56 protein-coding genes and 1 riboswitch (2 of these 57 running past the window's edge) are annotated in these 56,123 nt (G+C 71.5%); of the genes, 40 read left to right on the top strand and 16 right to left on the bottom strand.

Going from position 1 to position 56,123, the window contains the following annotated elements:
* The 7 genes in view from uraD to C4V41_RS21480 are tightly spaced (at most 31 nt apart) and all read left to right on the top strand, a layout consistent with a single transcriptional unit that may run on beyond the window.
* Positions 1-256, top strand: the 3' portion of a protein-coding gene (uraD, locus tag C4V41_RS21510; RefSeq protein WP_103957676.1) for a 2-oxo-4-hydroxy-4-carboxy-5-ureidoimidazoline decarboxylase. The gene continues 245 nt to the left of window position 1, outside the view; 256 of the gene's 501 nt are visible here — the last part of the coding sequence; the start codon falls outside the window, past its left edge; the stop codon is at positions 254-256.
* Positions 253-552, top strand: a complete 300-nt coding sequence (gene uraH / locus C4V41_RS21505; protein WP_103957675.1) for a hydroxyisourate hydrolase — start codon at positions 253-255, stop codon at positions 550-552. Before uraD ends, uraH begins: the two co-directional genes overlap by 4 nt.
* Positions 553-1,413 carry a factor-independent urate hydroxylase gene (gene pucL / locus C4V41_RS21500; protein ID WP_103957674.1) on the top strand — a complete coding sequence of 287 codons (861 nt, stop codon included), beginning with the start codon at positions 553-555 and terminating at the stop codon, positions 1,411-1,413.
* A gap of 5 nt (positions 1,414-1,418) precedes the next feature.
* The gene (locus tag C4V41_RS21495) at positions 1,419-2,279 is read left to right on the top strand and encodes an FAD binding domain-containing protein (RefSeq protein WP_103957673.1); all 861 of its coding nucleotides are present in this window, start codon (positions 1,419-1,421) and stop codon (positions 2,277-2,279) included.
* A 31-nt stretch (positions 2,280-2,310) separates the two neighbouring features.
* On the top strand, positions 2,311-2,784 hold the full coding sequence (locus tag C4V41_RS21490) for a (2Fe-2S)-binding protein (RefSeq protein ID WP_103957672.1): 474 nt from the start codon (positions 2,311-2,313) through the stop codon (positions 2,782-2,784).
* On the top strand, positions 2,781-4,169 hold the full coding sequence (locus tag C4V41_RS21485) for an 8-oxoguanine deaminase (RefSeq protein WP_103957671.1): 1,389 nt from the start codon (positions 2,781-2,783) through the stop codon (positions 4,167-4,169). The genes C4V41_RS21490 and C4V41_RS21485 overlap by 4 nt, the downstream gene beginning before the upstream one ends.
* A 23-nt stretch (positions 4,170-4,192) precedes the next feature.
* Complete coding sequence (locus C4V41_RS21480) at positions 4,193-4,420, top strand: EF-hand domain-containing protein (RefSeq protein ID WP_235030286.1); 228 nt, start codon at positions 4,193-4,195, stop codon at positions 4,418-4,420.
* Here C4V41_RS21480 and C4V41_RS21475 read toward each other — a convergent pair.
* The gene (locus C4V41_RS21475) at positions 4,401-5,561 is read right to left on the bottom strand and encodes a winged helix DNA-binding domain-containing protein (protein WP_103957669.1); all 1,161 of its coding nucleotides are present in this window, start codon (positions 5,559-5,561) and stop codon (positions 4,401-4,403) included. The two genes, C4V41_RS21480 and C4V41_RS21475, sit on opposite strands and share 20 nt — an antisense overlap.
* Positions 5,562-5,719: 158 nt before the next feature.
* On the opposite strand from C4V41_RS21475, the gene C4V41_RS21470 reads away from it, so the two are divergent.
* From C4V41_RS21470 to alc, 3 genes are read left to right on the top strand one after another with little or no spacing between them, the layout of a single operon-like run.
* Positions 5,720-6,880 carry a glycerate kinase gene (locus C4V41_RS21470; RefSeq protein WP_103957947.1) on the top strand — a complete coding sequence of 387 codons (1,161 nt, stop codon included), beginning with the start codon at positions 5,720-5,722 and terminating at the stop codon, positions 6,878-6,880.
* Positions 6,877-8,187, top strand: a complete 1,311-nt coding sequence (gene allB / locus C4V41_RS21465; RefSeq protein WP_103957668.1) for an allantoinase AllB — start codon at positions 6,877-6,879, stop codon at positions 8,185-8,187. The genes C4V41_RS21470 and allB overlap by 4 nt, the downstream gene beginning before the upstream one ends.
* Complete coding sequence (alc, locus tag C4V41_RS21460; RefSeq protein WP_103957667.1) at positions 8,188-9,132, top strand: allantoicase; 945 nt, start codon at positions 8,188-8,190, stop codon at positions 9,130-9,132.
* A 74-nt stretch (positions 9,133-9,206) separates the two neighbouring features.
* On the opposite strand, the gene pknB is transcribed toward alc, so the two are convergent.
* From pknB to thiO, 4 genes are all read right to left on the bottom strand, one after another.
* Complete coding sequence (gene pknB / locus C4V41_RS21455; RefSeq protein WP_103957666.1) at positions 9,207-11,117, bottom strand: Stk1 family PASTA domain-containing Ser/Thr kinase; 1,911 nt, start codon at positions 11,115-11,117, stop codon at positions 9,207-9,209.
* Positions 11,118-11,230: 113 nt separating this feature from the next.
* Positions 11,231-11,986, bottom strand: a complete 756-nt coding sequence (locus tag C4V41_RS21450) for a thiazole synthase (protein WP_103957665.1) — start codon at positions 11,984-11,986, stop codon at positions 11,231-11,233.
* Positions 11,979-12,179, bottom strand: coding sequence for a sulfur carrier protein ThiS (gene thiS / locus C4V41_RS21445; protein WP_103957664.1), 201 nt, complete (start codon positions 12,177-12,179; stop codon positions 11,979-11,981). Before thiS ends, C4V41_RS21450 begins: the two co-directional genes overlap by 8 nt.
* Positions 12,176-13,306 carry a glycine oxidase ThiO gene (gene thiO, locus C4V41_RS21440; RefSeq protein ID WP_103957663.1) on the bottom strand — a complete coding sequence of 377 codons (1,131 nt, stop codon included), beginning with the start codon at positions 13,304-13,306 and terminating at the stop codon, positions 12,176-12,178. Before thiO ends, thiS begins: the two co-directional genes overlap by 4 nt.
* Positions 13,296-13,411, bottom strand: a riboswitch (TPP riboswitch). It overlaps the preceding gene by 11 nt.
* A gap of 52 nt (positions 13,412-13,463) precedes the next feature.
* On the opposite strand from thiO, the gene C4V41_RS21435 reads away from it, so the two are divergent.
* From C4V41_RS21435 to thiE, 3 genes are read left to right on the top strand one after another with little or no spacing between them, the layout of a single operon-like run.
* Positions 13,464-14,633, top strand: a complete 1,170-nt coding sequence (locus C4V41_RS21435) for an NAD(P)/FAD-dependent oxidoreductase (protein WP_235030285.1) — start codon at positions 13,464-13,466, stop codon at positions 14,631-14,633.
* Positions 14,634-14,663: 30 nt separating this feature from the next.
* Positions 14,664-15,038, top strand: a complete 375-nt coding sequence (locus C4V41_RS60785; protein ID WP_235030284.1) for an Rv2175c family DNA-binding protein — start codon at positions 14,664-14,666, stop codon at positions 15,036-15,038.
* A complete protein-coding gene (gene thiE, locus C4V41_RS21430; protein WP_235030283.1) occupies positions 15,016-15,654 on the top strand; it encodes a thiamine phosphate synthase in 639 nt (212 codons plus the stop codon). Before C4V41_RS60785 ends, thiE begins: the two co-directional genes overlap by 23 nt.
* A 93-nt stretch (positions 15,655-15,747) precedes the next feature.
* Here the strand turns inward: thiE and C4V41_RS21425 are convergent, their stop codons facing one another.
* A complete protein-coding gene (locus C4V41_RS21425) occupies positions 15,748-16,815 on the bottom strand; it encodes a polyprenyl synthetase family protein (protein WP_103957660.1) in 1,068 nt (355 codons plus the stop codon).
* A gap of 145 nt (positions 16,816-16,960) precedes the next feature.
* Between C4V41_RS21425 and metF the strand changes: the two genes are divergently transcribed.
* Positions 16,961-17,827 (top strand): methylenetetrahydrofolate reductase [NAD(P)H], encoded by an 867-nt coding sequence (gene metF / locus C4V41_RS21420; RefSeq protein WP_235030282.1) that lies wholly within the window; start codon positions 16,961-16,963, stop codon positions 17,825-17,827.
* A 268-nt stretch (positions 17,828-18,095) separates the two neighbouring features.
* Here metF and C4V41_RS21415 read toward each other — a convergent pair whose 3' ends face one another.
* Both C4V41_RS21415 and C4V41_RS21410 read right to left on the bottom strand, forming a co-directional pair.
* The gene (locus C4V41_RS21415; protein ID WP_103957658.1) at positions 18,096-18,668 is read right to left on the bottom strand and encodes a GNAT family N-acetyltransferase; all 573 of its coding nucleotides are present in this window, start codon (positions 18,666-18,668) and stop codon (positions 18,096-18,098) included.
* Between the two features lie 10 nt (positions 18,669-18,678).
* Complete coding sequence (locus C4V41_RS21410) at positions 18,679-19,155, bottom strand: YbaK/EbsC family protein (RefSeq protein WP_103957657.1); 477 nt, start codon at positions 19,153-19,155, stop codon at positions 18,679-18,681.
* Positions 19,156-19,279: 124 nt separating this feature from the next.
* Between C4V41_RS21410 and C4V41_RS21405 the strand changes: the two genes are divergently transcribed.
* Positions 19,280-20,071 (top strand): L,D-transpeptidase family protein, encoded by a 792-nt coding sequence (locus C4V41_RS21405; RefSeq protein ID WP_103957946.1) that lies wholly within the window; start codon positions 19,280-19,282, stop codon positions 20,069-20,071.
* Between the two features lie 124 nt (positions 20,072-20,195).
* Complete coding sequence (locus tag C4V41_RS21400) at positions 20,196-21,854, top strand: hypothetical protein (protein WP_103957656.1); 1,659 nt, start codon at positions 20,196-20,198, stop codon at positions 21,852-21,854.
* Here C4V41_RS21400 and C4V41_RS21395 read toward each other — a convergent pair.
* Positions 21,811-22,242 (bottom strand): winged helix-turn-helix transcriptional regulator, encoded by a 432-nt coding sequence (locus C4V41_RS21395; protein WP_103957655.1) that lies wholly within the window; start codon positions 22,240-22,242, stop codon positions 21,811-21,813. The two genes, C4V41_RS21400 and C4V41_RS21395, sit on opposite strands and share 44 nt — an antisense overlap.
* 83 nt (positions 22,243-22,325) lie before the next feature.
* Between C4V41_RS21395 and C4V41_RS21390 the strand changes: the two genes are divergently transcribed.
* The gene (locus C4V41_RS21390; RefSeq protein ID WP_103957654.1) at positions 22,326-23,213 is read left to right on the top strand and encodes an NAD(P)H-binding protein; all 888 of its coding nucleotides are present in this window, start codon (positions 22,326-22,328) and stop codon (positions 23,211-23,213) included.
* On the opposite strand, the gene C4V41_RS21385 is transcribed toward C4V41_RS21390, so the two are convergent.
* Together C4V41_RS21385 and C4V41_RS21380 are read right to left on the bottom strand one after the other, a co-directional pair.
* The gene (locus C4V41_RS21385) at positions 23,167-23,712 is read right to left on the bottom strand and encodes a hypothetical protein (RefSeq protein WP_103957653.1); all 546 of its coding nucleotides are present in this window, start codon (positions 23,710-23,712) and stop codon (positions 23,167-23,169) included. The genes C4V41_RS21390 and C4V41_RS21385 overlap by 47 nt on opposite strands.
* Before the next feature lie 52 nt (positions 23,713-23,764).
* On the bottom strand, positions 23,765-24,373 hold the full coding sequence (locus C4V41_RS21380; RefSeq protein WP_103957652.1) for a TetR/AcrR family transcriptional regulator: 609 nt from the start codon (positions 24,371-24,373) through the stop codon (positions 23,765-23,767).
* A 96-nt stretch (positions 24,374-24,469) separates the two neighbouring features.
* Between C4V41_RS21380 and C4V41_RS21375 the strand changes: the two genes are divergently transcribed.
* The 3 genes from C4V41_RS21375 (at position 24,470) to C4V41_RS65875 (ending at position 27,216) form a co-directional block, all read left to right on the top strand.
* On the top strand, positions 24,470-25,666 hold the full coding sequence (locus C4V41_RS21375) for a cytochrome P450 (protein ID WP_103957651.1): 1,197 nt from the start codon (positions 24,470-24,472) through the stop codon (positions 25,664-25,666).
* Positions 25,667-25,672: 6 nt separating this feature from the next.
* Positions 25,673-25,864, top strand: a complete 192-nt coding sequence (locus tag C4V41_RS21370) for a ferredoxin (RefSeq protein ID WP_103957650.1) — start codon at positions 25,673-25,675, stop codon at positions 25,862-25,864.
* Positions 25,865-26,148: 284 nt separating this feature from the next.
* Positions 26,149-27,216 carry an SAV_6107 family HEPN domain-containing protein gene (locus tag C4V41_RS65875; protein ID WP_327537463.1) on the top strand — a complete coding sequence of 356 codons (1,068 nt, stop codon included), beginning with the start codon at positions 26,149-26,151 and terminating at the stop codon, positions 27,214-27,216.
* Positions 27,217-28,375: 1,159 nt separating this feature from the next.
* Here the strand turns inward: C4V41_RS65875 and bldD are convergent.
* The 5 genes from bldD to C4V41_RS21340 form a co-directional block, all read right to left on the bottom strand.
* Positions 28,376-28,870: a transcriptional regulator BldD gene (gene bldD / locus C4V41_RS21360; RefSeq protein WP_026214021.1), complete on the bottom strand. Its 495-nt coding sequence runs from the start codon at positions 28,868-28,870 to the stop codon at positions 28,376-28,378.
* Between the two features lie 301 nt (positions 28,871-29,171).
* Positions 29,172-30,038, bottom strand: coding sequence for a universal stress protein (locus tag C4V41_RS21355; protein ID WP_103957648.1), 867 nt, complete (start codon positions 30,036-30,038; stop codon positions 29,172-29,174).
* Positions 30,039-31,460 carry an amino acid permease gene (locus C4V41_RS21350; RefSeq protein WP_103957647.1) on the bottom strand — a complete coding sequence of 474 codons (1,422 nt, stop codon included), beginning with the start codon at positions 31,458-31,460 and terminating at the stop codon, positions 30,039-30,041.
* A gap of 10 nt (positions 31,461-31,470) precedes the next feature.
* On the bottom strand, positions 31,471-32,406 hold the full coding sequence (gene arcC, locus C4V41_RS21345) for a carbamate kinase (RefSeq protein ID WP_103957646.1): 936 nt from the start codon (positions 32,404-32,406) through the stop codon (positions 31,471-31,473).
* 12 nt (positions 32,407-32,418) lie between these two features.
* A complete protein-coding gene (locus C4V41_RS21340; RefSeq protein WP_103957645.1) occupies positions 32,419-33,663 on the bottom strand; it encodes an arginine deiminase in 1,245 nt (414 codons plus the stop codon).
* A gap of 263 nt (positions 33,664-33,926) precedes the next feature.
* On the opposite strand from C4V41_RS21340, the gene pyrR reads away from it, so the two are divergent.
* From pyrR to C4V41_RS64295, 20 genes are all read left to right on the top strand, one after another.
* The gene (gene pyrR / locus C4V41_RS21335; protein WP_103957644.1) at positions 33,927-34,472 is read left to right on the top strand and encodes a bifunctional pyr operon transcriptional regulator/uracil phosphoribosyltransferase PyrR; all 546 of its coding nucleotides are present in this window, start codon (positions 33,927-33,929) and stop codon (positions 34,470-34,472) included.
* A complete protein-coding gene (locus C4V41_RS21330; RefSeq protein ID WP_103957643.1) occupies positions 34,469-35,386 on the top strand; it encodes an aspartate carbamoyltransferase catalytic subunit in 918 nt (305 codons plus the stop codon). The genes pyrR and C4V41_RS21330 overlap by 4 nt, the downstream gene beginning before the upstream one ends.
* A complete protein-coding gene (locus C4V41_RS21325) occupies positions 35,383-36,666 on the top strand; it encodes a dihydroorotase (protein ID WP_103957642.1) in 1,284 nt (427 codons plus the stop codon). Before C4V41_RS21330 ends, C4V41_RS21325 begins: the two co-directional genes overlap by 4 nt.
* 107 nt (positions 36,667-36,773) lie before the next feature.
* Positions 36,774-37,868: a glutamine-hydrolyzing carbamoyl-phosphate synthase small subunit gene (gene carA, locus C4V41_RS21320; RefSeq protein WP_235030315.1), complete on the top strand. Its 1,095-nt coding sequence runs from the start codon at positions 36,774-36,776 to the stop codon at positions 37,866-37,868.
* Entirely contained in the window at positions 37,855-41,142 is a 3,288-nt protein-coding gene (carB, locus tag C4V41_RS21315; RefSeq protein WP_103957641.1) for a carbamoyl-phosphate synthase large subunit, read from the top strand. The genes carA and carB overlap by 14 nt, the downstream gene beginning before the upstream one ends.
* 23 nt (positions 41,143-41,165) lie before the next feature.
* Positions 41,166-42,032, top strand: a complete 867-nt coding sequence (locus tag C4V41_RS21310) for a dihydroorotate dehydrogenase electron transfer subunit (RefSeq protein ID WP_103957640.1) — start codon at positions 41,166-41,168, stop codon at positions 42,030-42,032.
* Positions 42,022-42,999, top strand: a complete 978-nt coding sequence (locus C4V41_RS21305; RefSeq protein ID WP_103957944.1) for a dihydroorotate dehydrogenase — start codon at positions 42,022-42,024, stop codon at positions 42,997-42,999. The genes C4V41_RS21310 and C4V41_RS21305 overlap by 11 nt, the downstream gene beginning before the upstream one ends.
* Before the next feature lie 16 nt (positions 43,000-43,015).
* Complete coding sequence (gene pyrF / locus C4V41_RS21300; protein ID WP_103957639.1) at positions 43,016-43,708, top strand: orotidine-5'-phosphate decarboxylase; 693 nt, start codon at positions 43,016-43,018, stop codon at positions 43,706-43,708.
* A gap of 825 nt (positions 43,709-44,533) precedes the next feature.
* Complete coding sequence (mihF, locus tag C4V41_RS21295) at positions 44,534-44,857, top strand: integration host factor, actinobacterial type (RefSeq protein ID WP_020541698.1); 324 nt, start codon at positions 44,534-44,536, stop codon at positions 44,855-44,857.
* Between the two features lie 121 nt (positions 44,858-44,978).
* Positions 44,979-45,566 carry a guanylate kinase gene (gene gmk, locus C4V41_RS21290; RefSeq protein ID WP_103957943.1) on the top strand — a complete coding sequence of 196 codons (588 nt, stop codon included), beginning with the start codon at positions 44,979-44,981 and terminating at the stop codon, positions 45,564-45,566.
* 5 nt (positions 45,567-45,571) lie between these two features.
* Positions 45,572-45,841, top strand: coding sequence for a DNA-directed RNA polymerase subunit omega (rpoZ, locus tag C4V41_RS21285; protein WP_043638590.1), 270 nt, complete (start codon positions 45,572-45,574; stop codon positions 45,839-45,841).
* Positions 45,842-45,849: 8 nt separating this feature from the next.
* Positions 45,850-47,070, top strand: a complete 1,221-nt coding sequence (gene coaBC, locus C4V41_RS21280; protein WP_103957638.1) for a bifunctional phosphopantothenoylcysteine decarboxylase/phosphopantothenate--cysteine ligase CoaBC — start codon at positions 45,850-45,852, stop codon at positions 47,068-47,070.
* Positions 47,071-47,487: 417 nt separating this feature from the next.
* Positions 47,488-47,730 carry a hypothetical protein gene (locus tag C4V41_RS21275; protein WP_235030281.1) on the top strand — a complete coding sequence of 81 codons (243 nt, stop codon included), beginning with the start codon at positions 47,488-47,490 and terminating at the stop codon, positions 47,728-47,730.
* 128 nt (positions 47,731-47,858) lie between these two features.
* Positions 47,859-49,046 carry a methionine adenosyltransferase gene (gene metK / locus C4V41_RS21270; protein ID WP_103957636.1) on the top strand — a complete coding sequence of 396 codons (1,188 nt, stop codon included), beginning with the start codon at positions 47,859-47,861 and terminating at the stop codon, positions 49,044-49,046.
* A gap of 250 nt (positions 49,047-49,296) precedes the next feature.
* The gene (locus tag C4V41_RS21265) at positions 49,297-51,399 is read left to right on the top strand and encodes a primosomal protein N' (RefSeq protein WP_103957635.1); all 2,103 of its coding nucleotides are present in this window, start codon (positions 49,297-49,299) and stop codon (positions 51,397-51,399) included.
* Between the two features lie 49 nt (positions 51,400-51,448).
* Positions 51,449-52,915 carry a hypothetical protein gene (locus C4V41_RS21260; protein WP_103957634.1) on the top strand — a complete coding sequence of 489 codons (1,467 nt, stop codon included), beginning with the start codon at positions 51,449-51,451 and terminating at the stop codon, positions 52,913-52,915.
* A 37-nt stretch (positions 52,916-52,952) separates the two neighbouring features.
* On the top strand, positions 52,953-54,293 hold the full coding sequence (locus tag C4V41_RS21255) for a hypothetical protein (protein ID WP_103957633.1): 1,341 nt from the start codon (positions 52,953-52,955) through the stop codon (positions 54,291-54,293).
* A gap of 47 nt (positions 54,294-54,340) precedes the next feature.
* The gene (gene def / locus C4V41_RS21250) at positions 54,341-54,889 is read left to right on the top strand and encodes a peptide deformylase (RefSeq protein WP_103957632.1); all 549 of its coding nucleotides are present in this window, start codon (positions 54,341-54,343) and stop codon (positions 54,887-54,889) included.
* Positions 54,890-54,893: 4 nt separating this feature from the next.
* Positions 54,894-55,820, top strand: coding sequence for a methionyl-tRNA formyltransferase (fmt, locus tag C4V41_RS21245; RefSeq protein ID WP_103957631.1), 927 nt, complete (start codon positions 54,894-54,896; stop codon positions 55,818-55,820).
* A gap of 67 nt (positions 55,821-55,887) precedes the next feature.
* Positions 55,888-56,123, top strand: the 5' portion of a protein-coding gene (locus C4V41_RS64295; protein ID WP_103957630.1) for an RsmB/NOP family class I SAM-dependent RNA methyltransferase. The gene runs 1,336 nt beyond the window's last position; the window shows 236 of its 1,572 coding nt (coding positions 1-236); its start codon is at positions 55,888-55,890; its stop codon lies beyond the right edge, outside the window.

The following is a 56,123-nucleotide window of genomic DNA, read 5'->3' as shown; positions in this document are numbered from 1 at the left end:
GTCCTGGTCGCGGCAGGAGCAGGCCGGGGTGGAGGACGAGGTGCGCGTGGCGCTGACCGAGGGGAACCGGGCCTACGAGGAGCGATTCGGGCACGTCTACCTGGTCTGCGCCACCGGGCTGACCGGTACGGAACTGCTCGCCAGGCTCCAGGAGCGGCTGGGCAACTCCGCGGAGCGCGAGCGCGAGGTCGTGCGTGACGAACTGGCCGCGATCACCCGCCTGCGGCTGGGCAAGCTCATGAAGGAGGGGACATGAGCTTCTCCACGCACGTGCTGGACGCGGTCACCGGGCGGCCCGCCGCCGGCGTCCGCGTACGCCTGGAGCACGAGGGCCGGATCGTGGCCGAAGGGCGTACCGACGACGACGGCCGCATCAAGGGCTGGGACCCGGCCGCCGGAGTGCACCGCGTCGTCTTCGACACCGGCGCGTACCTGAAGGAGACGTTCTACCCCGAAGTCGTCATCACCTTCACGGTGACCGACCCCGAGCAGCACTATCACGTGCCCTTGCTGCTCAGCCCGTACGCCTACTCCACCTACCGAGGGAGCTAGATGCCGGTCAAGCTCGGCGCCAACCGCTACGGCAAGGCGGAGACCAGGCTCGTCCGCGTGGTCAGGGACGGCCCGGTGCACCACATCAAGGACATCAGCGTCACCACGTCGCTGTCGGGCGACATGGAGGCCGCCCACCTGACCGGCGACAACGCCGCCGTCCTGCCGACGGACACGCAGAAGAACACCGCGTACGCGTTCGCCCGCCGGCACGGCGTCGGCCAGATCGAAGCGTTCGCCTTGCTGCTGGCCAGGCACTTCGTCGAGTCGCAGCCCTCCATCCACCACGCCAGAGTGGAGATCGACGAGTACGGCTGGCGCCGCGCCGGCCCGCACTCGTTCGTACGCGAGGGCGGCGAGGTGCGCACCTGCCTGGTCCACCACGACAGGGACGGCCGCAGCACCGTCGTGTCGGGCCTGAAGGACCTGGTGGTGCTCAACTCCACGGGCTCGGAGTTCCACGGCTACATCGTGGACGACTACACCACCCTCCAGCCCACCACCGACCGCATCCTCGCCACCGCCGTATCCGCCCAGTGGCGCCACACCGGCGATGACTCCGCGTACGAGCCCTCCTACGAACAGGTCAGGAACGCCCTGCTCGACGCCTTCGCCGACACCCACAGCCTGTCGCTTCAGCAGACCCTGTACGCCATGGGCGAGCGCGCCCTCAAATCCGCCCCCGAGATCTGCGAGATCAGGCTCGCCATGCCGAACAAGCATCACTTCCCGGTCGACCTGTCCCCGTTCGGCCTGGACAACGACAACGAGGTCTTCTACGCCGCCGACCGCCCGTACGGACTCATCGAGGGCGGCGTGCTGCGCGAGGACGCACCTGACGCCGGATTCGCCTGGGAGTAGGGGAAATGGACTTTTTGCGGCCCACGACGTGGGAGGAGGCGCTGGCCGCCAAGGCGGACCAGCCGGAGGCGGTGCCCATCCAGGGCGGTACCGACGTGATGGTCGAGCTCAACTTCGACGTGCGCAGGCCCGTGGCGCTGCTCGACCTCACTCAGGTGGCCGAGCTGCGAGAGTGGAGCATGACGGGCGGGCACTGCCGGGTGGGGGCGGCGGTGCCGTACACGATGGTGATCGAGGAGCTGGCCGGGCCGCTGCCGGGGCTGGCACAGGCGTCGCGCACGGTCGGCTCGCCGCAGATCCGCAACCGCGGCTCGGTCGGCGGCAACCTGGGCGCGGCCTCGCCCGCGGGCGACAGCCATCCGCCGCTGCTGGCCGCCGGGGCGGTGGTCGAGGTGGAGTCGCGCGAGCGCGGCGTCCGGATGATCCCGGCCGCCGAGTTCTACCTCGGGGTCAAGCGCAGCGCGCTGGAGCCGGACGAGCTGATCAGGGCCGTACACGTGCCGCCCGCCACCGGCCCCCAATACTTCTCCAAGGTCGGCACCCGCAACGCCATGGTGATCGCGGTGTGCTCGTTCGCGATCGCGCTGCACCCGCGCGAGCGGCGGGTCGGCACGGGCATCGGCTCGGCCGCGCCCACCCCGCGCCGGGCGCTGGAGGCCGAAGAGCTGCTCGCCGCCGAGCTCGACTGGGAGGCGCCGCTCGACCCCGCGCTGCTGCGGCGCTTCGGCGACCTGTGCGCGCGGGCCGCCGCGCCGATCGACGACGTGCGCGGCACCGCCGCCTATCGCGTGCACGCCATCGGCGTGATGGCCCGCCGCACGCTCACCTGGGCCTGGAACGACCATCTGGGAAAGAGGGCCGCCTGATGCGCGTCCATCTGGGAAGGAGGGCCGCCTGATGCGGGTCACGTTCACCGTCAACGGCCGCGAGGAGAGCGCCGAGGACGTCTGGGAGGGCGAGAGCCTCCTGTACGTCCTGCGCGAGCGCCTCGGCCTGCCCGGCTCCAAGAACGCCTGCGAGCAGGGCGAATGCGGCTCGTGCACGATCTACCTCGACGGCGTGCCGGTCTGCGCCTGCCTGGTCGCCGCCGGGCAGGCCGAGGGCCGGCGGGTGCGTACCGTCGAGGGCCTGGCCGACGGCGGCCGCCTCGACCCGGTGCAGGAGGCGTTCGTGGAGTGCGGGGCCGTGCAGTGCGGCTTCTGCACGCCCGGACTGCTCGTCCAGGCCCACGACCTGCTCGAACGCGTGCCGCGGCCGTCGGACGGCGAGATCAGGGAGGCGCTGGCGGGCAACCTGTGCCGGTGCACCGGCTACGAGAAGATCCTCGACGCGGTACGGCTGGCCGCCGCGCGCAAGGCGGGCGCCGAATGAGCGTCCTCATCGAGAACGTCGCCATCGCCCCGGTCGCCGGCCCCGAGATCGAATCCGGATATATCCGGATCGAGGGCGACCGGATCGCCGCGCTGGGCCCCGGCCCAGCGCCCGCCGAGGCGGCCGGAACCCGCATCGACGGCACCGGCTGCCTGGCCACCCCCGGCCTGGTCAACACCCACCACCACCTCTACCAGTGGGCCTCACAGGGGCTCGCGCAGGACGCGACCCTGTTCGAGTGGCTGGTGGCGCTCTACCCCGTCTGGGCCGCCATGGACGCCGAGGTCGTCGGCGGCGCGGCCACCGCCGGGCTGGGCTGGCTGGCCCTGTCGGGCTGCACCACCTCCAGCGACCACCACTACCTGTTCCCCAAGGGCAGGGGCGACCTGCTGGCCGCCGAGATCGAGGCCGCCCGCGCGGTGGGGCTGCGGTTCCATCCGGCGCGCGGCTCCATGGACCTGGGCGAGTCGAAGGGCGGGCTGCCGCCGGACGTCGTGGTCGAGGAGCTGGACGACATCCTGGCCGCCACCACCGAGGCCGTGGACACCTACCACGACCCGTCGTTCTCCTCGATGCTGCGGGTCGCGGTCGCGCCGTGCTCGCCGTTCTCCGCCAGTGGCGAGCTGATGAAGCAGTCCGCCGCCCTGGCCAGGGCCAAGAGTGTACGCCTGCACACCCACGTCGCCGAGACCCTCGACGAGGACGAGCACTGCCTGGAGCGGTTCAAGATGCGGCCCGTCGACTACATGGAGGAGCTGGGCTGGCTGGGCCCCGACGTGTGGCTGGCCCACACCGTGCACCTCAGTGACGGCGACATCGGCAAGCTGGCCGCCACCGGCACCGGTTCCGCGCACTGTCCCTCGTCGAACGGGCGCCTCGGGGCGGGCATCGCCCGCGTGTCCGAAATGCTCCGCCGGGGGGTCAACGTCGGGATCGGCGTGGACGGCAACGCCTCGTCCGAGCTGACGCCGCTGGCGGGGGAGATGCGGCAGGCCCTGCTGTTCCAGCGCGCCCGCTACGGCCCCGCCGCCCTCACCGCCCGCCAGGCCCTGGAGCTGGCCACGCTGGGCGGCGCCCGCAACCTGGGCAGGGAGGCCGAGCTGGGCACCCTGGAACCGGGCAAGCTGGCCGACCTCGCGCTGTGGCGGATCGACGGCCCGTACACCGCCGCCGTCACCGACCCGGTCTGCGCGCTGGTCTTCGGGCCCCCGCCGCCGCTGGCCCGGGTCCTGGTCGGCGGCCGGACCGTGGTGGCCGACGGCGAACTCCAGACCGTGGCCCAGGACGAGGCCGGGCGCGCCGGGGCCGAGGCGCACCGGCGGCTGCTGCGGCTCGCCGAGGAGCGAGGGGTCACCGCCGCGAAGGAGATCCATCGTGACCATTAAGGTGTGAATGTTCGGAATGGAGCATGAAAGGCGGACCCGTGTCGGCGGAACTCCCAGACGAGCGGCTGGCGCAGCTCAAGACCACCTTCGCCGCGATCGACACCGACGGCGACGGCTACATCAGCGAGACGGAGCTGAAGCGGCACTTCCCCGACCTGCCGGCCGAGGCGCTCGGGGCGATGAGCCAGGATGCCGACTCCGACCAGGACGGACGCTACTCCTTCGAGGAGTTCATCCGGACGGTGTCATAGACAGCACCCGCTCCAGCGGGGTCCGGAAGCGGGGCGTCACCCGGACATCGCCGAGCCAGGCGGCCAGCCCGGCCGCCTCGGCCTCGATGGCGGTTCGCGCGTCCGCGCCCACGTCTGAGAGCAGCCGCCAGACGATCTCACCGTCGGGCCGCTGCGCCCAGCCGCCCACGACCCGGCCGTCCCACCAGACGGTCGGGCCCACGTTGCCGCTCCGGTCGAACAGCTCGGCCCGATGCGCCTGAGACAGGTACCAGTCGCGGCCCTGCCAGCCCATCGGAGTCGGGTCGAGCGCGGGCAGCAGCGCGGCCCACGGCTCGGGCTCCTGGACCTCCGCCAGATCGTCCGGCAGCACGTGGCCGACGCCCTCGTCCAGCTCGACCGGCACCGCGCCCGTCGCGGCCAGGGCCCGGCGCACGTCCTTGAGGGTCCAGCCGGTCCACCATTTGACGTCGGACTCGGTGCCGGGGCCGAAGGCGGTCAGCCAGCGGCGTACCAGCTCGGCCTGGGCGTCGTGCACGGCCAGCTCGGCGATCTCCGGGGCCAGGTCCCAGCGGTGCGTGCCGTTGACCCAGGTGCCGGAGGCGCGCGCCCGGCGTACCAGCAGGCCGTCCAGCGCCATCACGAACAGCAGCCGGGAGCCGAGGCTCACCACTCCCTCATAGGGCTTGCCCACGGCCACCCTGACCTGCTCGCGCAGCCGCGGCTCCAGCGCGCCCAGCTCCGCCGCCGTCGCCGCGCCCGTCTGGGCCACCGCCTTCAGCACCGCCGCCGCGACGTCGTCGAGGGCCGCCGCGTCCCAGCCGCCCTCCCCGAACGTCTTCAGCATCAACGCGCGCTCCTTGCGGGCGATGGCCAGCCCGGAGGAGTGATGCACGACCGGTACGAGCTCCGCCGGCACCACGAAGATCGTGCGCCGCATCCCGGTCATCCGCACCAGCGTGTGCGCGCTGTACAGGGCCCGCTCGACCGGCTCGGGACCAGGGGCGGCCAGGCGCGCGCCCGCCGACAGGAACACGGTCGCCGGATCGGTGCCGTGCAACGCCACCACGGACGCCGCCGCCTCCTCGGGCGTGGCCGCCTTACGGACCAGCCGATGCCGAAGCCCGAGCCGCGCCTGCCGCTGCCGCGTCGATATCCGCACGAACGCCCCCTATCCGGCCCTGAGCCTAGCTGGAGGGCCACCCACCTGACGACGTGCCGAACCGGCCGGGATGTGATGATGAGTCACGCCTTCCTGCCCGCTCGCACCGGGCAGGAAGGCGTGTCAGGACATTGTTCATCATCAGGTGGGAGTTCGTAGTGGTTCAGCACGTTCTAGTCGCCCCCGACAAGTTCAAGGGGTCACTGACGGCGGCCGAAGTGGCTTCCCGGGTGTCGGCCGGGCTGGGCGTGCCCACGGTCGAGCTGCCGGTGGCCGATGGTGGTGACGGCACCGTGGACGCCGCCGTGGCGGGGGGCTTCGAGCGGGTCGGCATCGAGGTCACCGGGCCCACGGGGGAGCGGATCGCCGCCTCCTACGCCTGGCATCCCACCGACGGCACCGCCGTGGTCGAGCTGGCCGAGGCGTCCGGGTTGCGGCGTCTGCCTGGAGGGCGTGAGCCGTTGACCGCCACCAGTTATGGCACCGGTGAGCTGATCGCGGACGCCGTGCGGCGAGGCGCCAAGCGGGTGGTTCTGGGGCTGGGCGGTAGTGCGTGCACCGATGGGGGCGCGGGCATGGCGCAGGCTCTGGGGGCCCGGTTGCTGGACACCGAAGGTCGCGAGCTGGCCAGGGGCGGGGCCGCGTTGCGGGAGCTGGCGAAGATCGACATGTCCGGGTTCCTCGACGTCTCCGGGGTGGAGTTCGTGGTGGCGAGCGATGTGGACAATCCGCTGCTCGGGCCGCACGGCGCCGCCGCCGTCTACGGGCCGCAGAAGGGGGCCACTCCCGAGGACGTCAAGACGCTGGAGGGGGCGTTGTCGCGGCTGGCGGCCGTGGCGGCCTTCACGCATGGGCTCATGGGGGCGGTCGAGCACGACGACATCCCGCGTGCGATGGGTGTGGCGGGCGCGCCGGGGGCCGGTGCCGCCGGTGGGGTCGGGTTCGCGGCGCTGGCGTTCCTGCACGCCGAGCTGCGGCCCGGCATCGGCTACCTGCTCGACCTGCTGGGGTTCGGTGAGGCCGTCCGGGGTGCGCGGCTGGTGATCACGGGGGAGGGGTCGCTGGACGAGCAGTCGCTGCGCGGCAAGGCACCCGTCGGTGTGGCGCAGGCCGCGGCCAGGGCGGGCGTGCCCGTGGTCGCCGTCTGCGGCCGCCGTACGCTCACCGACGAGCAGGTGCGGGCGGCGGGCATCGAGGCCGCGTACGCCCTGACGGACCTGGAGCCCGACCCCGCCCAATGCATGGCGCAGGCCGGGCCGCTGCTCGAACGCCTCGCCGCCCGGCTCGCCGCCGACCGCCTCCCGGAGGGGGATGGATGACCCGATTCGACCTCGTCGTCAGGTCCCGCAGGACGATCACGCCGGAGGGGGAGCGGCCGGCCGCGGTCGCCGTACGGGGGGAGAAGATCGCCGCCCTGGACGACTACGCCGCGCCGCTGCCCGCCGCCGAGGACATCGACCTGCGCGACCTGGCGCTGCTGCCCGGCCTGGTCGACACGCACGTCCACGTCAACGAGCCCGGACGCACACACTGGGAGGGCTTCGACTCGGCGACCAGGGCGGCCGCCGCGGGCGGCGTCACCACGATCGTGGACATGCCGCTCAACTCCCTGCCGCCCACCGTGAACGTGCCGGCGCTCGACGCCAAGCGGCGCGCCGCGCGCGGGCAGTGCCACGTGGACGTCGGGTTCTGGGGCGGCGCCGTGCCGGGCAACCTCAAGGACCTGGCGCCCCTGCACGAGCGCGGGGTCTTCGGGTTCAAGTGCTTCCTGTCGCCGTCGGGCGTCGAGGAGTTCCCGCCGCTGACCACCTCCGAGCTGCGGGAGGCCCTGACGGAGATCGCCGGGTTCGGCGGGCTGATGGTCGTGCACGCCGAGGATCCGGCGCTGCTGGCGGAGCCGGGCGGGCCGACGTACGGGGAGTTCCTGGCCTCGCGGCCCGGAGCGTCGGAGCGCAGCGCCGTCGAACGGGTCGTCCGGCTGGCCGGCGAGACCGGCGCCCGGGTGCACATCCTGCACGTCTCCAGCGCCGACTGCCTGGACGTGCTGGAGACGGCCAGGGCCGGGGGCGTGGCGGTCACGGCCGAGACCTGCCCGCACTATCTGACGCTGGCCGCCGAGCAGGTGCCCGAAGGCGCGACCGTGTACAAGTGCTGCCCGCCCATCCGCTCCGAGTCCAACCGCGACCTGCTCTGGGACGGGCTGGCCAGGGGCGTGCTGAGCTGTGTGGTGTCGGACCACTCGCCGTCGACGGCCGAGCTCAAGGTGCCCGACTTCGCCGCCGCGTGGGGCGGCATCGCCTCGCTCCAGCTCGGCCTGCCGGCGATGTGGACGGAGGCCGGGAGGAGAGGGTACGGGCTGAGCGACGTGGTCCGCTGGATGTCCGAAAATCCCGCTGCTTTGGCCAATATTTCGGGAAAAGGCGGGATAAAAGTGGGCAATGATGCCGACCTGGTCGCCTTCGACCCCGACGCCGCCCACCTCGTCGACGCCGCCCTCCTCCACCACAAGAACCCAGTCACCCCATACCACGGCCGCACGCTCAAGGGCGTCGTCCTGACCACCTGGCTACGCGGCCGGCCCGTGGACGGCGAGCCGCACGGACGATTCCTCTTGGGAGCGCAGTAGATGTCCCGCTTCACCGATCTGCCCGACCTCGCCCTCCGCGCCCTGGGCGGCTCGGTCGTGGCGGCCAGCGACGAGTCGTTCGCCGAGAAGGAGAGCCTGATCAGGCCGGGGCGGCCGGGCTTCCTGGCGGAGACGTTCGGCAACAAGGGCCAGGTCTACGACGGCTGGGAGACCCGCCGCCGCCGCGAACCCGGCCACGACTGGGCCCTGGTACGCCTCGGCCTCCCCGGCGTGATCCGCGGCGTGGTGATCGACACGGCCTGGTTCAAGGGCAACTACCCCCCGTACGCCTCCGTCGAGGCCACCGCCGTCGAGGGACACCCGTCACCGGCCGAGCTCCTGGCCGCCCCGTGGACGGAGATCGTCCCCAAGACCGGCCTGAAGGGCGACGCCGAGCACCACTTCGACGTCGCCGACGAGACGCGCTACACCCACGTACGGCTCACCATCCACCCCGACGGAGGCGTGGCCAGGCTCAGAGTGCACGGCGAGGTGCGCCCCGACCTGTCCGTCCACGACGGCCTGAGCCTCGACCTGGCCGCGCTCGCGAACGGCGCCCTGGTCACGTCCTGCTCCAACGACTTCTACTCGGCGCCCAACAACGTCATCGCGCCCGGGCTGGCAAGGCACCAGGCGGAGGGCTGGGAGACCGCCCGGCGGCGAGACGACGGCAACGACTGGCTCGTCATCCGGCTGGCCGGGCGCGGCCTCATCAGGCTGGCCGAGATCGACACCACGAACCTGCTGTTCAACGCGCCCGGCCAGGTGTCACTGACCGGGCTGGACGGGGCACGCGAGGTGCCACTCCTGCCGGTGACCCGCCTCCAGCCCGACACCCCGCACCGCTTCCGCCTGAGCCACCGGGACCCGGTCACCCACGTGCGGGTGGACATCTACCCGGACGGCGGCCTGGCCCGCGTCCGCCTCCACGGCCACCTGACCTGACCGCCGGCCCGCGCCCGCCCGAGGCGGGGCGGGCCCTGACGGCGGGAACGCGCGCCCTACTGCCGGAGGAAGCCCTACTGCCAGAGGAAGACCGTGGAGCCGGCCGGCCGCTCGCTGTTGGGCAGCGGCCGCTGGTACTGCACCACGCCGCCGTTGCTCAGCCGCTGCACCCGCACCTGGAACCCGCGCGCCCGCAACTCGGTGGTGGCGTCCTTGATGTCCTTGCCGATCACCGGCGGCACCAGGCTGAACTGCTGGTCGTCGCGGCCCTCGTTGTCGCCCTGGAACCACTCCCAGAAGTCCGTCTGGCAGCGCGCCACTGTGATCACGGCCGGGGCGCCCTTGTCGGTCTCGGCCTTGGCCTTCGGGGTCTGGGCGATGACCGTGCACGGCTCGGCGTCGTCGTCGACCTCGTTGACCTGCACCTGGAAGCCCTGCCCACCCAGGTAGCCGGCCGCCTCGTCCTTCGGCATGCCCGTCACGTCGGGCATGACCAGCCCCGCGCTGACGAAGATGCCGACCTTCGCGCCTTCCTTCACCTTCTCGCCGACCTGCGGCGAGGTGCGGATGACCTTGTCGCGCTCGACGTCCTGGTTGGCGATGCGCTTGACCGAGCCCACGGTCAGCCCGGCCTCGGCGATCGCGGCGCGGGCGGCGTTGCCGTCCATGCCCGCCACGTTGGGCACGGCCACCCGCTTGGGCCCGAGCGAGGGCACCAGCGTGACGACGCCGCCCTTCTCCAGCTCGGTCTTCCACGCGGGGTCGCTCCTGAGCACCAGGCCCTCGGCCATCTTCTCGTCGTAGACGCCCTCGGCCTTGCGCATCTGCAGCCCGGCCCCGGTGAGGCTCTGCTCGGCGATCGCCATGTCACTGCCGACGAGGTTGGGCACGGTGACGTATTCGGGCTGCGAGAAGTACCACCCCGTCAGGCCCACCGCGACCACCATCACGGCGGCGAGGGTCACCAGAAACCAGTTGGGCTTGAACCCGCGCCGCTGCGGCGCCGCCTCGGCCCGCGGCTGGATCAGCGTGTGGGCGGGCGCGGCCTGCGGCATGGAGGGGGCGGGCGAGACCGTGGTCCGCGCGTACGGCTGCGACTGGTTCATCATCGGCCCGGAGCCCGGCGGCGTGGTCGTGCGCGGCAGCATCCGGTGCGTGTCGACGGCGGCCACGAGCATGGCGGTCGCGTCGGCCGGGCGGTTGTGCGGCTCACGGGCGGTCGCGCTCGCCACCAGCGTGTCGACCAGCGGCGGCACCTCGGGGGTCACCGACGACGGCGCGGGAACGGTGTCGTGCACGTGCCGGTAGGCCACCGACATCGGGGTCTCGCCGTCGTAGGGCTGCTGCCCCGTGACCAGCTCGAACAGCATGATCCCCGCGGCGTAGACGTCGCTGCGCACGTCGGCGGCGCCCGTCATGACCTGCTCGGGCGCCATGTAGCCGATCGTGCCGATCATCACGCCGGTACGGGTCTGGTTGGTCGCCTCGATCGCCCTGGCCAGGCCGAAGTCGACGACCTTGACCCGGCCGTCGTCGGTCATCAGGACGTTTTCGGGCTTCACGTCGCGGTGCACCATCCCGGCCTGGTGGGCCGCGCCGAGGGCGGCGAGCACCGGGATGAGGATCTCGAGCGCCTCGCGGGCGGGCAGCCGGCCGCGCTCGCGCAGGATGTCCCGCAGCGTCTTGCCCGGGACGTATTCCATCGACAGGTAGACGACGTCGTTGTCGGTGCCCTGGTCGAAGACGTGCACCACGTTGGGATGGGAGAGGCTGGCGACAGACTTCGCCTCGCCGATGAACCTTCTGACGAAGGCCGGGTCTTCGGCGAGCGAGCGGTGCATGACCTTCAGCGCCACCGTCCGGTCGAGCCGGATGTCCAGCGCGAGGTAGACGGTCGCCATACCGCCCCGGGCGATTCGGCTCTCGATGCGGTAGCGCCCATCGAGGAGCCGCCCGACCAGGGGGTCCGCAGTCGTCGTATCCACCCCGCTGAGTTTACGGGCGTTTTGCCACTGGGAGGGCCCGACCGCCCGAAACCGATGCGGAGCCGTGCTCGTTGCCGGGCTCTCGCCAGGGACAAAACCCCACATAACACCATTCAGGGCGTCGTCGGTGAGGACGCCTCGGCGTAGCGGCGGCGCGGGATGCGGCCCGCCTGCCGCGCCAGCCGCCCGGCCACCACGGCGCCCTTCATGGCCGCCGCCATGAGATCGGGCCGCCGCGCCCGGGTGACCGCCGTCGCCAGCAGCACGGCGTCACAGCCCAGCTCCATCGCCTGCGCGGCGTCGCTGGCCGTGCCGATGCCGGCGTCGAGGATCACCGGCACGGAGGCGGCCTCCACGATCAGCTCGATGTTGTGCGGGTTGCGGATGCCCAGCCCCGACCCGATCGGCGCGCCCAGGGGCATCACGGCCGCGCAGCCGGCCTGTTCGAGCCGCCGGGCCAGCGCCGGATCGTCCCCGATGTACGGCAGCACCACGAACCCGTCGGCCACCAGCCGCTCGGCCGCGTCGAACGTCTCGATCGGGTCCGGCAGCAGCGTGCGCTCGTCGGCGATGACCTCGAGCTTGACCCAGTGCGTACCGAGTGCCTCCCTGGCCAGCCGGGCCGTCAGCACGGCCTCGCCCGCGGTGAAGCAGCCGGCCGTGTTGGGCAGCACCTTGATGTCGCGCGTCCGCAGCACGTCGAGCACGGAGCCGCGCGCGGCCGGGTCGAGCCGCCGCATGGCCACCGTGGTCAGCTCGGTGCCGGACGCGGCCAGCGCCTGGTCGAGCACCTCCAGGGAGGGCGCGCCGCCGGTGCCCATGATGAGCCGGGAGGAGAACTTCTCCCCGGCGATGATCAGATCATCCACCTTGCACCGCCGTCAGAACCTCCACGCGGTCACTGTCGCTGAGCGCCGTCGTCTCCCAGGCGCTGCGGATGACCACCTCGTCGTTCAGGGCCACGGCCACTCCGGTGGTGGCCGCGGTCAACGTCCGTACGGCCTGCGCCACCGTCATCCCGTCGGCCACCTCATGGGGGGCGCCGTTGATATTGACAATCATGAAATATCCCGAAATCTCTCCGGCGCGCACAACGCGGCCAGCTCGCTCTCCTCGCCCAGCAGGATGGCCGTGGTCAGCGGCGCCAGCAGCACGCCGCCGCGATGGTGCCCGGTGGCCAGCGTCAGCCCCGGTGTCCCGCTGGGCCCGATGACCGGCAGGTTGTCCGGGGTGCCCGGCCGCAGCCCCGCCACCACGTCGGCGACCTCCAGCTCGGTGATGCCCGGCACCAGCTCCCTGGCGTCGCGCAGCAGCTCGTAGAGCCCGCCGGCCGTCACCCTGGTGTCGAAGCCCATCTCCTCCTGCGTGGCCCCGACCACCAGCTCGCCGTCGCCCCGGGGGACGAGGTAGACCGACGAGCCGTGGACAATGCCGCGTACACACCGGCCGAGCAGCGGGCGCGGGGACCGCAACCGCATGATCTGGCCCTTGACCGGCCGCACGGGCACGTCGGCCAGCTCGCCGCTCCAGGCGCCGGCGGCCAGCACGACCCGGTCGGCGGGAATCTCACCCGCCGGCGGTGCGAGGCGTACGCCGGAGACCGTGTCACCGTCGCGGAGGAGCCCGGTCGCGCGGGCGCGCACCACCGGGACGCCCAGTCGTCCGAGGGCGGTCAGCAGCGCGGCCGTCACGCGGCGCGGATCCACCCAGGCGTCGCCGGGCGCCAGCAGGCCGCCGCGCACGGAAGGGGCCAGCATGGGCTCCAGGCGGCGGCACTCGCGGCCGGTCAGCCGCTCGACCCGCAGCCCCAGTTTCTCCATGTACGCCGCCAGCTCGTCCAGCGCGGCCAGGTCGTCGGCCCCGAACGCGACGTCCAGCGTCCCGTCGGACCGCAGATCCAGCCCCGGCACGGCGAACGGCTCCTCGGAAGAGCCGGGCCCGGTGTCCAGCCCGGCGTCGGTGGCCAGGTCGATGGCGAAGGCGGGCCAGCGGCGCAGCGACGCCGCGCCCAGCCGCAGCAGCGGCGTCTCCGTGTACGTCACCTCGCTGACCGGCGCCAGCATCCCCGCGGCCGCGTGTGAGGCCCCCGAGGCCGGGGCCGGATCCACCACGGTGACGGGCCGCCCCGAACGGGCCAGCCGCCAGGCGATGGAGAGGCCGACGACCCCGCCACCCACGATCACATCCATCCGCGCTCCCTTCGCCGGCATGATCCGGATCAGGTGTCTTGCGGTCGAAGGCCCGGTGTGCCTTCCTCTCAGCCCGGTCATGGCCGGACTCCCGCGCGTCTTGCGCCTCCACCCTACGGCCTCGGTGCGATGGCCACGCACGGCCCCCGTTATGGTCATGAACGTGAACCATGTCGTGGTGGTAGGAGCGGGCCTTGCCGGTGTGCGGACCGTGGAGGCGCTGCGCGGGCGCGGATTCACCGGCCGGATCACCCTGATCGGCCAGGAGCGGCACCGTCCCTACGACCGGCCGCCCCTGTCGAAGGCCGTCCTGTCCGGCGAGAGCGACACCAGCTTCGTCGACATCGACCTGGCCGCCATGGAGGTCGACTTCTGGGCGGGCGTCAGCGCCAAGTCCCTGCGCGAGGGCGTCGTGGAGACGACCGAGGGCGAGCTCGGCTACGACGGCCTGGTCATCGCCACCGGCACCGAGCCGATCAGGCTGCCCGGCGACGGCCCCCAGCACGTGCTGCGCACGCTCGACGACGCCCACGAGCTCAGGGCCATGCTCGTGCCCGGCGCCCGCGTCGCCATCATCGGCGCGGGGTGGATCGGCGCCGAGGTCGCCACCGCGGCCCGCCGCGCCGGCTGCTCCGTGACGGTGATCGAGGCCGCGGCCACGCCGCTCGCGACCGCCGTCGGCACCGAGATCGGCGCCCGCACCGAGCCCTGGTACGACGGCATCGACCTGCGCCTCGGCACCATGGTCGACTCCGTGGACGAGGGCGGCGTGCGCCTGGTGGGCGGCGAGTTCGTCGAGGCCCACGCGGTCGTCACCGGCATCGGCGTACGGCCGGCCATCGAATGGCTCGCCGACGCCGACATCGACCTGCACAACGGCGTCGTCACCGACGAGCACCTGCGCGCCTCGCTGCCGAACACGGTCGCCGTCGGCGACTGCGCCGCCTGGTGGTCCCCCCGCTGGCGCACCAGGCTCCGGGTCGAGCACTGGGACACCGCCCTCAACGCCCCCGAGGTCGCCGCGGCGACGCTGCTGGGGGAGGAGAGCGTGTACGATCCGGTGCCGTACTTCTGGTCGGAGCAGTTCGGCCACATGCTGCAGTACGCCGGCCACCACCCCGCGGGTGAGCGGCTGGTCTACCGCGGCGAACCCGAGGGCAAATGGTCGGCCGTCTGGCTCACGGGTGACGACACCCTGGCCGCGGTGCTGGCCGTCGATCGGCCGCGCGACCTCGTACAGGGGCGCAGAATCATCGAGGCGGGCCACCGCCTCGACACGGAGCGCCTGGTAGATCCACAAGTCCCCCTACGGGATTGTGTTGTTTGAGCAAGGACGGCATGTGGTAGTTGTGGTTTCGTGACGCTTTCTGTTGCACAGATCGACCGGGAGACCGAGCAGCTCGTCGAAGAGTGGCTCACGCTCCCCGAAGTGGCCTCGCGCCTTGACCTTTCGATCGGGCGGGCCAAGCAGCTCCTGAAGGACCACAAGCTCCTCGGCGTGCGCCGGGGGAGCGGCGGGCCACACGTGCCCGCGGTGTTCCTCGACGGAAAGGATGTGATGAAGGGCCTGCCCGGCACACTGACCGTGTTGCGGGACGCCGGCTACGACGATGTCGAGTCGCTGCGCTGGCTCTTCACCCCTGACGAGTCTCTGCCGGGATCGCCCATCCAGGCGATCCGGGCCGGCCGTCACACGGAGGTCAAGCGGCGTGCCCAAGCCCTCGCTTTCTGAGGCCCGCCTCTACCTCTGCACAGACGGCCGCCGCGACCGCGGCGATCTGGCAGAGTTCCTCGACGTGGTGCTGGCTTCCGGCGTGGACATCATCCAGCTGCGGGAGAAGAACCTGGAGGCGCGCGAAGAACTCGCGCTCCTCGAGATCTTCCGCGACGCCTGTGACCGGCACGGCAGACTACTGGCGGTCAACGACCGGGCGGATCTCGCCTACGCCGCCCGGCCCGACGTGCTCCACCTGGGGCAGGACGACCTCCCTGTGACGGTCGCGCGAGAGATACTCGGCGACGGCATCGTCATCGGGCGGTCCACCCACTCCGCAGCCGAGGCTTCCGCCGCGGCCGTGGAAGAGGGCGTCGACTACTTCTGCTGCGGTCCCATCTGGCCCACACCGACCAAACCCGGCCGCCCGGCTCCCGGCCCGCCGCTGCTCGCGCACGCGGCGTCGCTCGGGACCTCGCGGCCGTGGTTCGGGATCGGCGGCATCGACCTCGCCAACCTCGACGAGGTCATGTCGTACGGGGTGAGCCGGGTGGTCGTGGTGCGTGCGATCACCGACGCCGACGACCCCGGGGCGGCCGCGGCGGAGTTCGCCAAGCGGCTGAGCGCCGGTTGACCGGATCGGCCGGCCGCCGGCCGGCCCGGCCTGAGCCGCCCGTCACCACGGGCGGCTCCATGGCACGGTTTCGCGTGCCATGAGACGGGCCGGTCAGGTCTTGCGCGAGGTGGCGGCGATGGCCAGCTCGGTGAGCGCGGTGCGGGCCTCGGCCGTGACCGGGGCCTCGTCGAGCGCCGCCAGGGCCTGGCCCAGGTAGTCGCCGATCAGGTCCTCGCACTCCTGCAGCGCGCCCGTGTCCTCGATGATCCGCCGCAGCGTCTCCACCCCGAGCCCGTCCAGCGCCGGATCGCCGAGCAGCCGCCGCACCGTCTCGGCGTCCTCGGGCGAGGCGCTCGCCAGGGTGCGGGCCACGAGCATCGTCCGCTTGCCCTCACGCAGGTCGTCGCCGGCCGGCTTGCCGGTCTGCGCCGGGTCGCCGAACACCCCCAGGATGTCGTCCCGGAGCTGGAACGCGATCCCGACCCGCCGCCCGTAGCCGGTGCACAGGTCGTCCATCCAGGGGGCGAGCTCCTTGGCGGCGAGCACCAGGCCGAGCCTGAGCGGCTGCTCCACCGAGTATTTGCCGCTCTTGAACAGCGCCACCCGCAGCGCCGACTCGAACGTGTTCTCCCCGTGGGCCTGCTCCAGCAGGTCGAGGTATTGCCCGCACATCAGCTCGGTGCGCATGTGGTCGTGCACGGGCTGGGCCGCCTCGATCGACTCGCTCGGCAGGCCGCTGCCCCGCCACATCTCGCCCGACCAGATCAGCAGCAGGTTGCCCAGCAGGATCGCCGCGCCCTCGCCGAACTGGTCGGCGGAGCCGTACCAGCCGGACTTCTCGTGCATCGCCTGGAAGCGGCGGTGCGCGGAGGGCATGCCCCTGCGCAGGTCGCTCTTGTCCATGACGTCGTCGTGCACCAGCGCGCTGGCCTGCAGCAGCTCCAGCGAGGCCGCGGCGGTGAAGATCCCGGGCACGTCGGCGCCGCCCGCGCCGCGCCAGCCCCAGTAACAGAACGCCGGGCGCAGCCGCTTGCCGCCCGACAACAGCTCGTCGGCGGCCGTGCGCAGCGGGACGAACTCGGATTCGCCGCCGTCGGGCAGCTGCCGTTCGACGAACTCTCCGAGGGCACGCTCCACCTGCGCGCGCAGGGTGTCCAGGCCGGCGGCTTGAGTGGTCATGCCTTGAGACTAGTGGCCGGACGAATGAGGTCGGATCTCCAGGTCGTCCTCTGACCCGTGGCCCCGGCGGAAGAGCCTGTAACCTTGGGCCATGGCGCTAGGTCGACCCTCCATCCGCCCCGATCGTGTTCCCACCGTCCGCGACATGCTCGCATCCGGTGGCCGATCGTTCTCGTTCGAGTTCTTCCCCCCGAAGACCGACGAGGGCGAGCGGCAGCTCTGGCGGGCGATCAGGGAGCTCGAGTCGCTGCGGCCGACGTTCGTGTCGGTGACCTATGGCGCGGGCGGCTCCACGCGCGATCGCACGGTCGACATCGTGGAGCGCATCGCCCACGACACCACGCTCACGCCTGTGGCGCATTTCACGGCGGTCGACCACTCGATCCGCGAGCTGCGCCACCTCGTCGGGCGCTTCGCCGACGCCGGGGTGCGCAACATCCTGGCCGTGCGCGGCGACCCTCCCGGCGACCCGGGGGCCGAGTGGGTGCGGCATCCGGAGGGCGTGCTCTACGCCGAGGACCTGGTGCGGCTGATCAGGCAGTCGGGCGACTTCTGCGTCGGCGTGGCCGCGTTCCCGTACAAGCATCCGCGCTCGCCGTCCATCGAGTCCGACACCGACTACTTCGTGCGCAAGTGCCGGGCGGGCGCCGACTACGCCATCACGCAGATGTTCTTCCAGGCGGACGACTACCTGCGGCTGCGCGACCGGGTGGCGGCGCAGGGGTGCGAGACGCCGATCATCCCGTGCATCATGCCGGTCACGCAGATGAGCACGATCGCGCGCTCGGAGCAGCTTTCTGGGGCCCCGTTCCCGCCGGACGTGGCGGCCAGGTTCGAGGCGGTCAAGGACGATCCGGCGGCGGTGCGGCGGCTGGGCATCGACCATGGGGCCGAGCTGTGCCAGCGGCTGCTGGACGAGGGCGCGCCGGGGATCCACTTCATCACGTTCAACCGCTCCAGCGCGTCGCGTGAGGTCTATCAGCGGCTTGAGCGGGTGGCCCTGCCCGCTTGATTCTTTTACGCCGAGCCGGCGTCACCCACCCGCCGACCAGGGCTGAGGGCCTCCAGGGAGACGGTTTCCGACCCGCACGGGGCCGGGCGCCGTGACGCCGCGCGGCCGGCCGATCGCGTGGTTCACCGGCCGGGCCCGGTCACCCGCCCGCAGGGGGATCGGGCGGGTGGCGGGCGGGGAACGGTAGCCAGCGGGTAAAGAACCGGTTACTTTCTGTCATTGATGCTGCCCTCGGTCATGCCCGCCAAACCCGCAGGTCAGGTGCTGATCAGGTGAGGGGGAGCGGGCGGCCCGCGATCGCGTACTCCTCGTGGCCGCCCGGGAAGACGAACCTCGTCAGCAGGTCCGTGAAGCCCATGCTGGCGTAGAGGTGGCGGGCCGCCGTGGGGTGGTCGTGGGTGGACAGCACGGCCGAGCGCTCGCGGCGGCCCGCGCAGAGCGTGGTGATCATGGCCCGGCCGATGCCCTTGCCCTGGTAGTCGGGGTGGACGTGGATCTCGGCCAGCTCGAACGCGTGCCCCATCCAGGCGTAGGCCGCCTCCTGGCCGAGCCGGTCGGCCAGGCCACGGAGGACCACGTCGTGCCACCACTGGCCGGGCACACCGCGGAAGCCGTACGCGAAGCCGACGGTTCGGGGTTCGGGGGCGGGGAAGTCAGCGGATGAATCACGCAATTCCGCGAAATAACACTGAAAATGGGGATATGTCCCGTGATTTCGCATGATGGTCTTGCGGCCGGTGATCTGGTCCTCAGGTGGGTTCATCGCTGCCGTGTAAATGTCGATCACCGTCTCCAGCCGTTCGGCGAACTCGGCCGGCCCCGCCCCGCGAAACTCGATCACCCGTCGCACATTACTCGACGTCCACGGGGATTCCCCCGGTGATGCGCACAAGCTCGTCGAACGTCGTCGGGAACACCGTCAGCGGATGCCCGCCCGCCGCCCACACCACGTCGTGCTTGCTCAGCCAGTTGTCCACCAGCGTGCGCACGGGCGCCGGGTGCCCGACGGGGGCGACTCCGCCGATGGGCTGGCCGGTGGCGGCCCTGACGAATTCGGGCGTCGCACGGCGTACCCGCTCCACGCCCGCCGTGCGGGCGATCAGCTCGACGTCCACGCGATGCGCGCCGCTGGTCATCACCAGCAGCGGCGCCCCGTCCGCGTCGAAGATCAGGCTGTTGGCGATCGCCCCCACCTCGCACCCGACCTGGGCGGCCGCCGTCGCGGCCGTGGGGGCCTTCTCCGGCAGGACCACGATCTCGCCGCCGACGCCCAGGGCACGCAAGGCCGATTCCACGACAACCGCATTCGCGGGCAACTTCTCAGACATGGAGACACTCTAAACAGGTTTGACGGCTCTATTACCGGTTCATGGTGAGTGGTGTAGGGTCCTCTGATCTGTTCTTTGGGTAAGTAAAGAGGTGGTAGGGGTGGGGGCTCGACGGCTGCCCTTGGTGGCTGCTCTTCTGACGGCCGGCGCCGTCGTCGTCTCGGGCTGCGGCACGGAGACGGCGCCACGATCCCATGCGTCGCTTCCGGCGGCGCCCGTACCCGAGGCCACCGGGAGTGCGAGCCAGGCCGTACCGGCCGCGACGGTCATCGCGCCGCGCAAGACGCTCAGGCTCGGCGCCAAGGGCAAGGCCGTCACCTGGATGCAGGAGCGGTTGAGGGAGCTCGGCTACCGTCCCGGCAAGCCCGACGGCCGATATGGCGGCACGACGCTGGCGGCCGTGTGGGCGTTCCAGAAGGTCAACGGCATCAGGCCGACCAGCACGATCGCCAAGCGGACCTGGGCGGCCCTGGAGGCGCCGAAGTCGCCGAAGGTCCTGGTCGGCAATGGCAAGCCGACCCGCGCCGAGGTCAACCTGACCAAGCAGATCATGGTCCTGTACGTCGACGGCCAGGTGAAGCTGATCACCCACGTCTCCTCCGGCAGCGGCGTCCCCTACTGCGAGACCGCCACCTGGCAGGGCAAGAAGCAGCGCTTCTGCGGCTCGGCCACGACGCCCACCGGAAACTTCAAGACGACCTGGCGGGCGAGCGGGTGGCACAAGTCCTACCTGGGTCAGCTCTACAACCCGATCTTCTTCAACGGGGGCATCGCGTTCCACGGGGCGCTGTCGGTGCCGCTGTACCCGGCCTCGCACGGGTGTGTGCGCATGCCGATGAACGTGTCCGTCGAGCTGCCCGGTCTGCTGGGCAAGGGCGTGCCGGTGCACGTCAAGGGCAGGTTCCAGCGTTCCTGACCCCGGTGCCCCGGCTGAACGGGGCACCCTCACATAAAGCCGCATAACGTCCGCATAACCGGAATCGGTGACGGGCGGGTTATGGGCGTCCTGCTGGACTCCTCCTGATCTTTGGGGGGATGTCATGGCGACGACGTTCATGGTGCGAACGCCCGTTCAGGCGGTGCGGCGGCCCGGCATCGGCCGGGTGGGGTGGCTGCTGGCGGTCGGCTGGGCCGCGCAGGTGGTGCTGCGGCTGTGGTTGTACCGGTATCACGCAGGGCCGGTGGCCAATCCGGACGAGACGGGCTATCTGCTCGCCGCCCGGTGGCTGGCCGGCGGTCCTGGGGCCGATCTGTCCGGGACGACCTTCTACCAGGCCGGGTACGCGCTGCCGCTGGTGCCGATCTTCTGGTTCACCGCCGATCCGGTCCTGGCGTACCGGCTGGTGGTCGTGGCGGGGTCGGTGGCGGCGGCGAGCGCGTACCCGGTGGCGTACGTGCTGGCGCGGCGGCTGGGGCTGGGGGCGCGGGCGGCGCTGATCCTGGCCTTTGTGGCCGGGCTGTCGCCGGCGCTGCTGGTGTTCTCGGGGCTGGCGCTGGCCGACGCGATCCTGCCCCTCCTGGTGCTGACCTGGCTGGTCGCACTCCACGCCCTGCTGACCCGCTGCAAAGCGACGGCGGGGGTCGCCGTCGGCGCCTTGCCGGCTTTCGCGATGGCCGTGCATCTGCGGGGGACCGTGCTGCTGGCCGTGTGCGGGCTGGTGCTGCTGGCGGTGTGGCGGCGGGTGCCGCGCGGGGCCTGGCTGGCGGCGGTGGTGAGCGCGGTCGTGGTGGCGCTGGCGGGCAAGGCGCTGAACGGGGCCCTGGAGGCCGCGTTGTACCCCGGCGGGCCTCGTGACCTGTCCGGCGTGCTGCTGTCAAGGCTGACGAGCCTCGAAGGGCAGGTGTGGGCGCTGTCGGGGGCGGCCGGGCAGCTCTGGTACCTGATCGCCGGCACGTGGGGTCTGGCGGGGGTCGGGATGGCGGCCGCGGCGGCCCTGCTCGTACGCCGTACCAGCCCCTTCCCGCACCGCGTCCTGGCGGGAACGCTGCTGATCACGACCCTGGCCATCGCGTACGCCTCCTCGGCCGCCCTCCCCGACGAGCACCGCGTCGGCAACTACGCCTACGGCCGCTACCTGGCCTGTGTGGCCGTGGCCTGGACGCTCGCCGGGGCGATCGCGCTGCTCAAGAGCGGCCGCCCGGCCGTGGCGCGGCTCGCCCTGGCCGCCGCCGGGCTGCTGGCGGTGACGGGCGGCGTGGTCGCCTGGTACGCGGGGGACCGGCTCCAGCGCTACGCCTTCATCGCGTTCGACTTCCCCGAGATGATCTTCCTGACGGGCAGGCGCGACTCGTTCGACCTGCTCGCCGCGTCGCTGTCGGCCCTGGTGCTGCTGGCCTGCCTGGCCGGCGCCGCCTGCCTCAACGGCCGGCCGCTCGTCCCGGGCGTGCTGGCGCTGATCGGGGTCGCCTTCACCGCCTACCTGGCGCCGTCCCCGCCGTCGCCCGGCGGCTGGGACTGGCTGCCCACCCCGCCTCCGGGACGAGTGGCGGTGGACGCGAGGGTGAAGTGGAACGTGTGGGTGCCGCTGTCGTACCGGGTGTGGTGGACCGAGCTGGAGCGCTACGACGGCGAGCCACCGGCGGGGGCCTGCACCGCCGTCGTCCCGCCGGACGCCGAGCCGGCCCCGGGATGGGCCGCGACCGGCGAGGGCGGCGTCAGGAAGGGCTGGACGACCTGGTCGAATCCGGGCTGCCGCTAGCCTCGTCGGCGTCCCAGCGCTCGCGGGCGCCCGCCATCGCGTCCTTGTGCTCGCGCGACCAGTCCGCCAGCCGCTGGACGGCGTCGGCCAGGCTGCGCCCCATCGGCGTCAGCCGGTATTCGACCTGCGGCGGGATCGTCGGGTACGCCGTACGCTCGACCAGCCCGTCGCGGCACAGCCGCCGTGTCGTCAGTGTCAGCATCCGCTGGGAGATGCCGGGAATCGCCCGCTCCAGCTCCCTGAACCGCCGCACCCCTTTGGCCAGCTCCACGAGCACCAGCACGGTCCACTTGTCGCCGATCCGGTCGAGCACGTCGCGGATGCCGCAGTCGTCGTCTCCGCACGGGCCGCTGACCTGGGAGGTTACCTCCGTGTGCGCGACCGACATGAGAGTGCCTCCTTACGGTGAGCGCGGGACCGCGCCCATGCTGGGGTCGTTCATCCGACGAAACCACATTAAGGGTGTGTCCCATGATCGTTGTCACGGGTGTGTCCGGCGCGCTGGGCGGCGCCGTCCTGGACGGGCTGCGGGCCGTTGACGGGCTGGAGGTGGCCGGGGCGAGCAGTTCGGGCGACGGTACGGCGGTGCGGCGCGCCGACTTCGACCGGCCGGAGACGCTGGAAACGGCGTTCAAGGGCGCGGAGGTGCTGGTGTTCGTGTCGGCCGGGTACGCCGAGGACGACGTCGTCCTGGCCCGCCACCGGGCGGTGGTGCGGGCGGCCACCGCCGCGGGAGTGCGGCACGTGATCTACACCAGCCTCGCGGCGTCGGGCGAGCGGCTGACGATCGCCCTCGCGCACCGGTGGACCGAGGCCCGGCTGGCCGAGGCGCCTTTCGACGTCACGGTGCTGCGCAACGGCCTGTACGCCGAGATGCCGGCCGAACTGGCGCTGTCCGGGGCCGGGTTCGCGGCGGAGAACGGGGTGTTCCCCGCGCCGTTCGGGCAGGGGCGGGTCTCGGTGGTGGCCAGGGAGGACCTGGCCGACGTGGCCGTACGCGTGGCGGCCGAGGCATGGGAGGACGTGAAGTCGGGCGGGGCGCGGCGGCACGCGGGCAGGACGTACGAGCTGGAGGGCGTCGACGCCGTGGGCGGGGACGAGCTCGCCGAGGTGCTGTCCGAGGTGCTCGGGCGGCCGGTGACCTATCTGCCGGTGTCGCTGGGGGACGCGCGGCCGATGCTGGCGGGGCTGGAGGGGTATCGGGCGGGGCACACGGTCTCGACGTTCGCCAACATCGGCGCGGGCCTGCTCGAAGCCGGCCACAGCGACCTGCCCGCCTTCCTGCCGGCGCCCCGGCCGGTGCGTGACCTGATCACGGCGGCGGTGAAGACCGGTCTGCGGAGCTGGCCGGCTCGGTGACGCGCCTGCTCTGGGCGGTCACCATCGCCAGGGCGACGGCCTGGGCCAGGGCGGCGGCGAGCAGGATGAGCGGCGTGGCGGACTGCCACCCGGGCAGGCCGGCGGCGAAGTCGGGCTTGTCGTAGAAGCCGGCCATCATCTTCACGGGGTTGAGCAGCGCCACGAAGAACCCGAGGGCGTAGGGGATGATGAGCACCCCGGAGAGCACCAGGAGCGCCTTGCGCCCCCGCGCCCGCCGCCGTAACAGCACGCCGATGACCACGTAGGCCAGCGCCACCAGGCCGGCGAGCAGGGCGGTCCACCAGGTGACCTGCCAGGTGTCCGCGCCGAGCGCGGTCATGGCGCCTGGAGCGATCGGGGCGCCCGCCCACCCGGGGCCCGCCACCTGCGCGCGTACGGCCATGCGGATGGCCACGAGGCCGGCGCCCGCGTAGGCCGCCGCCAGCACCGGCCCCAGGGCCAGCAGAACGAGACCGATCGCCCGGCCGCTCCCCGCCATCCGGTCCTCCTTCGCACCCGAGGATGACAGCTTCTCAGAAGATATCCGGGCCTCAGTCGAGCGACTTCAGGCCGTTCATCGCCACCTCGGCCGCCCGGTGCGCGGTGTTCCAGATGTCCTCCAGCGAGCGGTCGTCCTGCTCGAAGCCGGCCATCACCGCCAGCTTCACCGCCCCGATCAGCGCACCCACCGCCGCCGCGGCCTCCACCAGGGTCAGCCGGTCGGGGAAGGCGGCGTGCAGCGCCCTGGCGAGCCTGAGCTGGCTGTCGAACAGCAGGAAGAGCGCCCGCGCCTGCAGGGCCGGCACCGTCATGATGAGCCGCGTCCGCACCGCCGCCTCCTCGTACGTGAGGCCGCCGAACGCCGTCGCCCAGTCGAAGCTCGCCTGGACGACCCGCTGGAGCAGGTCCGTCACCGACTCCCCGGGCTCTCTGCTCGCCATCATTCCGACGGCCATCTCCATCCGCTCGTCGGAGTCGTAGAAGACCAGGTCCTCCTTGCCGGCGAAGTAGCTGAAGAACGTCCGTGTCGAGACGTCGGCCTGCGCCGCGATCTCCGCGAGCGTGGTCTCCTCGAAGCCCTTCTCGCCGAACAGCCGGAGCGCCGCCTCGATCAGCGCCTGGCGTGTGCGCTGCTTCTTGCGCTCCCGCAGTCCCACCATGCCGGAACTATACTGCACGCGTTAATTATTTTCACCCATTGCATTTTTGCACTGATAGAGGTTTTCTTGGAGGTGAGCTCGGAAAGGAGCCGGAACATGTCCGAAGCGACCGTGCAGACCATGCCCACCGCTCGCCAGCGCCCGCTCGATCCGCCAGATGAGGTCACGGAGCTGCGACAACAGGCGTCGATGCACCGCATGACCTACCCCGACGGCCACCTCGGCTGGCTCGTCACCGGCTACGCGGCGGCCCGTGCCGTGCTGGCGCACCCGGGGTTCAGCAACCGGCCGGAGAACCTGCACACGCCGATCCCGGCGAGGTCGGAGCTGGTCAAGGAGGGCCTCCAGGTGCCGCCCGGGTTCTTCCTGCGCATGGACGCGCCCGAGCACACCCGCTACCGCAAGCTGCTGACCGGGCAGTTCACGGTGCGCAGGATGAAGATGCTCGAACCGCGGATCGCGGAGGTCGCCGCCGCCTGCCTCGACGGGATGGAGGCCGCGGGCGGGCCCGTGGACCTCGTCGAGGCGTTCGCGCTGCCGATCCCGTCGCTGGTGATCTGCGAACTGCTCGGGGTGCCGTACGAGGATCGTGCGCAGTTCCAGGAGGACACCAAGATCCTGGTCAATCTGGAGACCAACGCCGACGACGTCATGAAGGCGCTGGGGCGGGTCTCGGCGTACCTGTACGGGCTGATCCAGCGCAAGCGCGCCGAACCGGCCGACGACCTGCTCAGCGGGCTCGTCGAGGGCGGTGAGCTCACCGACGAGGAGCTCACCGGGGTCGGGTTCCTGCTGCTGGTGGCCGGGTTCGAGACGACCGCCAACATGCTGGGGCTGGGGGCGTACGCGCTGCTGACCAACCCCGATCAGCTCGCCGCCATGCGCGACGACCCGGCCCTGGTGGAGAACGGCGTCGAGGAACTGCTGCGCTACCTCACGATCATCCACGTCGGCCCGGTACGCGCCGCGCTGGAGGACGTCGAGATCGAGGGCCACACGATCAGGGCCGGCGAGACCGTCACCCTCCACCTGCCCGCCGCCAACCGCGACCCCTCCCGCTTCCCCGACGGCGAGCGGCTCGACGTCACCCGGCCCGCGGGCGGGCACCTGACCTTCGGCCACGGCATCCACCAGTGCCTGGGCCAGCAGCTCGCACGCGCCGAAATGCGCATCGCCTACCCTGCGCTGCTGCGGCGCCTGCCTGGCCTACGCTTGGCTGTACCACCCGAGGAGGTGCCGATGCGCTCCGACATGAGCATCTACGGAGTGCACCGCCTCCCTGTCACTTGGTAGGTCCTTATGAAAATCAAGGCAGACGCGTCGGTGTGCATCGGGGCGGGCATGTGCGCTCTGACCGTGCCGAAGGTGTTCGATCAGAGTGAGGAAGAGGGCACGGTCGTGCTGCTGGAGGAGGCGCCGCCGGCCGAGCTGGAGGACGCCGTACGGCGCGCGGTGACCCTGTGCCCGTCGGGAGCCATCTCGGCCTCATGACGTCCTTGACACCCCCCTGAACCACCTCGCCGTCGCCGCACCCGCGGCGACGGCTTCTTTCCGCCCGCACAGCTACTTCACGATCTCCTGGCTGTACGGCCGCTCCGTGCGTGCTTCCATGGCCACACGGCCGCTCCGCCGGTGCTACCGCTTGCACCCACGCCGCCGCTCGACCTTGCACAGAGCGCCTCACCGCCACGGGCGGCCTCGCCGCGCACTTCGCCCAGCCGGGCCTCCTCACCCCGCATGGGCCTCGTCGTCCGCATGGCCCTTCGCCCCCACGGATGGCCCTCGCCCTCACGGATGGCCGTCGCTCCCACGGGCGGCCCTCACCCGCACAGCGCCTCGCCCACGCGGGCCGGCCTCGCCTGCACGGGCCGCCTCGCCCGCACATGTCACTGGCACATGGCGCCCGCACATGGCGCCCGCACATGGCGCCCGCACATGGCGCCCGCACATGGCGCCCGCACATGGCGCCCGCACATGTGACTCGCACCTATCACCCACACAGGTCGCTCCGTCCGCGCTGGTGCGAACTGGGCACGGTCAAGGCACGTGGCGGTTCTTTCCCTCCATGGTCATCGAACCTATGTTCGTGGATCAGGTTGACACCGAGCGTGATCGAAATTATGTTCGACCTAGTGACGGTGGGGCTCGCGGCTCAGCGTCACGAGGACCTGGTCGCGGGCCGTTCGCTTCCCCAAGCGATGCCCGCGACCGGGCGCCTCGGGCGAAGGGCGCGTCCTCGTCGTCGGCGGAGACGAGTGGGCGTGTCCTGGCCGGACGGGGTGAGGGGAAGCTCCTCGTCCGGCCAGCCCGGCGGAAATGTCGGTGGGGTCTGCGATTGTTGGCCTCACCGGTGGAGACGCCGGCTGCCGCCCACGACTCCAGAGGAGGCACGCAAGATGGCACCACGGCCTAGAGAAACGCCCGGGCCCCGGCTGTCGCCTGCGGTTCGGGCACACCTGACCGATTCACGCTCCTGCCTGGCGGAGGCGAGCGACGCTCGCACCCCGGCATCCCGATATGTGGCCGCACACCTGGCGGCGCTACGAGCGGCCGCGGCGATCCTCGCCGCCCACCCTCGCCCCATGGAGGGGCGCAGACGGCGGCTGCGCAGCGCGTGGGAGTTGCTGCCCGAAGCCGAACCGCTTCTGGCGGAGTGGGCCGCCTACTTCGCCGACACCGCCGCCAAGCGCGCCGCCGCGGAGGCGGGCATGGTCCGCAGGATCAGCGCGGCCGACGCGGAGGAGATCCTGGCCGAGGCGGAGACCTTCGTCTCCACGGTCGAAAACCTCCTCGGCCTCCCAGCCCAGCCCCAACTCCCCATAAACGTCCCCTTGGCCGGCTGACCCCCGACCAAGGGACCCTCTACCCGGCCAACCGGCAAAGCCCTTGGCCGGCAAACCCCTGACCCGCAGAGCCTCGCCCCGGCTAAGCCTTGGCCCAGTGGCTCACTGGCCCACGCCCGCCAGACCCCTGCCCATGGGCCCCTGATCCGCCGGCCTGCTGACTTGCTGGCCTCCTCACCCGCTGGGCCCACCGCCCCACTGGCTGGCCCTGCCTCCTGGCCCGCCTGCCTCCTGGCCCGCCGGCCTGCTGACTCGCTGGCCTCCTCACGCGTTGGGCTTCCTGCCCCACCGCCGGCCCTGCCTCACTGGCTGGCCCTGCCTCCTGGCCCGCTGGCCTCCTCGCGTTGGCCCCACCAGCCGGCCCTGCCTCCTGGCCCGCGGGCCGTCTGACGTGCTGGGCCTTTGGCCGGCTTAGCCCTCGGCCTCCCGACCGACTGGCTCCTGGCCGTATGACCGGCTGCCCTCTTGATCGGCTGCGCCCACGCCAGTGGGCCGCCTGGTGGTCGCCGTCTGACCCCAACCCCGCGAAGCCTCGGCCCGGCTGAGCCCTGGCCCACAGGCCCACGCCCGCTGGCCTGCTGGCCTCTGGGCGCACTGTCCCACTGGCCGCCCCTGCCTCCTGGCCTCCTGGGTCCACCGCCCTACTGGCCGCGCCTGCCTCCGGCCCGCTGGGCCTCTGCCCACTAGCCTGCTGGCCCGTGGGCGTGTGTCCTTGGCGGCGGATGTCTCCATGGTGGTGACGCGTCCACGACGGTGGCTATGGCCGTGTTTGTGGCTGGTGTGTCCAGCGACGGTGGCCGTGTCTGACGTTGGTGCGTCCGACCCCAGCGGCCGTGTCTGGCGTTGGCCCGTCCGACCCCAGCGGCCGTGTCTGGCGTTGGCCCGTCCGGTGAGGGTGGCCGTGTCTGGCATTGCCCCGTTCGGTGATGGTGGCCCGGCTCGTGGTGTCGTCTTCCCCGATGGTGTGCGGGCACGCGAAAGGCCCGCCGGGGTTCGGCGGGCCTTTCGGGCGGGTGACCTCAGAGCAGGTGGCCTCCAGAGCGGGCGGCCCGCGGCGCGAGCGGCTCGGCCGGATCCCTCAGGCGCGGATGGGGTCCGTCCTGGGGTGGCCTCGCATCGAGCGGCTCGGACGCGGGCGGGGAACCCGGCTCAGGTGGCCTCAGAACGACTCGACGGCCCTGCGGGCCTCGGCGTCGAGAACGCCCCAGCTGATGAGTTCCTCCGTCAGCTCGCTCGGCGACTTGTCGTAGATCACGGCCAGGGAGCGCAGGTCCTCCTGGCGGATCGACAGCACCTTGCCGTTGTAGTCGCCACGCTGGCTCTGGATCGTGGCGGCGTAACGGGCCAGCGCACCGGCCTTCTCCTTCGGCAGCGTCGCCAGGCGCTCCAGGTCGATCACAAGCTTGGGCGTCGGCCCGAGCGGACTGGGGGCGGCTCCGCCCGGCAGCAGCTCGGATACGGGCACCCCGTAGAAGTCGGCAAGCTCGGCAAGCTTCTGCACGGTCACCGCTCTGTCGCCGCGCTCATAAGAGCCCACGACTACGGCTTTCCACCTGCCACGCGACTTCTCTTCGACTCCATGCAGGGACAAACCCTGCTGGGTGCGGATTGCGCGGAGTCGTGCACCCAGCGACTTTGCGTACTCAGACGGCATCGTGTGGCCCCCCGGCTCTCGTATGTATCGCTCTCAGTAGATTGTGCTCCCTTGCGGCGTATGCCCGGGCCACCGGGGGGTACGGTGCCATGCTCGGCACCATCGGTAGCCATGGCCCTGGGTTTACCCCAGAACGCCGCGGGGTGTGGTTACGCACAGTGACGGTAAAGGGGCGGACGCCTAAGGTCAAGCTGATTGGAAAAAAGATGCCGAATCCGGTCCGGGAGGGAACGCCACAATCGCCTCTCATGTCCCATTAGTAACAGTACTTCGTCAGGGTTTGACGACAAATAGACGGCCGTCAGTGCTGGCGGGTCAGAATCATGACAGGGCTGGCGGACGCCCGTACGATCTTGATCGACGTGTCTCCCAGGAACACCCGCCTGAGTGGCCCGGCGGCGCTCGAAGCGCATATGATCATCTCGCCGGGCAGCCACGAGGTCGTCCGGAGCGCCTCGGCCACGTTGCGGCCCTCCAGCACCTCGATCTCCACGTTCACGTCCCGCCCCTGCCCGTGCGCCGCCGCGCGCAAGTCGGCCGTGGCCTGGTCGCGCTGGCGCAGGAGCATCTCTTCCTCGATCTTCGCCCGCCGGCGGCCGCTGATCAGTAGCGTGACGAGCCGGAGCGGTACGCCGAGCGCCGCGGCGGCCTCGGCCGCGTCCTTGAGCGCCGCGTCGCAGCAGGGACCGCGGCGGTAGGCGTAGGTGAGCCGGTCGAAGCCGGCGGGCGGCGCGTCGCCGTAGCCGCGCGGCGCGAGCAGGACGGGAACGGAGGAGGAGTGCAGGAGCTGGTCGGCGGTGCTGCCCAACGTGACGCGGCCCTTGCCGCCACCCGGGGCCGGGCCGATCACCACGACGTCCGCCTCCAGCTTGCGCGCCAGCACCACCAGCCCGCGCCCGCTGCCCCGATGGGCGTGGGTCACATAGTCGGCGTCCGCACCGGCCAGCTCGCGGGCCTGCGCGAGCGTCGCGGTGGCCTGCTCCTCCAAGTAGGCGCGCCAGGCGCTCTCGTCGGCCCTGCCGGGCCCCGGCGTGGACCACAGGGGCGGCTGCACGGTCGCCACCGTCAGGCGCCCGTGGACGCGTTCCTTCAGCAGGACGGCCAGGGCCAGCCCGTCCTTGCCCCGCGATCCTTCGACGAACCCGGCCACCACGTTCTCGAGCTTCATCTATCGCACCTCGCCATTCAGCCGCGAATGGCCGTAGCCGTACAGGAAGTAGCAGATCAGGCCCAGGAGCATCCACAACCCGAACGCGACCCAGGTGACCCCCGCCAGCCCCGCCATGACCACGGCGCACAGGATCGCGCCCAGCACCGGCGTGGCCGGGAACAGCGGCACGCGGAAGCTGCGCGGCAGCTCCGGGCTGCGGTAGCGCAGGACGAGTACGCCGACGTTGACGATGGCGAAGGCGAACAGCGTCCCGATGCTGGTCGCCTCGGCGAGCTGCCCGAGCGGCACCAGCCCGGCCAGCACCGAGATGAACGCGGCCACGATGAGGGTGTTGGCGATGGGCACCTGGCGGCGTGGGTTGACCCGCTGGAAGACGCGGGGCACGAGCCCGTCGCGGGACATCGCGAACAGGATGCGGGTCTGGCCGTAGATGACGGTGAGCACGACGCTGGCGATGGCGATGACCGCCCCGAACGAGACGATCAGGCCGGGCCAGGTGGCGCCGACGGCGAGGTCGGCGATGTGGGCCAGGCTCGCCTCGGTGCTCTCCGCGTTGAAGTCGGTCCACGGCATCGCCCCGATGGCGGCGGCGGCCACGAGCACGTAGACGACCGTCACGATGGCCAGGGAGATGATGATCGCCAGCGGCAGGTCGCGCTTGGGGTTCTTGGCCTCCTCGCCGGCGGTGGAGGCGGCGTCGAAGCCGATGTAGGAGAAGAAGACCTGCGAGGCCGCGGCCGTGATGCCGGCCACCCCCATGGGGGCGAAGGGCGCGAAGTTGCCCGACTGGAAGGCGCTGAACGCCACGACGCAGAAGAACAGCAGCACCACGATCTTGATCAGCACGAACACCGCGTTGGCCATGGCGCTCTCGGAGGCCCCGTACAGCAGCAGCCAGGTCGCCAGCAGCACGATGACGATCGCGGCGACGTTGACGATGCCGCCGTCCTGGCCGGGGGAGCGGGTGATGGCCTCCGGCAGCGTGACGCCGAACAGGGCGTGCAGGAACGAGTTGAGATATTCCCCCCAGCCCACGGCCACGGCCGCCACGGACACGGCGTACTCCAGCATGAGACACCAGCCGCAGATCCAGGCCACCAGCTCGCCCAGCGTCGCGTACGCGTACGAGTAGGACGAGCCGGACACCGGGATCGTCCCGGCCAGCTCGGCGTACGACAGGGCCGAGAACAGCGCGGTGATCGCCGCCAGCACGAACGCCAGCACCACCGCGGGCCCCGCCTTGGGCACCGCCTGCCCCAGGATGACGAAGATGCCGGTGCCCAGCGTCGCGCCGACGCTGAACAGCGTGAGCTGCCACAGCGACATCGTGCGCCGCAGCTCACCGCCCTCACCGTGCCCGCCCTCGGCCACGATGCGCTCGGTGGGCTTGGTGCGGAAGAGCCGTTGAGCCAGTGTCATGTGACACCCCCTACAGGGTGCTCGTCAGCGGCCACCTGCCGTTGGGCGTGATGATCGTGCCCGCTGAGCCGTCGAGTATGCGTTCGGCCTCGTCCAGCCGGCCGATGGCGGCCATGTCGCCGGTCGTCTCGACGAACCGGCAGGCGGCCTCCACTTTGGGCCCCATCGATCCGGCGGGGAACTCCAGGGCCCGTAGCTCGTGCGGTGTGGCGTGGCCGATCTCGCTCTGGTGCGGCGTGCCGAAGTCGCGCATCACGCGCGGCACGTCGGTCAGGCTCAGGAACGCGTCGCACTCCAGCGCCTCGGCCAGCATCGAGGTGGTGAGGTCCTTGTCGACGACGGCCTCCACGCCGGTCAGCCGGCCGCGCTCGTCGCGCACCACCGGGATGCCGCCGCCGCCCGCGCACACCACGACCACGCCCTCCCGGACCATCTTGCGGATCATGCGGGTCTCGACGATCCGCCGCGGCGCGGGGGAGGGCACGACGCGCCGCCAGTGGGGGCCGTCGGGCCGGATCGTCCAGCCGTACTCGGCGGCCAGCTTCCCGGCCTCCTCCTGCTCGTAGAGCCGGCCGACGAACTTCGACGGCTGCTCGAAGGCGGGATCGACGGCCGACACCAGCGTCTGCGTGACCATGGCGAGGACCTGGCGGCCCGGCAGCGCGTTCTGCAGCGCCTGCTGCATCCAGTAGCCGATCATGCCCTGCGTCTGCGCGCCCAGCGTGTCGAACGGGTACGGGCGCGCCAGGGACGGGTCGGCGGCGCTCTGCAGGGCCAGCATGCCGACCTGCGGGCCGTTCCCGTGGGTGATGACCAGCTCGTGCTCGCCGGCCAGCCGGGCGAGTGTCTTGACGGCCGTGCGCACGTTGGCCATCTGGCCGTCCGCGTCGGGACTCTGACCGCGTTTGAGCACCGCGTTCCCGCCCAGTGCCACGATGACCCGCATGGCGGCCCCCCTCTAGACTCCGTCGCGCTCGAGCGGGCAGCTCATGCAGCGCGGCCCTCCGCGCCCCCGGCCCAGCTCGCTGCCCCTGATGGTGATCACTTCGATGCCGTGGTCGCGCAGGAAGTTGTTGGTGGTGGTGTTGCGCTCGTAGGCGACCACCACGCCGGGCTCCAGCGCCAGCCCGTTGCAGCCGTCGTCCCACTGCTCCCGCTCGGCGGCGTACACGTCCTGGGTGGGGGTCAGGACGGTAATCTCCGGCAGGTCGAGAGCGTGCGCGATGGCCTTGTGCATGTCTTGTGGCGGGTGGTCGGTGACCTTGAGCTCTTTGCTGGTCGCGCCGGGCTCGATCGTGTACGACGGCAGCATGCCCAGCCCGGCGTACTTGGTGAACACGCCCACGTCCAGCATCGTCATCACGGTGTCGAGATGCATGAACGCCCGCGCCTTCGGCATGTCGACCGCCACGATCCGGCTCGCCGAACCGGCCCTGAACAGCCGCTGCGCCAGCATCTCGACCGCCTGCGGCTGGGTGCGCTCGCTCATCCCGATCAGCACCGCGCCCCGGCCGAGCACCAGGACGTCGCCGCCCTCCATGGTCGCCGGCGCGACCGAGCGGCCCGGCATCCAGCAGTGGTAGCCGCCCTGGCCCGGCCGGTTGAAGCCGCCCGCGAACGTCGGGTGGTACATGTAGACGGCCTCCATGTTGACCGTCTCCCGCATGCGGGCCTTCTTCTTCATCGCGTTGATCGACACGCCGTCGTAGATCCAGCAGGACGTGTCGCGGGTGAACAGGTGGTTGGGCAGCGGCGGCAGGATGAAGTCGTCGTCGGCCGTGGTGTGGAAGGTCACCGCCTGGGGCTCGCAGCCCATCTCGACCAGCTCGCGCTTGGTGATGCCGCCGGTCAGGTAGAGCTGCAGGGTCGCCGCGTCCATGCCGTCGAGCGTGTTGCGGATGTCGTCGATCGCCACCGGGCCCAGCCAGCGCTCGTCGACGACCGCGTCGAGGATGTGCTTGCGCGCCTCGGGGATGTCGACCGTCTCGCGCAGCAGGTCGGCCAGCAGGTGGACGCGGATGCCCCGGGCGGTGAGCACCCGCTGGAACTCCTCGTGCTCCTCGATCGCGCGCTGGACCCACAGCACGTCGTCGAAGAGGAAGTCGTCCTTGCTGCTCGGGGTCAGCCGCTTCAGCGCCAGGTCGGGTTTGTGCAGGAGGACTTGACGCAGGTGCCCGACCTCGGAACCAACATGGAATGTCATCTCTGCTCTATCCCCCGCGAGGAGGCGGAAGTCACGCCCCCCGGCGCGTCCTCTGGACCCCTGAGTCGTGCCCCGCGCGCGGCGGGTTGACACGGCGGCGGCCGGAATTTTGCTGATCACCGACGCAGACCGGCCGGTCGCTCCCCGTGTGGGCGCGACGGGAGGCCGCTCGCGTTGTAGCTGGTAGCCCCTGGTACTGTGTGTCCCGACCAACACCCTTTTAAGACCCGTCCCGTGAGGCGGGAAAGGTGGTGAGATTCGCCATGTCCGATTCCCGGGCCGTTCTCGAGGCCCCGGACATCCACCGGGCCCTGACCCGCATCGCGCACGAGATCCTCGAGCGCACCAAGGGCGCCGGTGACGTCGTCCTCCTCGGCATCCCGACTCGCGGCGCCACGCTGGCCCGCCGGCTCGGCGACCGCATCGAGCGGTTCGAAGGCGTCAAGATCCCCGTCGGCTCGATCGACATCACGATGTACCGCGACGACCTGAGGCGCGGCCCCGCCAGGCCGCTCGGCCGCACCGAGCTGCCGCCCGACGGCATCGACGACAAGGTCGTGGTGCTCGTCGACGACGTCCTCTACTCCGGCCGCACCGTCCGCGCCGCGCTCGACGCGCTCAACGACCTCGGCCGCCCCACCGCCGTACAACTGGCCACGCTGGTCGACCGCGGCCACCGCGAGCTGCCCATCCGCGCCGACTACGTCGGGAAGAACCTCCCCACGGCCAAGAGCGAGAAGGTCAAGGTCTACCTCCAGGAGATCGACGGGCGCGACGCCGTGCTGCTGATGAAGGGAGAGGCCGGGTGAACCGCCATCTGATCTCCGCGGGCGACCTCGCCAAGGACGACGCCCTGCTCATCCTCGACACCGCCGAGGAGCTGGCGAGGGTCTCGGAACGTTCCATCAAGAAGCTGCCGACGCTGCGCGGCCGCACGGTGGTCAACCTGTTCTTCGAAGACTCCACGAGGACCCGGATCTCGTTCGAGGCGGCGGCCAAGCGGCTGTCCGCCGACGTGATCAACTTCTCGGCCAAGGGGTCGAGCGTGTCCAAGGGCGAGTCGCTCAAGGACACCGCGCTCACCCTGGAGGCCATGGGCGCCGACGCGGTCGTCATCCGCCACGGCGCCTCGGGCGCGCCGCACCGCCTGGCCAACTGGGTACGCGGCAGCGTCGTCAACGCCGGCGACGGCACCCACGAGCACCCCACGCAGGCGCTGCTCGACGCCTTCTCCATGCGCCGCCGCCTGGGCGGGCTCGAAGGGCGCAGGGTCACGATCGTCGGCGACGTGCTGCACAGCCGGGTCGCCCGCTCCAACGTGCTGCTGCTGCACACGCTCGGCGCCGAGGTCACCCTGGTCGCGCCGCCGACCCTGCTGCCCGTCTCGATCGGGACCTGGCCGTGCGAGGTGTCCTATGACCTCGACGCGGTGCTGCCCAAGTCCGACGTCGTGATGATGTTGCGGGTGCAGAAGGAGCGGATGAACGCCGCGTACTTCCCCAGCGAGCGCGAATACTCACGGCGCTACGGCCTCGACCGCGACCGGTTCGCCAAGATGCCGGACGAGGCGATCGTCATGCACCCCGGGCCGATGAACCGGGGCATGGAGATCGCCGCCGAGGTGGCCGACTCGGCCCGCTCCACGATCGTCGAGCAGGTCGCCAACGGTGTGACCATCCGCATGGCCGTCCTGTACCTGCTCCTCGGGGGAGAGATCGCGTGATCATCAAGAATGTCCGGATTTTGGGCGGCGAGCCGGTGGACATCCGGATCTCCGGCGGTGTGATCGCCGAGATCGGGCAAGGGTTCGAGGGGGAGGCCGTCGAGGGCGGCGGCGCGATCGCGCTGCCCGGGCTCGTCGACCTGCACACGCACCTGCGCGAGCCCGGCCGCGAGGACGCCGAGACCGTCCAGACCGGCACCCAGTCCGCGGCCCGCGGCGGCTACACCGCCGTGCACGCCATGGCCAACACCTCGCCCGTCGCCGACACCGCCGGCGTGGTCGAGCAGGTGTGGCGGCTCGGCCGCGAGTTCGCGCACTGCGACGTCCACCCGGTCGGCGCCGTCACCGTCGGCCTGGAGGGCAAGCAGCTCGCCGAGCTGGGCGCGATGGCCGACTCCGCCGCCCGCGTGCGCGTCTTCTCCGACGACGGCAAGTGCGTGGACGACGCCGTGCTCATGCGCCGCGCCCTGGAATACGTCAAGGCGTTCGACGGCGTCATCGCCCAGCACGCCCAGGAGCCCAGGCTCACCTCCGGCGCCCAGATGAACGAGGGCGTCATCTCCGGCAGGCTCGGCCTCACCGGCTGGCCGGCCGTCGCCGAAGAGGCGATCATCGCCCGCGACTGCCTGCTGGCCGCCCATGTCGGCTCCCGGCTGCACGTCTGCCACGTCTCCACGGCAGGCTCGGTCGAGATCCTGCGCTGGGCCAAGTCCAAGGGCTGGAACATCACCGCCGAGGTCACCCCGCACCACCTGCTCCTGACCGACGACCTGGTCGAGGAGTCGCCGGTGGGCGCGTACAACCCGATCTACAAGGTCAACCCGCCGCTGCGCACCCGCGCCGACGTCGAGGCGCTGCGCGCCGCGCTGGCCGACGGCACGATCGACATCGTCGCCACCGACCACGCGCCGCACCCGGTCGAGGACAAGGAGACCGAGTGGTCGGCGGCGGCCATGGGCATGGTCGGCCTCGAGACCGCGCTCAGCGTCGTCCAGGAGGCCATGGTGGAGACGGGCCTGCTCGACTGGGCGGGCGTCGCCGAGCGCATGTCCGTCGTGCCCGCGCGTATCGGCCGCCTGGCCGGGCAGGGACAGGCGCTGGACGTGGGCGCACCGGCCAACATCACGCTCTACGACCCGTCCGTGCGTACCAAGGTCGACCCCTCCGCCTTCGCGTCCAAGAGCAGGAACACCCCATATGAGGGGATGACGCTGCCGGGCCGGGTCACGGCCACGTTCCTGCGCGGCAGGCCGACCGTTCTCGAAGGGAAGCTGGTTTGAACGACAGCTCTGCCGACGTCGGCTCCGCCGACGTGGCAAAGACCGAGCCGCGCGGCGGCACCAAGTTTTTCGGGGGGCACTTGGGGGGCGAAGCCCCCCGAGGAGCGGTGCTCGTCCTGGAGGACGGCCGTGTCTTCCACGGATCCTCCTACGGCGCCGGCGGTGAGACGTTCGGCGAGATGGTCTTCAACACCGGCATGACCGGCTATCAGGAGACCCTCACGGATCCGTCCTACCACCGGCAGATCGTCGCCATGACGGCGCCGCACATCGGCAACACGGGCGTCAACGACGAGGACCCGGAGTCCCGCCGTGTCTGGGTGGCCGGCTACGTCGTGCGCGAGCCGTCCCGCGTGGTCTCCAACTGGCGGGCCGACCGCTCGCTCGACGACTACCTCAAGGAGCAGGGCGTCGTCGGCATCGCCATCTCCGGCACCCGCGCGCTCACCCGCCACCTGCGCGAGCGCGGCGCCATGCGCGCCGGCATCTTCAGCGCGCCGTCCGAGCCGGTCGAGGACCTCGTCGAGCGCGTACGGCGAGCGCCCCGCATGGAGGGCGCGTCCCTGGCCGCCGAGGTGACCACCACCGAGTCCTACGTCGTGCCCGCCATCGGCGCCAAGCGCTTCACGGTCGCGGCCGTTGACCTGGGCATCAAGGGCATGACGCCGCACCGGATGGCCGAGCGCGGCTGCGAGGTGCACGTGCTGCCCGCGGACGCCACGTTCGAGCAGATCATGGCGGTCGGGCCCGATGGGGTGTTCCTGTCCAACGGGCCGGGCGACCCCGCCACCGTGGACGTCACCGCGCTCCAGAGGGTGCTGGGGGCCGGGCTGCCGTTCTTCGGCATCTGCTTCGGCAACCAGATCTTCGGCAGGGCGCTGGGGCTGTCCACGTACAAGCTGCGTTACGGGCACCGCGGGGTCAACCAGCCGGTCCAGGACGTACGCACCGGCAAGGTCGAGATCTCGGCGCACAACCACGGGTTCGCGGTGGACGCGCCGCTCGACGGGCCGTTCGAGACCCCCTACGGGCCGGCCGAGGTCAGCCACGTCAACCTCAACGACCGCTGCGTGGAGGGCCTGAGGCTGCTCGACGGGCGGGCCTTCAGCGTCCAGTACCACCCCGAGGCCGCGGCCGGGCCGCACGACGCCGCTTACCTTTTCGACGAGTTTTGCGAGGTCATGAGCCGTGCCCAAGCGTGAGGACATCAGGTCCGTCCTGGTGATCGGGTCGGGGCCGATCGTGATCGGCCAGGCGTGCGAGTTCGACTACTCCGGCACCCAGGCGTGCCGCGTGCTGCGGGCCGAGGGGTTCCGCGTCATCCTCGTCAACAGCAACCCGGCGACGATCATGACGGACCCCGAGTTCGCCGACGCCACCTACGTCGAGCCGATCACCCCCGAGTTCGTCGAGAAGATCATCGCCAAGGAGCGGCCCGACGCGCTCCTGCCCACGCTGGGCGGCCAGACCGCGCTCAACACGGCGGTCGCGCTGCACGAGTCGGGGGTGCTGGAGAAGTACGAGGTCGAGCTGATCGGCGCCGACTTCGACGCGATCCAGGCGGGCGAGAACCGCGAGCGGTTCAAGGAGATCGTCGCCAAGGTCGCCCGCGAGCACGGCCTCAACGCCGAGTCGGCCAAGTCGGTCATCTGCCACACGATGGACGACTGCCTGGCCGCCGTGGGCGAGCTGGGCTACCCGCTGGTCGTGCGGCCCTCGTTCACGATGGGCGGCGTCGGCTCCGGGTTCGCGTACAACGAGCAGGACCTGCGGCGCATCGCCGGCGCCGGGCTCGACGCGTCCCCGACCACCGAGGTGCTCCTGGAGGAGTCCATCCTCGGCTGGAAGGAGTACGAGCTCGAGGTCATGCGCGACAAGGCCGACAACGTGGTCATCGTGTGCTCCATCGAGAACATCGACCCGATGGGCGTGCACACCGGTGACAGCGTCACCGTCGCGCCCGCGCTGACCCTGACCGACCGCGAATACCAGAACATGCGCGACGTCGCCATCGCCGTCATCCGCGAGGTCGGCGTCGACACCGGCGGCTGCAACATCCAGTTCGCGGTGGATCCGCGCTCCGGCCGCATGATCGTCATCGAGATGAACCCGCGCGTGTCGCGCTCCTCGGCGCTGGCCTCCAAGGCCACCGGCTTCCCGATCGCGAAGATCGCGGCCAAGCTGGCCATCGGCTACACGCTCGACGAGATCCCCAACGACATCACCAAGGAGACCCCGGCCTCCTTCGAGCCGACGCTCGACTACATCGTGGTGAAGGTGCCGCGGTTCGCGTTCGAGAAGTTCAGGGGCGCCGACCAGACGCTCACCACGCACATGAAGTCCGTGGGCGAGGCCATGGCCATCGGCCGCTCCTTCCCCGAGGCGCTGCAGAAGGCGCTGAGGTCGCTGGAGAAGAAGGACTCGTCCTTCTCCTGGGTGGGTGACCTTTCGGACAAGGCAGAACTGCTGGACGCGTGCCGCACCCCGCACGACGGCCGGCTGCGCACGATGCAGCAGGCCATCAGGGCGGGCGCCACGCCCGGGGAGCTGTTCGAGGCCACGAGCGTGGACCCGTGGTTCGTCGACCAGCTCTTCCTGCTCCACGAGGAGGCCGAGGCGGTCGCCGCCGCGCCCGAGCTGACCGCCGAGGTGCTCGAACACGCCAAGCACCTCGGGTTCAGCGACGTGCAGATCGGCGAGATCCGCGGCATCGACGAGGCCCGCGTGCGCGACCTGCGGCACGCGCTCGGCCTGCGCCCGGTCTACAACACCGTCGACACCTGCGCCGCCGAGTTCGCCGCGAAGACCCCCTACCTCTACTCGACCTACGACGAGGAGAGCGAGGTCCCCGCCGGGGAGCGGCAGAAGGTCATCATCCTCGGCTCCGGGCCCAACCGCATCGGGCAGGGCATCGAGTTCGACTACGCGTGCGTGCACGCCTCGTTCGAGCTGTCCAGGGCCGGGTTCGAGACCGTCATGGTCAACTGCAACCCCGAGACCGTCTCGACCGACTACGACACCTCCGACCGGCTCTACTTCGAGCCGCTCACGCTGGAGGACGTCCTGGAGGTCGTGCACGCCGAGCAGCAGGCGGGCCCGGTCGCGGGCGTGATCGTGCAGCTCGGCGGGCAGACGCCGCTGGGGCTCGCGCAGGCGCTCAAGGACGCGGGCGTGCCCGTGGTGGGCACCTCGCCCGAGTCCATCCACCTGGCCGAGGAGCGCGGCGCGTTCGGGCGGGTGCTGGCCGAGGCCGGCCTGCCCGCGCCCAAGCACGGCACGGCGCTGACCGTCTCGGAGGCGCTGGAGATCGCCGAGGAGATCGGCTACCCCGTCCTCGTACGGCCCTCGTACGTGCTCGGCGGCGCTGGCATGGCCATCGTCTACGACGACGAGACGCTCACCACGTACATGGCGGCTCAGGAGGGCGGCCACCCGGTGCTGGTGGACAAGTTCCTGGACGAGGCCATCGAGATCGACGTCGACGCGCTCTACGACGGCGAGGAGCTCTACCTGGGCGGCGTCATGGAGCACATCGAGGAGGCCGGCATCCACTCCGGCGACTCGGCCTGCGCCCTGCCGCCCCTCACGCTCGGCGGCGCCGACATCAAGCGCATCCGCGCCGCCACCGAGGCCATCGCGGCCGGGGTGGGCGTGCGCGGGCTGCTGAACGTCCAGTACGCCATGTCCGCCGGCGTCCTCTACGTGCTGGAGGCCAACCCGCGCGCCAGCCGTACCGTGCCGTTCGTGTCCAAGGCCACGGCGGTGCCGCTGGCCAAGGCGGCGGCCCGGGTGATGCTTGGCGCGTCGGTCGCCTCGCTGCGCGAGGAGGGCATGCTGCCCGCCGAGGGCGACGGCGGGACGCTGCCTCTCGACGCCTCCATCGCGGTCAAGGAGGCGGTGCTGCCGTTCAACCGGTTCAGGGGCGTGGACACCGTCCTGGGGCCGGAGATGCGCTCCACCGGCGAGGTCATGGGCATCGACGAGTTCTTCGGGATCGCCTACGCCAAGTCCCAGGCGGCCGCCTACGGTCAGCTTCCGACCAAGGGACGCGCGTTCGTGTCCGTGGCCAACAGGGACAAGCGTGCGATGATCTTCCCTGTGAAGGCTCTGGCGGATCTCGGATTCGAGATCCTGGCCACCGAGGGGACCGCCGAGGTGCTGCGCCGCAACGGCGTCCATGCCAAGATCGTGCGAAAGCACAGCGAGGGGACGGGTCCCGGAGGTGAGCCCACGAGCGTGCAGGCCATTCTCGACGGCGAGGTCGATCTGATCGTCAACACGCCGTTCGGCAGCCCGGGGCAGTCGGGGCCGCGACTCGACGGCTACGACATCCGCACGGCCGCCGTGCTGCGCGGCATCCCGTGCATCACCACGGTCTCAGGGCTCGCCGCGGCGGCTGCGGGCATCCAGGCGATCGTGCGCGGCGACGTCGGCGTACGGTCGCTCCAGGAGCACGCACAGGCACTCCGGGGCTGACCCCGCACGGGAGGTGAAGACGTCTGGCCGGCACTCCGGTGCAGGTGACGGGCACGGTGCTGACGACGCGCCGGGTCGACGCCTACCATGCGCTGACGGTGGTGGCGCCCGGCATAGCCGAGCGCTACCGCCCCGGTCACTTCGTCTCCGTGGCGGTCGGCGGATCGCACACGTCGATGGTGACGCGCCGCGCGTTCTCCATCCACGACGTGAAGTCCGACTACGGCGGCACGGTCGAGCTCGTCTTCACCACCGGCGGGCCCGGCACGTCCTGGCTGGCCGAGCGGCGCGCCCGTGACACGCTCGACCTGGTCGGGCCGCTGGGCCGGCCCTTCCCGCTGCCGCGCGACCCCGTGCACTGCGTGCTCGTCGGCGCCGAATACGGCTCGGCCGTGCTGTTCCCGCTGGCCGACGCGCTGCTGGAGCGGGGCTGCCGGGTCGACTTCGTGCTCGGCGGGTCCGGGGCCGAGCGGGTGTTCGGCGCGATGCGGGCCCGCAGGATGGCCGAGACGACCACGCTGACCACCGAGGACGGCTCGCTCGGGCTGCGCGGCAAGGTCACCGACGCGCTGCCGTCGGTGATCGCCGACACGCGGGCCGACGCCGTCTACGCCTGCGCGCCCATGGAGACGCTGCGGGCGGTGACGGCGGTGGCGATGGAGTTCGACATCCCGGTGCAGGTGGCCGTCGAGGAGTCGATGGCCTGCGGGATCGGGGTGTGCATGACGTGCGTGCTGCCCGTCATCGGCGACGACGGGGTGACCAGGATGGTCAGGGCGTGCGCGGAGGGGCCGGTGTTCCGGGGGGAGCGGGTGCGGTTCGAGGACGTGGGAACGATCCCGTTCGACGCGCTCGGCGCCCCCGGGGGCGGTGCACGACATGTCAGTTGATATGCGTACATTTCTGGCGCACGTGGAACTCACGAACCCCATCACCACCGCTGCCGGCTGCGCCTCATCGGGGCGGGAGCTGGCCCAGTTCTTCGACCTGCACCGGCTCGGCGCGCTGACCACCCGCTCGATCACCATGGCCCCGCGCGCGGGACGGCCCACGCCGCGGATGGCCGAGACGCCCTCGGGCATGCTCAACGCCGTCGGGCTGCAGGGGCCGGGCATCGACGCCTTCCTGGAGCGCGAGCTGCCCTGGCTGGCGCAGCGGGGCATCAAGACCATCGTCTCGATCGGCGGTGGCACCGTCGCCGAATACTCCGAACTGGCCCGCAGGCTCGCCGACGCGCCCGGGGTCACCGCGCTGGAGGTCAACCTTTCCTGCCCGAACATGGAGGATCGCGGGCGCGTGTTCGCGCGCGAGGGCAGCCACGCCGCCGAGGTGATCGCCTCCGTACGCTCCATCATGCGCTACGACGTCCCCGTCATCGCCAAGCTCGCCCCCGACGTGGCCGACATCGTCTCCGTCGCCCGGGCCTGCGTGGACGCCGGGGCCGACGCGCTATCCATGATCAACAATCCGCTGGGCATGGCCATCGACACCGAGGCGCTGCGCCCCTCGCTCGCCGCCGTCACCGGCGGGTTGTCGGGGCCGGCGATCCTGCCGCTGGCCGTCCGGTGCGTCTGGCAGGTCCACGCGGCCCTCCCCGGAGTGCCCCTGATCGGCATCGGCGGCGTGATGACCGGCAGGGACGCCTTCCAGCTCGTCCTGGCGGGCGCCTGTGTGGTCGGTGTGGGCACGGCGCTGTTCCACGACCCCTATGCCTGCCTGCGCATCGAACGCGAGCTGGAGGACCTTCTGAGGGCTCGCGGCTTCCAGCGGCTGGCCGACGCCGTCGGCCTGGCGCACCGCCCGCCGGGGAGCGCTCCCCGGCACCTGCTCGTCGATTCCGAAGAAGGCACATCTTGACCCAGGAGAGCACGTCTTGACTCCCGCACCCATCGCCGTCGCCCTCGACGCCCCCGACCTGGAGACCGCCGCCCGATGGGCCGCCGTGGTGACGCCGCACGTCAGCACGGTCAAGGTGGGCCTGGAGCTCTATCTGCGCTACGGGCCCGACGTGATCGCCTCGGTGCGGGGCGCGAGCGGCGTGCAGGTGTTCCTCGACCTCAAGCTGCACGACATCCCCAACACCGTGGCGGGCGCCGCGCGCGCGGTGGCCCGGCTGCGGCCCGCGATCCTCACGGTGCACGCGGCCGGCGGGTCCGCGATGATCAGGGCCGCCGTGGAGGCCGCGCCGCACACCAAGATCGCCGCCGTGACCATCCTGACGTCCCTGACGGAGGCGGACCTGGGTGAGATCGGTCTCGCCGGGCCCGCCGACGACGCCGTGCGCCGGCTGGCGGCGCTGTCGGTCGAGGCGGGGGCGACGGCGCTCGTGTGCTCGCCCAACGAGGTGTCGGCGGTGCGGGCGGAGGTGGGGAAGGAGATCACGCTCATCACGCCCGGCGTGCGGCCCACGGGGGCCGCGACGCAGGACCAGGTGCGTGTGGCGACGCCGGAGCAGGCGCTGGCGGACGGGGCGGACCTGCTGGTGATCGGCCGCCCCATCACGGGCTCCCCGGACCCGGGGGCCACCGCCGCCGCCATCGCCGCCTCGCTGCGCCGCGCCGGCTGACGTTTTTCACGGCGATTCGGCTTTTCTCGGTTCGGCGCTTTGATTGTTCTGCGGCGTTTTCTGGTGGTGTTCTTTCAGCGGCGCCGTGGCATTTCTCCTGCGATGGCATTATTCGCCGGGAACATCCTTTACGGCATGCCGGCATACCCGCACGCGCCGACGCCGGTTCCCGTCCGTCATGGCCGGTCGTGAAGGCTCACGTGGCGCTCGCCGTGACGAAGCGCCCAGTGGGCCCCGGCCGTGGCGAACCGCCGCCCTGGCCCTTGTTGCGGCCGTCGTGAGCCGTCACCTTTGGCCCCGCGCGTGGTCAACGCTCACGTCGGCCTCGGTCGTCGTGAGCCGTCAGGCTCGTTCGCAGGGACACCTTGACCATCGTCACCCCCGCCGTCCTCGCCGGCCGGACGTCGTCGCATGGGCGACTGTGGTCCGTTCGGCCGCTTCGGTGGCCTGGTTTGTCAGAGGGGTGTCTGACAGCAGTCAGGCGGGTGCCTTGGAACGTGCCTCGCTCCCAAGATCATAAACCATCTTCGCGGCCCTCGCGCACCCTTCGGGATTCCGGTTTCGGCCCTGGTGCGGAGGGGGTTTCGGTCATCGGTCGCTGGCGGGAATGTGATCATCGATGCGTTTCACGACACCGGCGCGCGCCGACGCGCGAAGGCTGAAGTGAGGGCGATTTGATCAGCACAATGTGATTTTACAATCACGCAGAGTGATGAAGTGGATTTTGTGAGGAGAGAAACCGCGCTTGACGTTGCTTAGGGGGCGATGACCAGCTAGTTTCCCTTCCCGTCCGAGTACATCGACAGAAATTCGAGGTGACCCGGCGTGGCTCTTCCTCCCCTGACCCCTGAGCAGCGCGCCGCAGCCCTGGAAAAGGCTGCCAAGGCCCGTAAAGAGCGTGCCGAGGTCAAGAACCGGCTTAAGCATGGCGCGGTTTCTCTGGCTGAGGTGCTCAAGGATGGGCAGACCGACGACGTCATCGGCAAGATGAAGGTGTCGGCTTTGTTGGAATCGCTCCCCGGCGTGGGCAAGGTCCGCGCCAAGCAGCTCATGGAGCGGCTTGCCATTGCCGAGTCCCGCCGCGTGCGGGGTCTCGGCGCGAACCAGAGGGCCTCCCTCGAGCGCGAGTTCGGTGGCAACGAGAGCTAATCTCGGTTCCACACGAAAGCGCAGGTTCAACAGGGGGTAGGAAGTGACCGACAGGTCCTGGTCCGGCGAAGTCAATGCCTATGAGGCGGTCGGATCGGGGAAGGAGGTCGGCTTCCCGCCCTTGAGCGAAAGGCGGCTGACGGTCCTTTCAGGGCCGTCGGGCGTCGGTAAGTCCACGGTCGTCGCCGAGCTCCGGCGGGCACACCCCGCGGTGTGGCTGTCGGTCTCGGTGACAACCAGGAGGCCCCGGCCCGGCGAGGTCCACGGGGTCCACTACTACTTCGCCGACGGCGAGGAGTTCGACCGGCTCGTGGAGTCGGGCGAGCTGCTCGAATGGGCGGAGTTCGCGGGCAACCGCTACGGCACGCCGCGCGAGCCGGTGCTGAAGAAGCTCGCCGACGGCGTGCCGACGCTGCTCGAGATCGACCTCGAAGGCGCCAGGCAGGTGCGGCGCAGCATGCCGGAGGCGCTGCTGGTGTTCCTGGCCCCCCCGAGCTGGGAGGAGTTGGAGAAGCGGCTGCGCGGGCGCGGCACCGAGCCGGAAGACGTCATCACGCGCCGGCTGGAGGCCGGGCGGATCGAGATGGCCGCTGAATCGGAGTTCGACCTCACTTTGGTGAACACGAGTGTCCAAGACGTGTGCCACCGGCTGATAGCCTTGATGACTGACCCTCAGGGGGTCATCACAACCACCAATCGAGAGGTCTGACAATCGTGGCAGGCACCACCCCGGCCGCGGAGGGCATCACCAACCCGCCGATCGACGCGCTGCTCGACATCGTCGACAGCAAATACTCACTGGTGATCATGGGCGCCAAGCGCGCTCGCCAGATCAACGCCTACTACTCCCAGCTCGGCGAGGGCCTGCTGGAATACGTCGGGCCCCTGGTCGAGACGCACGCTCAGGAGAAGCCGCTGTCCATCGCGCTGCGCGAGGTCTCCGAGGGCCTGCTCAACGCCGAGCCCATCGAAGGCGCGGTCTGACCCCTTCGATGAAGGTCGTCCTGGGCGTCAGCGGCGGCATCGCCGCTTACAAGGCGTGTGAGCTGCTGCGCCTGTTCACCGAGTCCGGGCACGAGGTGCGGGTCGTCCCGACCCGCGAGGCCCTGAAGTTCGTGGGCGCGCCCACCTGGGCCGCCCTGTCGGGCCACCCCGTGTCGGCCGAGGTGTGGGACGACGTTCACGAGGTGCCCCACGTGCGGATCGGCCAGCGGGCCGACCTCGTCGTGGTGGCGCCCGCGACGGCCGACGTGCTCGCCAGGGCGGCGCACGGGCTGGCCGGCGACCTGCTCACCAACACGCTGCTGACGGCCAGGTGCCCGGTCGTGTTCGCGCCCGCGATGCACACCGAGATGTGGCAGCACCCCGCCACCGTCGCCAACGTCGCGACGCTGCGCGAGCGGGGCTCCGTCGTGATCGACCCGGCCGTGGGCCGCCTCACCGGCGCCGACACCGGGCCCGGGCGGCTGCCCGACCCCGCCGAGATCTTCCAGGTCTGCCTGCGCGTGCTGCGCGGCCGGCCGCGCGACCTGGCCGGGCGCAGGGTCGTCGTCTCCGCCGGCGGCACCCGCGAGGCCATCGACCCCGTGCGCTACATCGGCAACCGGTCCTCGGGGCTGCAGGGATACGCCCTGGCCCGTACGGCCGCCGCCAGGGGCGCCGAGGTGACGCTCGTGGCCGCGAACGTCAACCTGCCCGATCCCGCGGGAGCCAAGGTCGTGCGGGTGGAGTCCACGGCCGAGCTGCGCGAGGCCGTGCTCGCCGCCTGTGGCGACGCCGACGTGGTGGTCATGGCCGCGGCGGTGGCCGACTTCCGGCCTGAGACGCGGCACGACGCGAAGATCAAGAAGACGGACGGGGAGCCTGAGGCGATCCGCCTGGCCAAGAACCCCGACATCCTCGCCGAGCTCGGCGAACGCCGCCGGTCGGCGCGCGCGGACCGGGGCGTCGAGTCGCCCGGTGTCCGGCCTGAGGTGATCGTCGGGTTCGCGGCCGAGACGCACGACGTGATCGCCAACGGGCAGGCCAAGCTCGCTCGCAAGGGATGCGACCTGCTGGTCGTCAACCAGGTGGGGGAGGGGCTGGCCTTCGGCACGCCCGACAACGCCGCCACCGTGCTGGTGGCGGGCGGGGAGGCGGTCGAGGTGCCGTTCGGGCCCAAGGAGGACCTCGCCGCCGCCGTGTGGGACCTGGTCGCCGCCCGCCTGTCCTGAGACACCGAGACACTGAGACGCGCCCGTGCCTGTCCCGAGACGTCCGCGTCTGTCCTGAGACGCGCTCGCTCGTTCCGCTTGTCGTGAGCCGCGCCTGGCTGTCCTGAATGGGGCTCCTGTCCGTCTTCTGGGGTGTTGGCCTGGTGTGTTGCCGTCCGCTCGGCCTTTGAGACACCCGAAAGGTCCGTAAACGGACACCCGACCTGTAGTGCGTACAAAATGTGCAGAACCGATTACTCGATCACCTGTTGCGACATCCCCTCCCGCCTGCAGATACTTGGCTCAAAGGGGGATGGAATGCCGGTGGGTTCCGCTGTCAGGGATCGTTGTAGAACTTTGCTCGCCGACCAGGGGGAAATTCATTACGTCTTCCCGGCGTTCTGTACAGGGACGGCGGGAACAGGGAACTTCCTGATCGTGGTCACCGACTCGGCCGTGTCGGTGCTGGCCACCAGGACGCTCAGGAGCGATCGGCCGGTCTCGGTGTTCGCGGAGTTCCCGCGGCACACCAGGCTCGGCCCGATTCTGCCCGGACCCGTGCTCGAACTGGGCTCGCTGGTGTTCGAGTTCGACGAGGAGTACGCCGCCGTGGTGTCGGCCGCCGACGCGGAGATCTTCGCGCCGGAATTGCTGCCCCCCGACCCACTGCCCGACCTGTGAGGGGTGACAGATTGTGGACAGTTTCGCGACCTGGTGCCGGGTGGGGCTAGACTTCGGCGAGGTCCAGGCACACCCATCCGTCCCGGGCCTTACATACGTCAGCAGCCGCTGCATGAGGAGCCACTGAGTTGTCACGTCGCCTGTTCACCTCCGAGTCGGTCACCGAAGGCCACCCGGACAAGATCGCCGACCAGATCAGTGACGCGATTCTCGACACCATGCTGAAGGACGACCCCAAGAGCCGGGTCGCCGTCGAGACGATGATCACTACCGGCCAGGTTCACGTCGCAGGCGAGGTCACGACCGAGACCTACGTCGACATCCCCGGAGTCATCCGGGAGAAGATCCTGGAGATCGGCTACGACGCCTCGCACAAGGGCTTCGACGGAGCCTCCTGCGGCGTGTCGGTGTCCATCGGCGCGCAGTCGCCCGACATCGCCCAGGGCGTCGACGACGCCTACGAGCACCGCGTGAGCGGCGACGCCGACGAGCTCGACCGCCAGGGCGCCGGCGACCAGGGCCTCATGTTCGGCTACGCCTGCCGCGAGACCCCCGAGCTGATGCCGCTGCCGATCACTCTCGCCCACCGGCTGGCCCAGCGCCTGTCCGAGGTGCGCAAGAGCGGCACCGTGCCCTACCTCCGTCCCGACGGCAAGACCCAGGTCACGATCGAGTACGACGGCGACACGCCCGTCCGGCTCGACACCGTGGTCGTCTCCACGCAGCACGCCGCGGAGATCGACCTCAAGGAGATGCTGACGCCCGACATCAAGGAGCACGTGGTCGACCCCGTGCTCAAGGACGTCGAGATCGACACCGAGGGCTACCGCCTGCTGGTCAACCCGACCGGCCGCTTCGAGATCGGCGGCCCGATGGGCGACGCCGGGCTCACCGGCCGCAAGATCATCATCGACACCTACGGCGGCATGGCCCGCCACGGTGGCGGCGCCTTCTCGGGCAAGGACCCGTCCAAGGTCGACCGTTCGGCCGCCTACGCCATGCGCTGGGTCGCCAAGAACGTCGTCGCGGCCGGGCTCGCCGACCGGTGCGAGGTCCAGGTGGCCTACGCGATCGGCAAGGCTCAGCCGGTGGGTCTGTTCGTGGAGTGCTTCGGCACCGAGAAGCTGCCGGTGGAGAAGATCCAGGCCGCCGTCCTCGAGGTGTTCGACCTGCGTCCGGCCGCGATCATCCGCGACCTCGACCTGCTGCGCCCGATCTACTCGGAGACCGCCGCCTACGGGCACTTCGGCCGTGAGGGCTTCTCCTGGGAGTCGACCGACCGCGCCGAGGCCCTGCGCACCGCCGCCGGCCTGTAACCCGGGCTTCGATCGCCGGCCGCGGGGCTCCGAGGTGAGCTCCTGCGGCCGGCGATCGCGTGCCGGCCGGTCCTGATCACGGGTCCGGCGCCGCCGTGAGCCTGACCGGGCGGAATGCCGCCTGGTGGGTCGTGCCGTGACGCCCTTGTGCCGCGCCCTGAACAGCCGATCTTCGTTGAGGTCGCGGGCCCGTCCGGGAGGGCTTCGAAGGGTGGGCTCCGGGGGCGGCGGGGTCTGGTAGACCTTTTGCGTGACCCACTCCGACGACGCACTCCTGCCGCTCGACGCCGTGCGGCCCCCAGCGTCGTCGAAGGACACCAAGGGGGCTCCCGTCGCCGCCCCGGAGCGGCCGGTGGCGCGGGTCGCCGTGGACAGCCCGCTGCCGCACCTCGACCGCCTCTTCGACTACCTGGTGCCCGCCACCATGCACGAGACGGCAGAGCCGGGTGTGCGGGTCCGGGTGCGGTTCGCGGGCAAGCTCGTCGACGGGTTCCTGATGGAGCGGGCCGGCGAGAGCGATCACGAGGGCCGGCTGACCCCGCTGGAGCGGGTGGTGTCGCCCGAACAGGTGCTCACCCCGGAGATCGCCGGGCTCGCCAGGGCGGTCGCCGACCGGTACGCGGGCACCCTGACCGACGTGCTCCGCCTGGCCGTCCCGCCGCGCCACGCCAAGGCCGAGGCCGAACCTCCCCGGCAGGATCCCGAGACCACCGGACAGGCGGATGAGGCCGGGGCGAGCGCGTGGGACGCGTACCCGACCGGGGCCTCGTTCCTCGGCGCGCTGCGCGACGGGCGGGCGCCCAGGGCCGTGTGGTCGGCGCTGCCCGGCGCCAGGGGATGGGCCGGGGCGATGGCCGAGGCGGTGCGGGCCACGCTGGACGGCGGCAGGGGAGCGGTCGTCGTGGTCCCCGACGGCAAGGACGTGGCGCTGGCCGACGCCGCCTTCGAACGACTGCTCGGCCCCGGCAGGCATGTGGCGCTCACCGCCGACCTGGGTCCCGCCGAGCGGTACAGACGGTGGCTGAAGGTGCTGAGAGGCCAGGTGCGCGCCGTTGTCGGCACCCGGGCCGCCATGTTCGCCCCCGTCGCCGAACTCGGCCTGGTGGCCATCTGGGACGACGGTGACGACCTGCACGCCGAGCGGCTGGCCCCGTACCCGCATGCTCGCGAGGTGCTCGGGCTGCGCGCGCACAGGAGCGGCGCGGGGATGCTGATCGGCGGCTACGCGCGTACGGCCGAGGCCACCCAGCTCGTCGCCACCCGCTGGGCCAGGCCGATCGTGGCGGCCCGCACGACGATCAGGGGCCTGGCCCCCCGCGTGAAGCCCGCCGGCGAGGACGCCGAACTGGCCAAGGACCAGGCCGCCCGGATGGCCAGGCTGCCCAGCATCGCCTGGCGCGCGCTGCGGCAGGGCCTGGAGCGCGGGCCCGTGCTGGTGCAGGTGCCCCGGCGCGGCTATCTGCCCGCCCTGGCGTGCCAGCACTGCCGTACGCCCGCCCGCTGCGTCCTGCCGCCCACCAGGACCGCCCTCCAGGAGCCCGCCCACTCGATTCCGCTCGGGACCCCGGCGGGTGAGCCGGGCGACCTGTGTCACGGGCCGCTCTCGCTCAGGGGCGGCCACGCGGCGCCGTACTGCCGCTGGTGCGGGCGGGTGGACGCCGGCTGGCGGTGCTCGTCCTGCGGCAGCCCTCGTCTGCGTGCCGTGGTGACCGGCGCCCGGCGCACCGCGGAGGAGCTCGGCAGGGCCTTTCCCTCCGTACAGGTGCGCACCTCCGGCCGCGACGGCGTCCTGGCCACCGTGCCGGCCTCCCGCGCGCTGGTCGTCGCCACGCCAGGCGCCGAGCCCGTGGCGGAAGACGGATACACGGCGGCCGTGCTGCTCGACGGATGGGCGCTGCTCGGACGGGCGGACCTGCGGGCGGGCGAAGAGGCGGTACGCCGGTGGATGAACGCCGCCGCCCTGCTCCGCCCCGGCGCCGAGCTGGTGGTGCTCGGGGACGCGGGGCTGGCCGCCGTACAGGCACTGCTCCGGTGGGATCCGATCACCCACGCGGAACGCGAGCTCGGCGACCGCGCCGAGCTGGGGTTCCCGCCCGCCGTGCGGATGGCGACGCTCACCGGCGCGGCCGCCGCGGTCAGGCAGATGCTCGACGAGGTACGCCTCCCGCCCGACGCCCAGGTCCTCGGCCCCGTGCCCCTCGACGAGAACGGGCAGGAACGCGCCATGATCCGGGTGCGCCGCGCCGGCGGCGCCGCCCTGTCGGCCGCGCTCAAAGGGGCCAGTGGGGTACGTGCGGCGCGAAAGACACCGGATGTCGTGAGGGTGAGTGTCGACCCACTCGACCTGATTTAGACCGTTTCCCCGATTCGCTCATCCGTGGGCCAGCCGTTAGCGTGCCCCTGTGTCGATCGAATGGGTGAACCAGGCCATCGACGACCTGCGCGCTTGGGGGCGCGCGCGGGAAGTCGAAGTGGACGCGGACGAGGTCCGCCTGCTCTGCGACTACGCCAGCGACTACCTCAACGTCAATGAGCTGGGTGATTTCACTCCCGAGACCTTCGACGAGCTGCTGCTGTCGATCTATCCGCGCAAGGTCATCGCGCCGCCGGAGAGCGCGGCGGAGACCGTCGCAGCCGCCCGTACCCTCGTCGTCTATCTCCGCGAAACGGGCAAGGCGGACGAGCCGACGGCGGCTCGGATGGGCGAGCGGCTCGACGACATCGCGGCCCGCATGCCCGACGCGCTCGCCGACACGGCGAACTTCGGCATGGCCAAGAGCCTGTTCAGCTCGATCGGGCCCGAGTCGCTCGAGCAGGCGGTCGCCATCCCCTCCGGCGAGCTGCCCGACCTGGGCGAGGCGCCCTGCGACTGTCCCGGCTGCACGCCGCTGCCCGCCGTACGGCTGGCGGAGCCGGAGGAGCTGCTGGCCGCGCTGGAGTCCGTACCGATGCTGGAAGAGGACCCACTGCCCGGCGGCGAGCCGCTGAGCGACTGGGCGCAGCGCGTCGCCCGCGTGCTCGAACAGGACACCGGCGGCGCCGTCACCGGCTCGGCCGTGCTCGACGAGGGCCTCTACGACCTGTTCGACATGCTCTACCGGCTCCAGGTGCGCGTGCCCGTCACCGTCATCGGCGACTACCTCGACGAGATCGCCGGCGACGGCGAGATCGACCTGACCGCCGTGCTCGACCGGCTGGCCTGGTCCGGCCTGCTCCGGGTCGCCGGCGACACCGCGGAGCTCACACCGCTGGGCGTCTGGGCGCTGCGCGAGCACTATCTGGCGCTCGGGATCGAGGCCCCGCAGGCGCCCGACCTGGCCGAGGCCGACGCGCGCGGGCTCATCGAAGGCCTGCTCGAAGGCGTGCCCACCGAGCTCGCGGAAGACGACATCAGCCGCTGGCTGACCGGCAGGGCGCCCGGCGAGGCCGCCGCCGAGCTGCTCGCCGCCGCCTCGGGCGCGCCCGCCGTGGCCCGCGGCATCGCCATCACCATCGTCGACCGGCTCGGCGCCGAGGCCGAGCCCGAGGTGCGCGACCAGCTGGAGGACCAGGAGCTGCGGCCGCACGCCATCCACTGGCTGGCCGCCAGAGGGCTGCCCGCGCCGCAGCTCACCCAGGAGGAGCTGCTCTGGGTAAGCGTTGACATGCTCGCCCTCGCCATGCCCGCGGCCCAGGAGGACCCCGAGATCTTCGCCGAGAACATGGCCGCCTCCGGTCCGCCCGCCCATCTGATCGAGGAAATGTGGCGGGTCGATCATCCGGACGTCGTCGACGTGCTGGAGCTGCTCGGACGCTCCATACCGGACGGTACGGTGGCCAAGGCGGCGCGCAAGGCGGCCTTCAAAGCCCGGTCCCGGGCCATCCGTTGAGTACGCTCATGTGACCGGTGTGCAGTAAGTTTCGTGGGTGGCAAACAATGTCTTCGACCTCGCCGAGCTGCGCAAGCTGATCGATGAGCAGGCCGCCGTGCCTCCACGGTCACCTGAGGAGACTCCGGTGGAGCACGAGGCGCTGACCTTCCCGCCGATCCTGCCGGCGCCCGACGCCGAGCTGGCCAAGGCGGTGCCGCTGGTGCCGCTCGTGGCCGACGCGATCAAGCTCACGACCTGGACCGGCACCCGCCAGGTGGGCGCCGGCGGGCACCTGGCCGAGGCCGACGCGACGGCCGTGGCCGCGGAGCTGGGCCTGTCCGCCGCGCGGCTGCGCCTCGTCTGGATCGTGGCCGTCAACACCGGGCTGCTGCAGATCCTCGCCGGCCGGGTCTCCAGGGGCCCGCTGTCGATGCAGCTCACGGTCGAGGCCACGCTGGAGTTCTGGGACGGCGTGGTCATGGACGTGCTCGACCGCGCCGACGAGGGCCTGACCGGCTCGGCCGTGGTCGACGGACACCTGGCCGAGATGCTGGCCACGATCTACTCCGTGCGCTCCGGGGTCGCCACCGCCAACCTGGCCCGCGGCATCCTGCAGTCCCACGAGGTGGCCTGCGCGCCCGGCCCCGTCGAGATGCGCAGGATCGCCGCCGCGCTGCCTGCCGAGCTCCTTGAGGCGCTGTCGCTGCTGGCATACTGCGGGCTGGTCGAGCAGACCGCCGCCGGCCGCACCGCGCTCACCCCGCTCGGCGTCTGGGCCATCCGGCGCGACCTGCTGCGCGAGGGCCACGACGCGCCGACCGCGGCCGAGGTGGAGGTGTTCGCCGACCTGTCGGCGGCCGAGCTGGTCGAGGCCCTGGTCAAGGGGGAGGCCACGCAGAGCGCCGTGGCCGGCTGGCTGGAGCGCCGCTCGCCCGAGTCGGCCGCCCACGACCTGATCGAGATCGCCGCGTCCGGCACCGCCGGGCAGCGCGGGGCCGTCGGCGCCATCCTGGAGGAGCTGGGCCCCGAGGCCGAGGCCCCGGTCAGGCAGGCGCTCGAACACCCGCTGATGCGCCGCTACGCGGCCTCCTGGCTGCACATCCGCGACCTCGACGCGCCGACGCTCAGCTCCGAGGACCACACCTGGATCGCGGTCGACTCCCTCGCGGCCCTGATGCACCTGTCGGGCTCCGCCGCCGGGCGGCTCGACACGCCGGAGCCCGGCGAAGACCTGATCAAGCTGGTGGGCGAGATGCCCGCGGTGGGCCACCCCGACACGATCGCCGTGCTCGACATGCTCGCCACCGCCCACGACGACCAGGCCGTGGTGAAGGCGGCGCGCAAGGCCGCGATGAAGGCCCGCTCGCTGGAGCACGCGGCGGCGCACCGCCGGTAACGGCACTAAACTTGGCTCTTGAACGCTTGAGAAACGGAGTGACCCCCTTGGCGATCCAGTCGATCCGGCTGTTCGGAGACCCGGTGCTGCGCACCCCGGCGGCCCCGGTCGTCGACTTCGACAAGGAGCTTCGCAAGCTGGTCAAGGACCTCACCGACACGATGATGGACGCCCCGGGCGCGGGCCTCGCGGCGCCGCAGATCGGGGTCGGGCTGCGGGTGTTCACCTACTACGTCGACGACCAGCTCGGCCATCTGATCAACCCCGACCTCGACCTGTCGTCCGAGCTCGACGAGGAGGGCGAGGAGGGCTGCCTGTCGTTCCCCGGCCTGTCCTACCCGACGCCGCGCGCCGTCCAGGCCGTGGCCAAGGGCTTCAACGTCCATGGCGAGCCCGTCACGCTCGAGGGCACCGACCTGATGGCCCGGTGCTTCCAGCACGAGACCGACCACCTCGACGGCATCCTGTTCATCGACCGCATGGACCCCAAGCAGCGCAAGCTGGCCATGAAGGCCGTGCGCGAGGCGGAGTGGAGCGGCCTGTCCGCCCCCGTGATCAAGATGTCGCCCCACGCCACCGGCGGAAAGGCGCTCTGAGAGCATGCGTCTGGTCTTCGCGGGCACGCCCGAGACGGCACTGCCGTCGCTGCGCACCCTGATCGACTCGCCCCACCACGAGGTCGTGGCCGTCGTCACCCGTCCCGACGCGCAGTCGGGCCGGGGCCGCAAGGTCCACCCGTCGCCGGTGGCCGCGCTCGCGGAGGAGGCGGGCATCGAGGTGCTGCGCCCGCAGAAGGCCGGCGACCCGGCCTTCCTCGACGCGCTGCGCGCGCTGGAGCCCGACTGCTGCCCGGTGGTGGCCTATGGGGCCCTGCTGCCGCAGTCGGCGCTCGACGTGCCCCGGCACGGCTGGATCAACCTGCACTTCTCGATCCTGCCCGCCTGGCGCGGGGCCGCTCCCGTGCAGCACTCGGTCCTGCACGGTGACGAGATCGGCGGGGCGACGACGTTCCAGATCGTGAAGGAGCTGGACGCGGGGCCGGTCTACGGCGTCGTGACCGAGGAGATCCGGGCCACCGACACGAGCGGCACGCTGCTGGAGCGGCTGTCGGTCTCGGGGGCGGGGCTGCTGGCCGCGACCCTCGACGGCGTGGCCGACGGCACCCTGGAGGCGCGGCCGCAACCGGCCGACGGGGTGAGCCTGGCGCCCAAGATTTCGGTCGCCGACGCCCGCGTCGACTGGACCAAGCCCGCCATGCACGTCGACCGGCTCGTCCGGGCGTGCACGCCCAACCCTGGCGCGTGGACGGAGTTCCGGGGGCAGCGGGTGAAGCTGGGGCCGGTCCGGGTGGTGCCCGGGGAGCGGCTGGAGCCTGGCGAGATCGCCGCCACGAAGACCACGGTGCTGGTCGGCACCGCTACGGACGCGGTGGAGCTGGGCGAGGTGCAACCTCAGGGCAAGCGGCTCATGGGGGCCGGGGAGTGGGGCCGCGGGGTTCGCCCAGAGGGTAAAGAGGCCTTCAAGTGACCGGGCGTATCCGCGTTGCTCCGGACGGTAATATTGCCGCCATGGGCGGTAGCGAAGGCTCGAGGGGATGAAGACCCAGGGTGCCGGCGGCAGGGGCCGTGCACAGAGGCCGCGGCGACCGGCGCGCGATCCGGCGCGCAACGCGGCCTTCGATGTCGTGCGGGCGGTCGACGAGCGCGACGCGTACGCCAACCTGCTTCTGCCGCGCCTCCTTCGCGAGCGCGGCATCAGCGGACGCGATGCCGCGCTGGCGACCGAGCTCGCTTACGGGACGCTGCGCGGGCTCGGCACCTACGACGCGAT

Origin of the sequence: Nonomuraea solani, from assembly GCF_900108335.1 — a bacterium.
Lineage (GTDB): Bacteria > Actinomycetota > Actinomycetes > Streptosporangiales > Streptosporangiaceae > Nonomuraea > Nonomuraea solani.
Note: the sequence above shows the minus strand (reverse complement) of the source record. Positions and strands in the feature narration are given on the sequence as shown.

Excerpts from the sequence above, each read along its gene's own strand:
- uraH (WP_103957675.1), top strand. The coding sequence starts at position 253 with ATGAGCTTCTCCACGCACGTGCTGGACGCGGTCACCGGGCGGCCCGCC.
- pucL (WP_103957674.1), top strand. The coding sequence starts at position 553 with ATGCCGGTCAAGCTCGGCGCCAACCGCTACGGCAAGGCGGAGACCAGG.
- C4V41_RS21495 (WP_103957673.1), top strand. The coding sequence starts at position 1,419 with ATGGACTTTTTGCGGCCCACGACGTGGGAGGAGGCGCTGGCCGCCAAG.
- C4V41_RS21490 (WP_103957672.1), top strand. The coding sequence starts at position 2,311 with ATGCGGGTCACGTTCACCGTCAACGGCCGCGAGGAGAGCGCCGAGGAC.
- C4V41_RS21485 (WP_103957671.1), top strand. The coding sequence starts at position 2,781 with ATGAGCGTCCTCATCGAGAACGTCGCCATCGCCCCGGTCGCCGGCCCC.
- C4V41_RS21480 (WP_235030286.1), top strand. The coding sequence starts at position 4,193 with ATGAAAGGCGGACCCGTGTCGGCGGAACTCCCAGACGAGCGGCTGGCG.
- allB (WP_103957668.1), top strand. The coding sequence starts at position 6,877 with ATGACCCGATTCGACCTCGTCGTCAGGTCCCGCAGGACGATCACGCCG.
- alc (WP_103957667.1), top strand. The coding sequence starts at position 8,188 with ATGTCCCGCTTCACCGATCTGCCCGACCTCGCCCTCCGCGCCCTGGGC.
- thiS (WP_103957664.1), bottom strand. The coding sequence starts at position 12,179 with ATGATTGTCAATATCAACGGCGCCCCCCATGAGGTGGCCGACGGGATG.
- thiO (WP_103957663.1), bottom strand. The coding sequence starts at position 13,306 with ATGGATGTGATCGTGGGTGGCGGGGTCGTCGGCCTCTCCATCGCCTGG.
- C4V41_RS21435 (WP_235030285.1), top strand. The coding sequence starts at position 13,464 with ATGAACGTGAACCATGTCGTGGTGGTAGGAGCGGGCCTTGCCGGTGTG.
- C4V41_RS21425 (WP_103957660.1), bottom strand. The coding sequence starts at position 16,815 with ATGACCACTCAAGCCGCCGGCCTGGACACCCTGCGCGCGCAGGTGGAG.
- metF (WP_235030282.1), top strand. The coding sequence starts at position 16,961 with ATGCTCGCATCCGGTGGCCGATCGTTCTCGTTCGAGTTCTTCCCCCCG.
- C4V41_RS21410 (WP_103957657.1), bottom strand. The coding sequence starts at position 19,155 with ATGTCTGAGAAGTTGCCCGCGAATGCGGTTGTCGTGGAATCGGCCTTG.
- C4V41_RS21400 (WP_103957656.1), top strand. The coding sequence starts at position 20,196 with ATGGCGACGACGTTCATGGTGCGAACGCCCGTTCAGGCGGTGCGGCGG.
- C4V41_RS21395 (WP_103957655.1), bottom strand. The coding sequence starts at position 22,242 with ATGTCGGTCGCGCACACGGAGGTAACCTCCCAGGTCAGCGGCCCGTGC.
- C4V41_RS21390 (WP_103957654.1), top strand. The coding sequence starts at position 22,326 with ATGATCGTTGTCACGGGTGTGTCCGGCGCGCTGGGCGGCGCCGTCCTG.
- C4V41_RS21385 (WP_103957653.1), bottom strand. The coding sequence starts at position 23,712 with ATGGCGGGGAGCGGCCGGGCGATCGGTCTCGTTCTGCTGGCCCTGGGG.
- C4V41_RS21380 (WP_103957652.1), bottom strand. The coding sequence starts at position 24,373 with ATGGTGGGACTGCGGGAGCGCAAGAAGCAGCGCACACGCCAGGCGCTG.
- C4V41_RS21375 (WP_103957651.1), top strand. The coding sequence starts at position 24,470 with ATGTCCGAAGCGACCGTGCAGACCATGCCCACCGCTCGCCAGCGCCCG.
- C4V41_RS21370 (WP_103957650.1), top strand. The coding sequence starts at position 25,673 with ATGAAAATCAAGGCAGACGCGTCGGTGTGCATCGGGGCGGGCATGTGC.
- C4V41_RS65875 (WP_327537463.1), top strand. The coding sequence starts at position 26,149 with ATGGCCCTCGCCCTCACGGATGGCCGTCGCTCCCACGGGCGGCCCTCA.
- bldD (WP_026214021.1), bottom strand. The coding sequence starts at position 28,870 with ATGCCGTCTGAGTACGCAAAGTCGCTGGGTGCACGACTCCGCGCAATC.
- C4V41_RS21355 (WP_103957648.1), bottom strand. The coding sequence starts at position 30,038 with ATGAAGCTCGAGAACGTGGTGGCCGGGTTCGTCGAAGGATCGCGGGGC.
- C4V41_RS21350 (WP_103957647.1), bottom strand. The coding sequence starts at position 31,460 with ATGACACTGGCTCAACGGCTCTTCCGCACCAAGCCCACCGAGCGCATC.
- arcC (WP_103957646.1), bottom strand. The coding sequence starts at position 32,406 with ATGCGGGTCATCGTGGCACTGGGCGGGAACGCGGTGCTCAAACGCGGT.
- C4V41_RS21340 (WP_103957645.1), bottom strand. The coding sequence starts at position 33,663 with ATGACATTCCATGTTGGTTCCGAGGTCGGGCACCTGCGTCAAGTCCTC.
- pyrR (WP_103957644.1), top strand. The coding sequence starts at position 33,927 with ATGTCCGATTCCCGGGCCGTTCTCGAGGCCCCGGACATCCACCGGGCC.
- C4V41_RS21305 (WP_103957944.1), top strand. The coding sequence starts at position 42,022 with ATGTCAGTTGATATGCGTACATTTCTGGCGCACGTGGAACTCACGAAC.
- coaBC (WP_103957638.1), top strand. The coding sequence starts at position 45,850 with ATGAAGGTCGTCCTGGGCGTCAGCGGCGGCATCGCCGCTTACAAGGCG.
- fmt (WP_103957631.1), top strand. The coding sequence starts at position 54,894 with ATGCGTCTGGTCTTCGCGGGCACGCCCGAGACGGCACTGCCGTCGCTG.